Source organism: Stenotrophomonas sp. BIO128-Bstrain (assembly GCF_030128875.1).
In the GTDB taxonomy this organism is placed as follows: Bacteria; Pseudomonadota; Gammaproteobacteria; order Xanthomonadales; family Xanthomonadaceae; genus Stenotrophomonas; species Stenotrophomonas bentonitica_A.
Genome location: NZ_CP124620.1, coordinates 1,038,089 through 1,094,093, shown reverse-complemented (window position 1 = coordinate 1,094,093; position 56,005 = coordinate 1,038,089). Strand labels below are relative to the sequence as shown.

Below are 56,005 nucleotides of genomic sequence, written 5' to 3'. Positions count from 1 at the left end.
ATGACCAGCCCGAGCAGCATGGTCACGAACATCATGCCGCGGATACGCGGTGTTTCCGAATCGAACCAGTTGGTCACCCAGCAGGCGTACTGCCACCCCAGCCAGACCGCGAACCACAGGATAAGCGTCTCGAGCACGCCGACGCCGGTGAGGTTATGCAGCAGTTCGTGGCTGAGCTGGGTCACCGCAAAGACGTAGACCAGACCAAAGAACAGCTCTTCGTAGGTCACCCGCGCGTGGTGGCCGTCGCGATGGCGGAGTAACGGATGCTCCGAACCGGGCCTGCTGGACATGGCTGTCATACTGTTCTTCACGAATGCGAAAGGCGCCAGACGATGAGGCCGGCAACAACCGCGGGGACCGCGAAGACCAGCAGCAGGATCGGAAGCTCATCGCGCACGCTGTAACCGGCATGCGCCACGCCCACCCACATATTGACACCGGCCACGACCAGCCAGGCCGGCACGAAGACCTTGGCCGCCAGCACCATGCCTGCCGCGTTCGCGACCCAGAGCCAGCCGAACAGGACGAATACGCCCAGCAGGAGCAGTCCTGCGGCCATCACCATCAGTACGTGCATGTCCCCTCTCCTCTGTTTCCTGTTGACCGCGCAACCCACCAAAGAAGACCGACGGCGCCGCCCATGCCGGTGCCCGCCATGCCCAAAGACCCTACTCGTCCAGCGCATCGAGCACCAGCTCGGCGGTGAGCCCACTGCTGTACTGCTGCTGCCCGGTGATCAAGCGCCCATCGCGGATCGCAAACGGTTCGTTCGCGCCCCGGCAGCGGTAGGTGGTGCCCTGGATCCGGGCGGCTTCGCCCTGGATGGTGTAGTCGTTCAGGGTCATGCCAAAGGCCTTGTTGACCTCGTCCTCCTCCTCGTCGCTGAAGCCGGTCCAGGTCTTGCCTTCGGCCAGCAACCTGCCATCGGACAGCCGCGTCCAGAGCAGGAGGCAAGCGCCGTGGCAGATCAAGGCGACGACCTTCCCCTTCTCGTAGAAGTCGGCGATCAGCGCGTGCAACGCCGGGGCGTCCTTGAAGGTGAGCAGCGGCCCGCCCCCGCCGGCAACCCACACCGCGTCGTAGTCGTCCACGTTCACCGCACTGATCGGCAGCGTCTGCCTGAGCAACTGGCCAAACCCGGCGTGATGGAGGAAGCCCAGGGTGACCAGGTCGTCGGCGTAGGGGCCGCCGGGCGTGCGCGGGTCGCTGTGCGTGTCGATCATGACCTCGCCGCCTTCCGGAGACGCCAGGTCCACCCGATGCCCGGCTTCTGTGAACATCAGGAAGGCGCGGGTCATCTCTTCGCCAAAGAAGCCCACCGCAAAGCCCTTCAGCTCGGCGGTATTGGAGACGATCGACAGGATACGGCGCGGCTTGCGCTTCACGCCGATGCGGGTTTCAACTTTCAGGTCAGACGCTGGCATGGCTGTGCCCTCCAAAGTTCAACTATCGCCCGGGCCCAGGCCCCGGCGGCGGGCATGGATGCCTACTTGGTGGTGTATCCACCATTGATGAGGATGGTCTGCCCGGTGATCCACCAGCCGTCGCTCACCAGGTGGCGGATGAAGGGCACGACATCCTCGATGTCGGTCAGGCCGGTCTTGCTGAAGGGCGAAAGCGCCGCGGCCGTCTTGTGGTAGGCCACCGCATCGGCGCCCTCGGCCGGATAGAAGAAGGGCGTGTCCATCGGGCCCGGGCCGATGGCCGTGACCGAGATGCCGCGTGCACCGAACTCCTTGGAGGCCGCGCGGGTGAAATGCTCCACCGGCGCCTTGGTGCCTGCGTAGGCGGCATAGAACGGGGTGAAGGCGCCCAGCAGCGAGGTCACGATCGTACAGATCTTGCCGTTGTCATTGAGATTCCTGCCGGCTTCCTTGAGGAAGAAAAAGGCGGTCTTGGAATTGACGGCCGTCATCTGGTCATACTCGGCCTCGCTGATCTCGGCCATGGGCTTCTTGAGCACCTTGCCGACGGTATTGATGGCGATGTCGGGCTTGCCGACCGCCGCGACTGCATCGGCGAACAGCTTTTCGACGGCACCGGCCGTGCTCAGGTCGCCCTGCAGCGCCACGGCCTGCGCACCGCTGGCCTGCACCGCGGCGACGGTGGCGTCGGCAGCGGCTTTGGAGGCGGCGCTGTTGTAGTGGATCACCACGGCCTTGGCGCCCTGCGCGGCCAGGTCGCGGGCGATCAGGCCGCCGAGGTTCTTGGCGCCGCCGGCGATGAGGACAACCTTGCCCCGGATGGAATGGTCTGCCATGGAAAAACTCCTTCACGAATCACGGAGAGTTGAGCTTAGGCGGCTCCTGCCAAGCGATAATCCGCGTCTGACTGGATAGATAATCCAGAAAAACAGCCCAATGAAGGAGAGCTCGGTTTCGGCTCTCACAATTCGCACCGGAAAACGAGGGCTCGCGCCATGAGCTTTCTCATGAAGATCGCCCCATTTGTTGCGCCTGCCGGGTTAGATGCCTGCGCCGCACGCCGGCACGAACCGTTGCCAGCAGAATGATCAGGTCACAAGTCTTTCAGCCTGAAATGCCGGACGCTGCATCTGCCAGAGCATCCAGACGATCCCAAGGCCCACGGCGATCGTACCGACCCAGGCCGTGCTGGTCAGCCCCATCGCCTCCAGGCTGGCACCGCCCAGCAGCGAACCCAGCGCGATACCGCCATTGAAGCCGGCGATGTTCAGCCCAGCCGCCACTGCCGGTGCCTGCGGCGCGTGGATGTGCGACAACCCGATCACCCGCGCCTGCAAGGGCGGCACCGCCGCATAGGTCAGCGCACCCAGCAGGCCGGTCAGCAACACCATCAATGGCAGCGACGGTGCCGATGCCCAGATCGCCAACAGAACGACGGCAAGGCCGACCAGTACGGTCATCACCGCAAAGTCGGCCCCCTTGCGGTCGGCCAGCCGCCCGCCCCACACATTGCCGATGGCGGCCATCACGCCGTAGCCCAGCATCAAAAGGCTCGCCGTGCTTTCACTGACGTTCGTCACTTGCAGCAGGATCGGCATAATGTAGGTGTAGAGCGCGAAGGACCCCGCATACGCCAACACGGTGATGCCGGCTCCGGCCAGCAGACGCGGATTGAACATGGCTTTCAGGCCATCCATCGCATTGGCCTGCGCCGAGGCACCGTTGCTATCTGTCGGCATCAGGGCCAGCAGGCCGACGAACCCAATGGCACCACTTGCGGCCACTGCCATGAAGATGACCTGCCAGCTCAACACGCTGCCCAGGTAGGTGCCGAGCGGAACGCCCAGCGCCAGGGCCAGAGTCAAGCCGCCAAATACCACGGCCACCGCCGCACCGGCCCGATGCCGGCCCGCCAGTTGGGTTGCCACGCTGGATGCTACGGCGAGAAATACCCCATGTCCCAGGCCGGAGGCGAAGCGGGCCACCAGCATGGGCGTCAGTGCATCGGACAGACTGACTACAGCGTTGCCCAGCGTGAACAAGCCCATCGCTACCAGCAGCAGCCGCTTACGCGGCCAGCGGGTCGCCAGCGCGGTCAGGCCCGGCGCACCAATCACCGCGCCGAGCGCATAAGCCGTGACCGCCGTGCCGACCTGGGCGACGCTGGCATGCAGGTGGGCGGAGATGGTGGACACCAGTCCGATGGTCACGAACTCGGTGAAACCCAAGGCGAACGCGCAAAGCGCGAAGACGTAGATGACGAAAGGTATGCGCTCGTTCATGGCTTAGGCCTGATCCACGGACGCCGCTACCAGCAGCGGCAGCATCGCCTCGGCCACACCCTTGGCCGAAGCGGGGTTCTGGCCCGTCACCAGCCGCCCGCTCACGACCACCTGCACCTGAAAGTTCGACGCGGGCACATGCCGGGCACCGCGTTCCTGCAAAGCATCGGCCAGCAGGAACGGCACGGCGTCGTACAGGCCGACCGCGCGTTCCTCGTCGTTGGTGAAGGCCGACACGTCCTTGCCCGCGACAAGACAACGACCATCGGACAGCTTGACGTTCACCAGCCCGGCCGGGCCGTGGCACACCGCCGCGACCACGCCGCCACGCTCGTAGATGCGCGCCGCAATGGCCGCCAGTTCGGCGTTGTCCGGGAAGTCCCACATCGTCGCGTGGCCACCGGCGTAGAAGATGGCGGCGTAGGCATCGGGATCGACCTGCGGCGGCGCCAATGTGGTTTCGGTGGCGCATCGTAGCGCCGCATCGTTCCAGAACGCGGCATTGATCGGATCGTCCAGGTCAAGTCCATCGACGTGCGTCTTGCCCCCCTGGGGACTGACGAAATCGACCGCATGGCCGGCGTCGGCCAGTACCCGATGCGGATGCGTGACCTCGGACAGATAGAAACCGCTGGGCGCGGCTTCGGTGGCGCCGGCCGGCCCCTTGCGGTCGTGGCTGGTCAAGACGAAAAGGATGCGTTGGGTCATCGAAAGGCTCCTGCATGGGGATCGAGCACCCCGCCGGGCACCTCCAGCGGGAGCGTGCGCGTTGCGGTATGCGAAGTAAGGAGCCTAATTCTGGTGAATCCGGTATATCCTTTAAATGACCACAATAGACAAACACTTTCTCCAGAATTGTCCAAATGGCTCTGCGCAATCTCGATGATCTGACGGTGTTCGTGCATGTGGTGGACAGGCGCAGCTTCTCCGCCACAGCACGCGACTTGCACCTCGCACCCAAGACTGTCAGCAAGCAAATCGCCCGGCTGGAACAGGCGCTCGGCACCACCCTGTTCGAGCGCAACACCCGCAATCTGCGCATCACCGGCGAAGGCCGCGCCATCGCAGAGCGCGCGCGGGTGGCCCTGGCGGTGCTGGAAGAAGTTCAGGAACTGGCGACCGGCGGCAGCCAAGAGCTGAGGGGCACCATCCGTCTTACCGCGCCCACGCCGTTCGGGCGCAAGTTCGTGGCCCCAGCTATCCATGATTTCTGCCGTCTGCATCCCAAGGTCGGTGTCGACCTGCGCCTGTCCGATCAGGTGCAGGACCTGTTCAGCGGCGACCTCGACCTGGCGATCCGCATGGGCGAGTTGGCCGATTCGCGTTTGGTGGCGCGGCGCGTGGCCGACAACCGGCGCATCCTGGCGGCATCCCCCGCCTACCTGGAAGCGCAGGGCAATCCCGCGCAGCCGGAAGAACTGGAACGGCACAACTGCCTAGTGTTCGCCTACCCGGGCCTGCTGCAAAGCACCTGGCCGCTGCGCAAGGGCCGCCGGGAGAAGCCTGTCGCGGTCAGCGGTACGCTGTGCAGTGACAACGGCGATGTGCTGCATGCGTGGTGCGTGGCCGGGCTGGGCATCTCGCTGCGCGAGACCTGGGACATTTACGAGGAACTGCGCGACGGGCGGCTGGTGCGCGTGTTGCCGGACTGGGAAGCAACGCCCTCGACGATCAGCATCGTGCGGGCGCGGCGAGAGCCGGTGCCGCGCAGGCTGACGGCATTCAGCGACTTCCTATTGAGGCGCTGGCAAAACGCGCCGTGGGAGCGTTGACCTTGCCTGCTGGCGCTAGTGAAAGACCGTCATGGACATCCCCGTCGTTGCGTCAGTGGGACCAACTCAGGCGCAACGCAATGGCGAGCTCAGGGGCAATGCGGGCGACCAATGCCGCGCCGATGGCTCTTCACCGCTGGCTAGCAGCTTCTTCCGCCAGGCGTGCCCGGCCCTCCGCTACCTCCTTGTTTCCCGGACTGCGAAGGCAGCACGCGACGCTGAGTTGCCTTCATCTACCTAGCACAACGTAGTCCTTGCGCAGCAGCGCTGGGTTGGTCGAGCCGGCCGACCCTGCGAGCCCCGCTTTGCTGCACAGGCCTCGCTCCCGATGAGCTAAGCCGACACGCTGAACTGCTCACGGGATCACAACATGCACCGAATCCCCGTCAAGCTATACCGTTGGCCTTCTTCCATTTGCGCAGTCGCCCCCGCGCGTTAGCATAGGGCGATGATGTGTTCAACTGGATCATCCGACCCTGAGTATACTTTTCATACCAAAGCGTGCGGTACAGCGAGGCGTCGGTCCCCCGCTCCACCAAGGCCACGATTAGTCCATGCACATCCGCGAACTGCCGGAGCAAATCTGCGTACGCAATGCCGGCATGGTCGGCATAGAATTTATCTGCCAACCTACCCAACTCGTTCCACTTGTAGCCGGTTTCAGGGAAATCGACCGGCAATCCCTTGGCTTTGCCTTCGGACCATTTCAGCACCAAGAGATTCCAGCCAATCAAATAGGCCACCAGATCGGACACGCTTATCTGCGTCCCCTGCGCATGCCCCTCCAGTGTCATCTCGTGAGCACGCTCAGGTGGCACGCTTGCAAGGCCAGCAGCCAGCTTCAAATATGTCGTGCGAATTGCATCCAGCAACTCTTGCTTGTTCTGCGGCACCGCCACGTAAATTCTCCTGCTGTCATGGCGATAGTACCGCACTGCGCTGAATTCTCCCTCCGCGAGAACATAATGAAAAGCGTGCGTGGAAAAGAGAAGCCGTTAGGGATTCGTAGCAGGTTAACTACACAGTTGCCTGCTCGCTCCGTGACCGACACAGGAGACATGCCATGATGCGGAGGAAGCAGATAGAGACCTTGGAGACACACCGACCTGCGTCGCGCGTCCGGTCTATACCCGGGTGGACGGAGACGCCACCAAGGCGCGGATCTTGGAAGGGGCCGGTGACCTGTTCGCCCGGCAGGGGTTTGCCGAAACCACCGGCAAGGCAATTGCGGAGCAGGCCGGTGTGGACTTGGCGTCCATCAACTACCACTTCGGCAGCCGCAGCGGGCTGTACCAGGCCGTGCTGGCTGAAGCCCATCGCCGCGTGGTGAGCCTGGCCGACCTGTCACTGCTGGCAGAGCGCGATCTGGCGCCCAGTGACCGGTTGCTGGCCCTGCTGCAGGGCATCGTGGGTTCGGTGACCAGCGCGGAAGGCTGGCATGTGCGCGTACTGGCACGCGAGCTCGGCTCGCCGTCTTCGCATCTGCAGGCGCTGTTCACTGACGAGATCGCGCCGAAGCTTTCGCATGTGCTGGACATTATCAGTGCCATCACCGGGCTGCCCAAGGAAGACCCTGCGGTGCTGCGCTGCCTGCTCAGAGTAGGCGCGCCGTGCCTGATGCTGCTGATCGGCAGCAACCTCCCTGGCCCACTCCAGATCATCGCGGGAATGCCACAACACGCGTTGATCCGGCACCTGCACGCGTTTGCGATGGCTGGCCTTCTTGATGTCGCCAAGCAGCGTACGCTGCCGAACTAGCGGGAATACTTCCACTCAGGCAGCGGCGCCATCGGGCAGCCTTTGCCAGAGTGGTTGACCATTCCAATGCCGCATGTCGCCACACGCCGGGACGCTCAGGAGGCACCGAGTCAGTGCCTCCTGTGGGTGTCCGGCGGGAGCATTTGCACTTCGATTTTTGGGCTCGCCATTTCCGTAAACAATGGAACGGGCACCCGATGTCCGCTTTTCGGCCATAAGCGGGCTTGTCCCAGATTTGCTTAGATCGCCGAGCACGCCCGGGGCACTTAGTGGAATGTCACTCGACAGAAGGGATCCGCATCAGGGTGCTTTCACGCTTCCCAACAATCTCTACGACTTGGTTGACCTTCAACCATGCCAGAGCGGTCTCCAGCCGCGGGCCGCGCAGCCCGGCCAACCTGATCACGTCGGCGAGCAACGCGTGCCCCAGCGTCCCGCGCACCGTCGCGAAGCACTCCAAGACCCACCGGGCGTCCTGGATTGGGCGCGGCAATTTAGGGGGCTTGGGAATCTTAATGCGGGTGGGCCACGGCTTGCTGAAGGCACCTTCTTTCCGCGATGACGTGGACTCCCGCCGGGCCGCCTCGACGAAGATCATCTGGTGCTGGGTCAACGACCACTGCACGATCGCCCAGGCGCGCTGGACCAGCTCCAGGCTGATCTCCGTGCCCTCTCCGCATACGACCTGGAACACCGCCGCTATTCTCAGCGTGTTCTCCCACGCTCGATTAACGGCCGGCTCAATCTGCTCGTCGTAGCAGGTTTCACGCCATCCCTTGAGGCGAAACTTCAACTCGGCCATGAAGGCCCTTGCCTCATCTCCGAGGACAATCTTGTCCCTGATCAACTCGCCCGTCGCCTGCTTCTTGTCGGCCTCGTCCATCAGATCCTGCAAGCGGTGATGAAACTTATTCAGTCCGCCCCCCGGCCAGCTTGGCGGCATGTTGATATCGCAGGCTCCAAACCGCTTGGGGTCATGGCAAGCCACGATGGCACGCCCCCAAATCCCTTGATGAAAGCTCTTATTGTTTGTGCGTTTCATCTCCGGATAGAACACCTCACCCTGCAGGCGAACCCCGAGCGAACAACGGCCATCAATGGCTGCAAGATCCACGCCCTTAACGACGTGATCCAAGTCGAAACCGCTGTGGAGCTTAGTGAGGCTTCCGCCCATCCTGACAAACAGATCGCTCTCCAAGAAGCTTCCGCCATCCTCGTCGTTGACGCAGACTGAACGCGCCCGGCCATCCAGGCACTCCAGCAGTGCGCGGTAGCTAATCATTGTCAACATTCGACCGTCTGGTTCCTGGAATTCCGGGCCATCTACGAGCGAGCCCGCTTTCTCAACCGAACGCTTACTCGCGCGGATCTTCCGGGCAACCAACCCGGCCTGCCGATTGTGCTCGATCAAGGGTTTGAAGAACTCACGGTACGAGGTCCCCTTGCCGCGCCCACTGGGTGCGAGCGTCAGCATAAAGATTGTCGTCGGCATATGCCTATAGTCCAGGCCCACGACGTCATACAGGCGTTGCACGGGAACCACGCAAGCGGCGATGGCATCCATCAGGAGGCACTCGGCCGGGACGTCGTCCTCAAGGCGGCGGACTTCGCAGGCAGCACTGTAAAGCAGATCAGGAAGGGCATTGATCGGGCATACCCTGGACAAGTGAGGAAACGGGTCGAGCATGGAATACCTCTATTCATGGCAAGCAGGCGCAACGCGCATGCAGCGTGGCGGTTAGCGAGTAGCGTGAGCGGCTTACGGCGGCGCACTCCTCGGCGGCGCTCGGCCTTGGAACGAGGCGGCAAAGACGGTGTCCGGCGCCTTGGCCGCCTTCTCCAACTCATCCAGGATCGCTTGGACGTGGCGGGGCTCGACCGTCAGCCGCAGGACTTTCAGTCGCTGGTTCACAGACGCACATATCGCGTCCAAAGACACGTTGCGGGCCCTAACAGCCTCAAGGATGGCCGGCTTGGCCGCACGCAGGTACAGCACCTCGAGGCCGAGGCAATCAATGTCACTTACCAATTCGGCGAGCAACTCCGGATCTAGCGTATTGTTCGATGACATAAAGGCTTCGCATTGAAGAATGCGCGAATTCAACCCTTCTTCGAAACGACAAGCCAACATTCCGCGGAATGCTCCGAACATTCCGTTAGCTGCAGTGTGCGGGTCCCCTGACCATGCGGACGTCGGTGGGCATGTCGAGTTAACCCCGTAGGCTGCGCAACACCCATCGTCAGCTCATCGCGATGACGCAAAGTGGCGTCAACTATTGACCGGAAAGATGCGGGCCGAAATGCGCACCGGACTAAGCACCAGGAGCCTGGCGAGCCTTCCGTCCGGCAACCACATTGCCTGTCGTCGCCGCGGAAGGCCGCCAGTCCGTTCGCTGGAGCCCTCTGTAACCGCCATTTAAGTTGAAACCAGCCGTCACCCCTCTCGCGGCGCCGCGACTGGTCCGACGAGGCCCTGCTAGGTGCCCACGGTTGCACGGGGCGCGAAACGCCCAAGAGCCTTTCCGGAATGTTCGGAACATTCCGCGGAATCGTCGCCTACATTGAATCTTTCGTGTTCTATAGCGATTCTTCCCACGGAGCACGTAAAAGATGTCAAGCATTCCCGCCAACAACTGGGCGCTGCACAGCTACCCGACCGACGGTTCCCGCACCTACCCTCCCGACACCATGCTGCGCCTCAACCAGGTGTGCGAGATCACGGGGAAGAAGAAGAGCTCGCTCTACAAAGCCATCGCGGATGGCGAGTTTCCTGAGCCGAAGAAGATCGGCAAACGTGCCGTGGCTTGGAGCGCGAACGTAGTGTTCCAGTGGGTGGCTGAGCGTCCGTCTGCCCGCTAAGTCGACGCGCGTCCCGGTTGCACCGCTTGTGCCACTTTGACCGATTACGGGTCTCGCGACCCCATACATGCAGCGGTCTTCGTACTTCACGGAAACCCGGTATTTATTAGCTAATTGTTTCGCTCTTACCTACTCGTTTGCACGTGTTTCTCAACTGATAAACAAGCCACTTGCTACATCCCCCCTTCATTTAGCTCGGATGAATGAACAGGGGGCAATTTCCCCCATCAACCTTTGTTCCCCCTTGCAGGCAACGCCGTTCGGGCAACAGGAAGAACAGAACATGCATTCTCAAGTCCAACGCCCCAGCAATGCGGCGAATACTCCCACCATTCTTGAGCGCTCGATCGCTGACGTGATCGAGCGCGAAAGCCGCTATCAGGACATCCTTGATACGCATGTCAAATATCATCTTCCCGACCGAGACCAGTGGGTCGGCGGCTTGGACGACCACCGCTTCAAGACGCATTGCAAAAGCCTGCTGAAACTTCATGCCGCCCTTGCTGATGGCGATGGTGTTCCCTGCTTAGACATCCGAGCCCCGTTCCGCACGGGGGGCCCGTCGTTGCCCGCGGTCAAGCTCAAGTCCCTAGGCATGCGCATTCTTAAGTGCTGCCAGGTCCATGCCGACAATCCCCACTGGAACGCCGCTTGGGCGAACCATGTCTTCCATCCCGCTATCACGGTTTTGCTCCGTTCAATGAAGCGCTACGCCACGCGGACTGCCCTGTGCCATGTCAACGGCAGTGGCATCAGTCATGACCTTGAGCTCGGCACCTTGACGCGCCATCTGGCGCGCTTCGTGCGCCGCGTGAACCGATCTTGGAAGTACATCAATGCCGTGAAGGCCTACACGCGCAAGGAGGAGGACAACTTCAAGAGCGCGCGTCACTTCGTATATCACTTTGCCGGCAAGCACACCCGTCTCTGCTTCCTACGCATCGACCTTACTCTCCGTACCGCTTGGAAGGACTTCAGCCACTCCGAGGCCGCAGACAAGGCAGTAACAGGCTTCCTCCGCTCGTTGCGTAGCAGCGCCTGCCAGCGCAACCTGCTCCCCGGCTACTTGGGCTTCATCATCAAACGCGAGAACGGCATCTCCCGCGGTACGCATTTCCACCTTCTCGTGGTGTTGAACGGCGATCATCAGGGCCTTACCAGCCGCAGCGTCGACTACATCTCCGATGCCCTTTGCGAAATGTGGCTGCGGCGCATCGGCCATGATCGCGGCAGCGCCCACAACAGCTACAAGGACCGTCGCTCCTGGCCGTTCAATGGACTTGGGCTGCAAGACTTCCAGAGCATCGAAGCGCTTGTGGGCCTGCGCTACGCTCTTTGCTACCTAACGAAGCAAGACTGTGTTTTGAAGACCAGCAACGACACGATCAAGAACTTCTGGCGCACACCGACTCCGTGCGGTACTCGCAAAAAGCGTGGTCCCAAGCGCAAGCGCCAAGACTATCTGTCTCTGCTTCACCACTCGCTGGACGGACCCCGCAGCCCATATCCGCCAGGCTTCGACCCAACGCCATATGTGCTGGCACACAAGCGCAGGCAAGACGCAAAGAAGCCGCGGTACGGCGCCTGGGACAAGGCACCCATCACGGATGATCGCCTCTCGGAATAGCCACGCCCAGCTGCACCCACGAAACAGGCAAAGGAGCCTACTCCAGCTCCTTTATCCCAAATTTCTCACGTACAGCACGCAATTTCCCCCCACGTTTCCTTACGCTTTCCTCTAGCCCTGAAACGTCATCCTTGTCGAGGCGCTCCCCGTCAATCAGATACACCAAGTCACCGACTTCCATTCCACCGAAGCCGTGCGCCATGAGCTTCTCCGCTAAAACAACTCTCGATACGCTCAGTTCCCGATCTTTGAGTTCAAACCAAAAATCGGCAATCGCCAGGATCAGGGCAAGACCGTCGCTCGTGAAGTCGAACTTGTACCTTGAATATGCGCCACCGCCGTGCAGCTCGTCTATCTGTCCAATCTTGAATTCGCCACGCTTGCCACCACCCTGATCCCGGCCAACTGTCATCCACACGAACTTCTCTGCTGTTCGGTCGGCCCTGTACCTGAAGGCCTTGGCCGCATGTTGCTTCAGCCAGGGCCCAACCCCCGTATTACCACCAACGATCGCCTGTAGCCCGTTGAGCCTGTATGCCGCCTGGAACATCCAGTAGATGCCTGGAGCACGCTCTTGATGCTCAAACGGATAAGCCACGAGACCTAGCAGATCAATTTTCTCCTGCTTCAATTTCTCGATGTCTAACACATCCAGAAATAGTTCCGATACGCTAACAGTAACACTGGCACGGAATCTATGATCATCGGCACGTATACCAGGCTCGCCGCGACGATTAGCCTTTTCCCACTCCTCTTTGTCCACGATGGCCGCGCACTCAAGCTCAACCTTCACCAGGTCGCGGACGGCTTCTATTTTCTCCTCTTTCCTGACTGGTCGACCTCTGAGATCCTGCCCGGTCACGCGATACGTCCGCGCCGGAGCCAAACCCCAGCCCATAAAATTTGGCGACGTGCAAACTTCCGCATGCCCCAATTTTTCGATCGATGCCGTGTCCAATCGCAGAAAGGCGATGCCGTCCGTCAAGTTACTGGCTTGCAGTTGAATTGCGTCCAAGTCTTCGGACGACGCCGATTCCCATGAGATTTCCTCTAATAGCTTCTTCTGGCCCTCGTCCATTGGGGGGAATTCCACTTTGGAAGTCCGGTGCACCAAGTGACGCATCTGGTCCACCTCGAGATAGAGAGGGATGTCCTTTTTCAGCAAGTAGGAAATTGGATCCTCCCCGACTGGCAGAAGTGCCTGCCACTCATTCCGGACTTCGCCTCTAAATTGCCGCATGCGGCCTTCCCTGCTTGCTTTTTTCACCAAAGCACCTCATTGCAAGATCGATTGGATATCGCCCCCTATCCTCCCCGAATGACCGGCATTCCCGCAATGGCGCCGCGAGGCTGGAAACTTGTCCCGAAGAGAAAAAAGGATCCAGCCGCATGGGGAGGACGCCTAAGCGCCCTCCCCGATCTTCATGTTGACCAGTTCATTGCAGGCCACCGTCAGCGATCCGCCGCGTGTGTGATCGTGGCTCTTATCTACAAGTGGACGGCCCGCCTTTCCGATCCCGCTTGTCCGCGGATGCGCGCATCAGTCACTCCCATGAAAAAGGGCCGCACGAGGCGGCCCTGGCATCAGACGCCAGAACGGGTCAGGGCTGCGCTTGCACCTGCAGCCACTTATTCCCATGGAGGACATACACGACGTCGTCTTCTATTGATGGGCAGCACGCCGAATCGTCCGGACCCAACGAAAGCAGCTTGAGATGTGCCGTGCTGTCCTTCAGTGAGAGGCTCTGGGCGCTACCGGAAAGCGTGGCGGTATCAGCCAGCTTCAACTGCCCGCCCGTACGCACGAAGGCGGCCAGATAGCCTACCGAGTCATTACCACCGCCAGCGCCTTCCAACGAATACAGGACGGCCACATCCGCTGCACCATCGCCGTCTAGATCACCCTTAACCGATTTGCGCGCGTCGGCGTACTCGCTTCCCCCATCCTGCGCGGCTCGTGCAGAGATAGCAGTATTGATCACTTCGGCATCCGATGTTGCGGCCATCCGAGTAGCCGCATCAAATGCCAACGCGGAAGCACTGACCATCGCCGATTCAGACATAGGTTCCGACCTGACCAAATTCGCAAATGCTTCGGGAGAGTCAGTGACTTCCGGCGTTCCGCACTCTACCTTCTCGGCCTCCTCCTGCGTGATGCCTGCCGGCGCATGACACCCGGCAAGATTGATTTCCCCAGCCTGCGTCAGTGTCGGCTCTTGCTTGCAGCCTGCTAGGGCCAGACCAACCACCAGAAGCAACCCCGTGGCGTTCAACCTCTTCATGCGTTCTCCTTTTCAATGTCCCAATATGGCTGGGAGGAATTGGCTCCGCTACTGTTGTGGCTTGCCCGATCCGTCACACACAAAGCAATCCGGATCAAGGCCCCTGGCGATCTTGTCGGCACGCCTCTGGGCTTCCTCTGCCTGCCTTTTAGCCTCCCGCTGTGAAGGCGAAAGCAGGCGGACTGCGCCATAGCGTGCTTCAGCCGCAGCGAGCAGTGCGCCCTGCTCCGGCGTCAGCACGAAGTCATCGTTTGAGGCGATGGAACGGTGGAGGTCCCACATCTGCTGTTCACTCATGTACTTCTTGCCATCCGGTTCGTAGAAGGAGTGCGAAACAACCTTTCCACCTTCGTACGTGATGCGCTCGGAGAGCGTGCCGTCTTCCTTCCGACGGCCCTCCCAGACGCCGATCGGAATGCTGTTGGCGTACTGCCCCTTCGACCTGATCTGCCCGTTCAGATGGTAGCCAATTAGCTCGCCATTGAAGACGTTGTCCACGACATCCGCCTCGAGGGAAAGTTGCTCTGGGTTCTCCACGAAGTAGATCCTGACCCGACCACTCACCTTGCCCTTCGCCATCGGCAGGACAACCACCTTGGCACCAGCTGCATTGTGGAAAACAGTCTCCCCTTCCAGTCCCCCACCACTGAGCTGCCCCTCGTAGGCCACGGCCTGTGAATCGCGGTATCGGCACACGAAGTGGTCCGCGAGAAGCCCTTCCTTGACGTCGACGTCGCACAGATACTGCATACCACTCAATAGTGTCGATATGCTTGCCGGCTGAAAGGTATTGAGGTTGCCTAGCACTGTTGTGAGTGCCCCAAGTTGTTGCTCCAATTTGCCGTGGGGCACATTCGTCACCAAGCCATCGAACGGCTCGTTAGAGCCAGCTTCGTAGATCGTCCCGTTGCTCAGGTCGGCATTGCGCCAATCCAGAACTGGCTTGCTGCATGCAGATAGAAACAACGCCACCCCTAGGGCAGTCCATCGATTGATGCCTTTCATGAATCTCCTTTTTGTTCGCAGGTTTCGTTGATATCGATGCGCCGCCCAAGCGAGACATCGGCAGTTGATTTACGTACCCTCTATCTGGCAAATAGAGTCTGCCACACCAATAGAGGTTTCGTCATGATTCGGGCCACCCCCGCCTTTCGGTTGCCCTGTGCCCGATTCCTCGCCACGCGCCTTGTTCGCCGCCCGCCTGCTCCAGGCGCGGCAACTGCGTGGTCTGAGTCAGCGCGCGCTAGGGGATCGCATGGGCTTGGGTAAGGAAAAGGGCTCCTCGCGGATCAACCGCTACGAGCACCAAGTCACCGCGATCGGCTTCGACAACCTGGGCCTGCTGGCGCAGCTGTTGGACGTGCCCGCGGCCTACCTATTGGCCGACGATGCGGCGATGGCCGATGCGATCCTTGCTTTGGCCCACGCCGACGACACCCAGCGGGATGCCTTGGCCTCGCTGATCCCCGCACTGGTCGAGGACCCTGCCCTGCTTGCTAAGGTGGTGGAACTGCTGCAATTGGCGCAGGGGCGACAAGCCAAAGGACTAAGAGCGCAGACCGACAGAGACTGATCCGCACGTACGGTGCGATGCGTCCACGGCGATCTGCCCGGCCCGTGTGGGCCGGGCGCTATGCTCATCCATCGTTTCGACCAGTTAAACCCATCCACTATCCGCATCGATACCGATTCGGCGGCTGACCACGAAATGGTCGAACGACCGGATATCCATAAGAGTCAAAGCCGCCTTCAGTCGCACCGCGAGCGCACGGTCCGCTGCAGGGGATTCGGTGTTGCCACTGGGATGATGGTGGGCCAGCAAGACGGCCGAAGCGTTCAACGCTAGAGCCCGTCGAACCACGACGCATGGATGAACTTCCGCCCCATTCACCCTGCCGGAGAACAGTCGCTCCACTGCGATGAGCTGGTTCCGGGTGTTAAAGAAGGCGGATTCGAAATGCTCCCGCTCCTCGCTGCCTAACCGCAGTCGGAAGAACGCACCGCAAGTGGCCACCTCGCTCAGGAATGGTCCCGGTCCACGGACTCTCTGCTTGAGGATCCGTAGCGCCCGGCCGATGGTCCGGTCCTCACGTGCCCGGACAGCCCCAACGCAAGGTGCCGCCCGGGTACCAGTAGTTGCATGAGAGGGTGACCGGGCCTGCATCAGGCCACCAGCTTCATCACTTCGTCCCAAGCCCGCTGTTTGATCTGGGCCCCCGGTCCGAACCAAGCCGCTTCCCGACGATGGTCTTCCGTCCGCGCGCGGCGATGGTGGTCGATGAACTCGGTCACGCTGTTAAGCAGGCCCCAGGCCGTACCGCGGCTGGAGGCCATCAGAGCGCCACGACCGCCGCCCTCGTAAAGCGAGCGTACGCTGGCCATCGCCTGTTCGTTTACCACCGTAGCCTTTCCGTCCAGCCGACTGTAGGTCAGCACCCTACGCAGCAGCCCATCCGCCGAGTCCGGATCCACTGGACGTTCCACCAACGCCTTCACCCGGGCCACGAAACCGTCCCACGATGAAACGGTGACGCCCAGCTGACGCTTCACCGCATCCGGGTCGAAGTGGCTACGGTGTGGCACCTTGATGGCCCCGCTAGCATTGCCCAGCGCGATGGACAGGGTGTTGTTGCAGACCACCCGGACCGAGGTGAACTGCGCCGTGGTCGCCAGTGTGCCGTCACAGGCCGTGGCCAGCAGCAGGTAGCCATCCACCTTGTCGCGGCCCTTCAGCGTCGTGCTCTGGCCGGTGCGGGCCAGCGCCCAGAACTTGCGGCCCTCGCGCAGCACCCCGGCGCTCTCAAGCTCGAACCCGGCGTTGGCAGTCAGATCCCTGTAAAACTCCAGGATTTGGCCCGGCTGCACCACTTGGAAGCGCTTGGAGACCACCGACAGCGGCTTGCGGGTGTCGGAGCGGTACAGCACCTTCTGCTCAGGGTACGAATGGATAGCGCCAGTGGCATCGTTGCCAGCGACATAGCGCACTTCCGCCTCCTCGATCTTCCAGTCCATGCCGGCTTGGCACTTCCAGGTATCAATGGGCTGCTGCGGTGCCAGCCGGCTCCCCAAGCCATGCCACGGCCTCTCGCCGGCGTACGCCATCGTTTCAACCAAATGCATCTCGTGCTCCTCGTTCATTGGCGGCACAAACGCATAAGGCCCGAGCAATGCTCGGGCCTTATGGGAGGTACCAAGTTGATTGGAAATCAGTCGAACGGCTCGACCATGCAGGAACATCTGCTGCAAACCGCGCTAGCCGTGCTCTTAATGATCCCCGCCAGAACAGCGGTGGCCACCGCCATAATGCAGTGGACCAACTCTACCCTGCTCCTCATCCTTCTCCGCTCCTGAAAATAGGCTCCTGCGGCAGCGTCATGCCCGAAGCCAGTTCCTACCAGCTTCGAGGGGGTAGTATGTGTTTGAAATCTTGTTCAATCCTTGTGAAGCCGGCTCATTTCACTCCCCAGCTCGTTTGTAGCCGGCGCCGGGGCGAACGCCGAGGCTGGCCAGACTTGGCACCGTCAGCCAATTGGGCAGCGTGCTGAATGGAACATCTAGGTCCCTCATAGCGTCAGGGCTGTTGGACTCTGCCACCGTGCCCGTCAGCCTCGAAGGACCGCAGGCGGCTGGCTGTGGCTCTGCGAAGGACAAGTAGTCCTCTCTAAGCAACATGCGTTCGGCAACGACACCTGCCGAAGAGCGATCGACCAAGGATGGCGCCTGGCCCCTTGGAATCACGCCAACCACCTCTACCGGTTCGGCGGGTCTAGCAACCACCAGACTCTAGCCCCTTGTCATCGCCTCGATCTTCGACATCTGCATCCTTGGTAGCCCACCGAGCTGTAGAGAGTACCGCCGGCACTCTACAGGGATGGAAAGCGACCCGATAAGGGAAACCCAGCAGTCGACACAAACTCAAAGAGGTCCGGGTCACCGCAGACAAGCGGCCATGCTCCAGCACACCCAAATTAGGAGGGCTGCCCAAGTGTCGGCACAGGACCTTCCTTACTCAGACTAGATATCCGTGGCCGTCCTTTAGCATCCAAAGCAAGCCAGCCTGCCGTGGCATACCAGATGGCACACCAGCGAGGCCAGAAATGAAAAAAGCCCCTAAAAAACAGGAGCTTAGTTCATACGTCTGGCGGAGAGAGTGGGATTCGAACCCACGGAAGGAATGACCCTTCGCCGGTTTTCAAGACCGGTGCCTTAAACCGCTCGGCCATCTCTCCGTATCGGCAGCGCTTCCGCGCCCCGCGTGCCCAGGTCATTGCAACCCAAGCAACCGGCCAGGGCAGCGCCCCGTCCGGCATGGCTCCCCGGCATGGGCCGGGGGTCGCATTCTCGCATTTCAGGTGGGATTTGCCCACCCGCCGGCTGTCGGGCTCAGCCCGCATCCACCGCCAGGGCACCCAGCGCACTCGCCTTGATCTTCTCCTTGGCCCGCTCGCACGCGCCACCGCAATCCAGGCGCGAAGCCTCCAGCTGCGGCGGCAGGTGCTCGGCCAGGAAGTCGATGAACACGCGCACCGCCGGCAGCAGGCCGCGGCGGGAGGCGAAGACGGCATGGCAGATACCCTGCGGCAGCGACCAGTCCGGCAGCACCACTTCCAGTTCGCCGTTGCGCACGGCGTCGGCGCAGACGGTTTCCGGCAGCATGGTGATGCCAAAACCGTCCTTGACCATGCTCTGCAGCAGCGGGAAATCGAAACCAGCCACGCGCGGCTGCAGGTCCACGCGGCGGACCGCGCCTTCCGGGCCGTGCAGTTCCCAGCGTTGGCGGGCTTCGTCTTCGCTGATGCTCAGGGTGACGTGGTTGGTCAGCTCGTCCGGGTCTTTCGGGCGGCCGGCGCGATCCAGGTACTTGGGGCTGGCGACCAGCAGTTCCTGGACCTGGCCGAAGCTGCGCATCACCAGGCTGCCATCGTCATCCAGGCGCGAGCGCACGCGCAGGGCGACGTCGTAGCCTTCGTTGATGATGTCCACGCGGCGGTTGCTGATGTTCAGCTGCAGCCGCACTTTGGGGTACTGCGCCAGGAAGATCGGCAGCAGCTTGGGCAGCTGCATCTGCGCGAGCGAGACCGGCACGCTGGCGCGCACCAGGCCGCGCGGCTCGGCGCTGAGGCGGTCCACCACCTCTCGCGCAGCCTGGGCCTCGGCGAGCATGGTCTGCGCGTGGCGATGCACGCTGGTGCCGACGTCGGTCACCGCGAAGCGGCGCGTGGAGCGCTGCAGCAGGCGGACGCCCAGATCAGTTTCCAGCTGGCTGATACGGCGACTCAGGCGGGATTTGGGGATGCCGAGCGCGCGTTCTGCTGCGGCGAAGCCACCATGATCCACCACCATGGCGAAGTAGTAGAGGTCGTTGAGGTCTTGCATACCGAAGTTCCAGATATAGAACAATACGTGGTATTCAACCACCTTTATTCCAAACAGGCAACAACCTAACCTGATCTCCGTCGGCGGCGCCTTGCCCCGCCCCTCCCCAGATAACAGGTGATTGCCATGAAGCTTCTTCACATCGACGCCAGCGTACTTGGCGACAACTCGGTTTCCCGCCAGCTCTCCGCCGCCGTGGTCCAGCAGTGGCGCGACCAGGTGCCGGGTCTGGACGTGAGCTACCGCGACCTCGATGCTCAGCCGGTCCCGCACCTGCGCAGCTCGTCCCTGGCCCAGTCCGATCCGGCCGAAGTGGCTGACGCCGAGCAGGTGCTGGCGCAGTTCCTGGCCGCCGACGTGGTGGTCATCGGCTCCCCAATGTACAACTTCAGCGTCGCCTCCACCCTCAAGGCGTGGATCGACCGCCTGGCCGTGGCTGGGCGCACCTTCAAGTACACCGAGAATGGCCCGGTGGGCCTGGCCGGCGGCAAGCGCGTGATCGTGGCCAGCAGCCGCGGCGGCCTGCACACCGGTGCCCCGACCGACTTCCAGGACCCCTACCTGCGCCAGGTCTTCGCCTTCTTCGGCATCGACAACGTTGAGTTCGTGCGGGCCGAGGGCATCGCCTACTCGCCGCAGCACCGCACCGATGCGATTGCCCAGGCCCTGGCCGCGCTGCCGCAGCCGGAAGAACTCGCCGCAGCCTGAGCCGCGCAGGACCCACGCCGTTCCCTCCCCCTCGTCGTGACGGTGTGGGTGTGGCAGAGATGGCCCCTCCCGGGGCCATCTTTTTTGGACGCGGCTCGGCCTTACTGCAGTTCGCAGTCGCGCGTCATCGGTGATCCCAGGATCATGCCGTTGCCCGTGCAGGCCGCGAGCACAGTGTCGCCTTTGCCGAGCGCGCCGGCCTCTTCCCTGGAGAGACCGGAGATCATCACCTGGTCGACGCTTCCGGCCTTCAGCTGCACCTGCGGCTTATCCATCAGATCCGTCTGGATGCTGGCAACTTCGCCGGTGATCAGCAGCCGCTTGCCTTTGTAGAGGACGTCGGCGGCGACCTCATTGGCCTCGTAGTCCCGATGGAGCTGGCGTGCCGTGATTTCGACAGGCGCGACAGGCGCGATGGTGATGTCCTGCTGGCGGCCCTTGCCCGCGTTGGCCTGGGCATCGAGGGCCGGCTGACCGATCGCGCTGACGGTGCCGGCGAACACCACGACGCCCACGAGGTAGACCAGCGGGGAGGCGACGAGGGACAGCAGGAGCTGGGCGATGCCTTTGCCGGCGCCGCCCTTGGCCACCGCCACGACGGCCAGGATGAAGGCGACCATATTGAGCGGCCAGCCGAGGAACATCCCGAGACCCGGGAACGGGATCAGGAAGCACAGCCAGGCAATGCCCAGCATCAGCCATGCAGCGATGCCGGCGGGATTGGAGGATGGGAGGGGTGCGGCCGCTGTGTTCACGGGGCGTCCTGTGGAAGTAGATGTCGGTGCCCAGCCTGTTCGCTGTGTGCCGGAGAAAATGGGCATCGATCACACCACCACGTGCGGGCCGTATGGGTCGCCTACCGGATGCTCATCCGCGAAGCCCCGTGCCTGCCGTCTCTGCGGCCCTCCACGCCGAGTGCCACCCACTCGGCTACCAACCTCCCCTACATTTCATCGCGGCGTTTTCTGACCTGCTTCTCTTCCTCACTTGAAGCCGCATTGCTGACGCAATCAACGCTGCAGCGTCGCGGCAATGGCCGCTAAGCTGGGGGCTCTTTACACATGGCTGATTCCGCATGGATTACCGCGTCATCCAGACCCACCGCAGCGAGTTCCCCCACCCGATCACCCTGCAGCCCGGCGATCCGCTGCAGGTCGGTGAGCGCTACCAGGGGCCCGAAGGCTGGGACAACTGGTATCTGTGCCAGACGCCGGGACAGGCCGCCGGCTGGGTACCGGCGCAGGTGATCGGCCGCAACGCGCAGGGCGATGCGGTGGCGGCCGAGGCTTACTGCGCGCGCGAACTGGACGTGGATGTGGGTCAACACGTGCGCGGTGAGCGCGAGCTCAACAGCTGGGTGTGGTGCGAGCTGGTTGGCGGCACCACGTCCGGCTGGGTGCCGTTGGGCGTGCTGGCGCCGATGACGGACGGGTAGAGCCACCCCATGGGTGGCTGCAGGTGATGCATGACCAGTACGGAAGCCACCCATGGGGTGGCTCTACCGAAGCACCAACAAAAAACCCGCCTTGCGGCGGGTTTTTTCCATGCGTCACGGCGCTGGATCAGCCGATGACATCCAGCCCGCCCATGTAGGGCTTGAGCACGTCCGGCACGGTGATGCTGCCGTCGGCGTTCTGGTAGTTCTCCATCACCGCGATCATCGCGCGGCCGACCGCCACGCCCGAACCGTTGAGCGTGTGCAGCAGTTCGGGCTTGCTGGTTTCCGGGTTGCGCCAGCGGGCCTGCATGCGTCGCGCCTGGAAATCACCACAGTTGGAGCACGAAGAGATTTCGCGGTAGGTGTCCTGCGAGGGCAGCCACACTTCCAGGTCGTAGGTCTTGATGGCGGCAAAGCCCATGTCGCCGGTGCACAGCAGCACCTTGCGGTAAGGCAGGCCCAGCTTTTCCAGCACGACTTCGGCACAGCGGGTCATGCGCTGGTGCTCTTCATCGCTCTGCGCCGGGGTACAGGCGGCGACCAGTTCCACCTTCTCGAACTGGTGCTGGCGGATCATGCCGCGCACGTCGCGGCCGCCGCTGCCGGCTTCGGCGCGGAAGCACAGCGAATGGGCGGTCATGCGCAGCGGCAGCTGCTCGGCGTCGATGATTTCATCGCGCACGATGTTGGTCAGCGGCACTTCCGAGGTCGGGATCAGGTAGCGGGTGGACTCGCCTACGGCAGTCTTGAACAGGTCGTCCTCGAACTTCGGCAGCTGGCTGGTCCCACGCAGCGACTCGGCGTTGACCAGGGTCGGGACGTTGGTCTCTTCATAGCCGTGCTCACCGGTATGCAGGTCGAGCATGAACTGCGCCAGGGCGCGGTGCAGGCGCGCGATCGGGCCACGCAGCACGGTGAAGCGCGAGCCGGACAATTTGGCCGCGGTCTCGCCATCCAGCCTGCGGTTGCGGGCGCCCAGCTCGACATGATCAAGCACCGGGAAATCGAACGCGCGCGGAGTACCCCAGCGCTTCTGCTCGACATTCTCCGATTCATCCTTGCCCGCCGGCACATCCTCGGCCGGCAGGTTCGGGATGCCCAGCGCGATGGCTTCGATCTTCTCGCGCAGCACATCCAGGGCCAGTTCCGAGGCTTTCAGTTCATCGGCGAACGCGGCCACCTCGGCCATGATCGCCGAGACGTCTTCGCCCTTGGCCTTGGCCTGGCCGATGGCCTTGGAACGGCTGTTGCGCAGGCTCTGCAGCTCCTGGGTACGCACCTGGATCCGCTTGCGATCGGCTTCCAGCGACTCCAGCCCGGAGACATCCAGCTCGAAACCGCGCGAGGAGCGCAGGCGTTCGGCAAGGTCGGCGGGCTGTTGGCGGAGCAGGGCTGGATCGAGCATGGCGGCAGAGGGGTCTACGGATTCGGAGGGGGATTATCGCCTGTTATGCGTTTTTCTGCCGCCGGTTCATCCCGGGCGTGGCAGAATCGCGGTGATCCATACGGTATGCCCCATGTCTGCTTCCCGCTCGACTTCTGGCAAGAACATCACTTTCCAGCTGCCCCGCCGCAGCCTCAAGATCGCCGCGATCGCCTTCGGTGCGGGCGTGCTGCTGTTCCTGGTGGTGTGGCTGAGCAGCCGCAAGGACGGCTTCTACAAGGCCGACCCCGCCGCGCAGACCCCTGCCCAGGTGGCCGAGGTCGAGCCCCTGCCCGAGCCACTGGCCGCTGCGGCCGGCTCCAGCGACATGCCCGACGCCAAGGCGCCGCCGGCCAATGAAGAAAAGCCGCAGCTGGTGGAGACCGCCCCGCCGCCGCCGCCGGCTGCGCCCGCCGCACCTGCCGCGCCCGCTGCGCCTGTGGCGATGGCACCGAGCGACCGCCCGCAGCCGATTGCCGACCAGTCGCCGCCGCCCAGCTACCCGCCAGCCGCACTGCGCCGGGGTGACCGCGGCACGGTTGTGGTCCGTGTGGATGTGGATGCCACCGGCTATCCCTCGGCCGTGACCTTGATCCAGCGCAGCGGTTCACGCGACCTTGATCGCGCCGCCTCCGATGCAGTGCGCCGCTGGCGCTTCCAGCCGGCGCAGAGCAATGGTGTGCCGGTGCCTGGAAGCCTGGAAGTACCGTTCGACTTCACTCCGCAGTGATTCATCACCGCATCACGCGGTGATTTTGCAACGGCTCAGCAAACTGAACCTTGATGGCAATGCAGTCGCGGCGTTGACGGTGCGCTGACACATCCGCAACCGGGTACGCGCAAGACTGCGGGTGTCACATCGACACCAGGAGTCAGCCATGAGTGTTACCCATGCCCCGGACATGCCCCGCTCGCCGCAGCATCAGCGCGACGTGATCGATGAGCCCCACAATCGCCGTACGTCACCCTGGTTGTGGGTGGCGTTGATCGTGGCGATGTTCGCCGCTGCGCTGGTGTGGCTGCGATATGCCACCCCGGGCGATACCAACGACGCGCCGGTCGGCCAGCGCATGCTGCCCGCCACCGAGACCGCACCGGTAGCGACGACGCCGGCCCCGGCGGCGCGCCAAGCGGCTCCGGCTACCGAGCAGCGCAAGGTGACCCCGGCCGTGCGCAATCGTGAGGCCCGCCCGCTGGCGAGCAATGCCAAGCCGGCCTATCCGCGTACGGCGCTGCGCAGCGGCGTGCAGGGGAGTGTTGTGGCCAGCCTCAACGTGGATACCCGCGGCCAGGTGACCGACGCCAACATCGTGCAGCGCAGTGGTACGCGTGATCGCGATCTGGACCGTGCGGTGCTGACCACCGTGCGCGACTGGAAGTTCGAGCCGGCCATGCATAACGGCCGCGCCGTCGCCAGCGTGGTGCGCGTTCCGGTGGATTTCCGCACCGAGCGCTAACCTGATGCACTGAGGCGGAAACGAAAAGGGAGGCCAATGGCCTCCCTTTTTTTGTTCCGTGAAGTACCGCGACGATGCCAGGTCAAGGTAGTGCCGGGTGCTGCCCGGCAACCACGCATACCCGACGTCTGGACGCAGCAGCGGCAGAACCCGGCATTATCTCAGCCGGCGCGAAGCCCGAAACCTGCGCCGGTCGCCAGACCATCGAAATCCGGGAACGAGGTCGCTACGTTGGCGATGTCATTGACCCGCACCTCGCCCGTGCTGAGCTGGCCGGCAATGGCGAAGGCCATCGCGATGCGGTGATCGCCATGGCTTTCGATGGTGCCGCTGCCCAGCGCCGCGCCGCCATGGATCGTCGCGCCGTCCTCAGTCTCGTCCACCTGCACGCCCAGCGTGCGCAGGCCGGTCGCCATCGCGGCCAGGCGGTCCGATTCCTTGACCCGCAGCTCGGCCGCGCCACGCACCACGGTGTTGCCCTGCGCGGCGGCCGCGGCGACGAACAACGCCGGGAACTCATCGATCATGTCCGGCACCAGCGCTTCGGGAATCTCGGCGCCGTGCAGGGGCGCGTAACGCACCACCAGATCGGCCACCGCTTCCCCACCCTGCTCGGCGTGGTTCTCTTCGGTGATGTCCGCGCCCATCAGGCGCAGCGCGGCCAGCAGACCGGTGCGGCGCGGGTTGAGGCCGACCGCGCGCAGGCGCAGTTCGGAGCCCGGGATGACGCTGGCGGCCACGAGGAAGAACGCCGCCGAGGAGAAATCGGCCGGCACCACGATATCGGTCGGGCGCAGGCGCTGGCCACCGCGCAGGCGGGCCTTGCCCGGCGAGAACTCGATATCCACGCCGAACGCGCGCAGCATGCGTTCGCTGTAGTCGCGGGTCGGGTGCGGCTCGATGACCGAGGTTTCGCCCTCGGCATACAGCCCGGCCAGCAGCACGGCGGATTTGACCTGCGCACTGGCGACCGGCGAGGCGAACGCGATACCGCGCAGCGTCTGCCCGCCCTGCACGCGCAGTGGCGGCGTGCCATTGGCCTCGGTCTCGATCTTCGCGCCCATCTCGCCCAGCGGGCCGGTCACGCGGCGCATCGGGCGGCGCGACAGCGATTCATCGCCGACCATCACCGAATCGAACGGCTGCGCGGCCAGCAGCCCGGCCAGCAGACGCATGCCGGTGCCGGCGTTGCCGCAATCCAGCGGGGCGCTCGGCGCCTGCAGGCCATCCACCCCCACGCCATGCACGATGCGCTGCGACGGCGACGGGGTGTCGATGCGCACGCCCATCTGCGAAAAGATCGCGGCCGTGGCGCGGGTGTCTTCGCCTTCCAGGAAGCCATCGATGCGCGACACGCCATCGGCCAGCGCGGCGAACATCACCGAACGGTGCGAGACGGACTTGTCGCCGGGAATGGTCAGGCTGCCCTGCAGGGGCTGGCCCTTGTGGGCGATCCAGTACGGAGATGCGGTCATCGGAAATCCTATGGGGCGGGGCCGCCGCAGCGGCGATGCAACGGTGTGCGGAAGGGCCGCAGTGCCCATGCGGGCGCCGGGCCGGGCGTAGCGCGCAGCGCGGCTACGCCGTTCGGATCAGGGCACGGCAACCGGATAGGAGCCGAGGATCTTGATCTGCGCCGAGTGGGCTTTCAGTTCGGCCAGGGCCGCCTGCATCGCCTCGTCGTCAACGTGGCCAGCCAGGTCGATGAAGAAGCCGTACTCCCACTTGGCGTTGTGCGAGGGACGCGACTCGATCCGGTTCATGCTGATGCCATGCCGCGCGAACGGGCTGAGCACATCGAACAGCGCGCCGGGCTTGTCGTGGATGAACACCAGCACCGAGGTGCGGTCGTGGCCGGAGGTCGGGAAGATGTTGCGGCCGATCACCAGGAAGCGCGTGGTGTTGTCCGCATCGTTCTGGATCGGCTTGGTCACCACCTTCTTCAGGCCGTACACATGCCCGGCACTCTCGCCGCCGATCGCCGCGGCGTCATCGGCATTGCGGGCGCGGCGCGCACCTTCGGCATTGCTGGATACCGGGATCTTCTCGGCCTTGGGCAGGTTGGCGCGCAGCCACGAGGAGGTCTGCATGAACGACTGCGGGTGGCCGTAGACGCGCTCGACATCTTCCAGCCGGCCGCTGCGCGACATCAGGTACTGCTGCACGCGCAGTTCCACTTCGCCACAGATCTTCAGGTTGGAGGTCAGGAACATGTCCAGCGTGATCTGGATCGTGCCCTGCCCGGAGTTTTCCACCGGCACCACGCCGAAATCGGCATTGCCCGCTTCCACTTCCTGGAAGACTTCCTCGATGCTGGCCAGCGGCAGGCCCAGCGCCGAGCGGCCGAAATGCTTGAGCACCGCCTGCTGGCTGAAGGTGCCTTCCGGACCGAGGTAGCCGATCTTCAGCGGCTCCTGCTGGGCCAGGCAGGCCGACATGATTTCGCGGTAAACATGCACCAGCACTTCATCGCTGAGCGGGCCCTCGTTGCGGTCCACCACCATGCGCAGTACCTGGGCTTCGCGCTCGGGGCGGTAGTAATCCACGGCGGCGGCGAGCTTGCCCTTGGCCTTGCCGACCTGGTGGGCGAAGTTGGCGCGCTCGGCGATCAGTGCCTGGATGCTGCGGTCGATATGGTCGATCTTGGCGCGCACGTCCGACAGCACGGGCGCGGCAACGGCCGGCGCGGTATCACGCTTGGCGGCCTTGGCCTTCTTCGCGGGGGCAGCAGCCTTGGGCGTGGTCGGCGCCGGCTTGGCGGCCTTGGGCTTGGCGGGTTTGGTGGCCATCTGGGTTCCAATTGCGGTGGGGCGGCAGGCGCCCCGGGAAAAACGAATGCGTCAGCCGTTGCGCTGCTGGAAATCGCGCATGAAGGCGGCCAGCGCCTGCGCGCCCTCCACCGGCATGGCGTTGTACAGCGAGGCACGGATGCCGCCGACCGCCTTGTGCCCCTTCAGCGCCAGCAGGCCGGCGGCTTTGGATTCACTGACGAAACGGGCATTGAGCGTGTCGTCGGGCAGGAAAAACGGGATGTTCATGCGCGAGCGCGCGGCCGGCACCACGTTGTTGCGGTAGAAGCCGCCGGACTGGTCGATCGCCTCGTACACCAGGCCCGACTTGACCGCGTTGCGACGCGCGAATTCTTCCACGCCACCTTCGGCCAGCATCCACTGGAACACCAGGCCGGCCAGGTACCAGTTCCAGGTCGGCGGGGTGTTGAGCATGGAATCGCGGGCGACATGCGAGCGGTAATCGAAAATGTCCGCGCGCGGCTGGCCGCTGCGCTCGAGCAGGTCGCGGCGCACGATCACGACCGATACGCCGACCGGGCCGAGATTCTTCTGCGCCCCGGCGTAGATCAGGCCGTACCGGCTGACATCCAGCGGTTCGCTGGCGATCGACGAGCTGAAATCGGCGAACAGCGGCACCGTGCCCACGTCGGGGGTGTCACGGAACTCGACGCCGTGGATGGTTTCGTTGGCGGTGATGTGCACGTACGCGGCATCGTCGGAGAGCTGCCAGCTGGCGCGTGCCGGGATGTCGTGGAAGCCGTTGGCCTCGCTGCTGGCAGCCACGTTGACCGAAACATACGGGCTGACCTGCTTGATCGCGGTCTTGCCCCAGTGCCCGGTGAGCACGTAATCCACGGTCTGGCCGGGCTGGGCGAAGTTGAGCGCGAGCAGGGCCTGCTGGGTGGTCGCGCCGCCGGCCAGGAACATCACCGCGTAGTCGTCCGGAATGCCGATCAGGCGGCGCAGATCGGCCTCGGCCTGGGCGGCGACGGCCATGAACTCCGGGCCGCGGTGACTCATTTCGACAATGGAGGCGCCCGCGCCGTTCCACTCCAACATCTCTTCCTGCGCCTGGCGCAGGACCGATTCCGGCAGGGTTGCAGGGCCGGCACTGAAATTGAACGCGCGCGTCATGTCACACCTATGGGGCAAGACCCCTAGTATGCCGCAGTGCACCAGCCTTTAGGCCTTGCAGGACAAGGCGAATTTGGTTGCAAACGAATCTAATGGCCCACGCCAGGTGTGCCTGGTTGCCGGCCAGCGGCCGGCACTACCTCGCCCCGAACCAGAGCAGGCCGCTGATCGCTGCCGCGAGCAGCAGCGCACTGACCAGCAGCCACGGCCAGCGGCTCACCCGCTTGGGCACGGCCACCGGTTCCGGGCGCTGGCGCGCTTCGAAGCCGTCGTCTTCTTCCTCGACCACGATGCGCTTGCGGCCGTCATGCGGCACCTCGAGCACGAAGCGGTGCTGGGCATCGAAGACCAGCTGGTCACCGGGCTGCAGCCAGCAGTGGCGAACGGTGACGCCATTGACCCGGGTCGACTCACCGGCGCCCAGGTCGCGCAGCAACAGGCGCTCGCCGTGCTGCTCAAGGCGGGCGTGCTGCTCGGCGAAGGCGGGGTCGTCGATGACGATGTCCGCCTCCGGCCCGCGCCCGATCACGCGCGGGCGATCCAGGGTGAAGCTGCGCCCGTGGTGCTGGCCGCCGACGCCACGCAACAGACGCTGGTCATCGCCACCGTCATCGCTGCGCGGCGGTGCGTGCGCAACGGCCTCGCAGTCGCCCTGCACCACCATCTCTACCCCATCGGCGTAAACGGCGTCGCCCGCGCGCAGCAGCGCCATCCGCCGCACCGGGCGGCCGTTGACGTGGATGCCGCGGATGCCGCTGGCGACCTGCAGCCACAAGCCGCGGTCGTCCAGGCAGAACTGGGCCAGCAACAAGGTGCCGGGAGTGTCATCGCCAAGCCGGACAGTGCCCGAAGCATGACGCACGATGCGCTGCACCCCGGGCCGCAGCGGCTGGTCGGGGTGTTGGCGTTGAGTAAAGTGGACTAGCAGGTTCTGCACGCGGCGCAGCCTAGCAGGTTGAATGTCAGGGAAGAAGAAGTGTGACGCAGACCTTGGAGTTGTGCCTGAGGATGCGCACAATGCACGCCCGAATCCGCGCCGTTGTCCGCCAGGAGACTGTATGTCCACCATCGATATCCGTCACGCCCACTCCCTGCCCGCCGAAAACGCGCGCAAGGCCATCGAAGAAGTCGCCGCCAAACTGTCCGAGCGTTTCGGCCTGCAGTCCAGCTGGGTGGGCGACGTGCTGAACTTCAGCGGCTCCGGCGTGGATGGCGCGATCGCGCTGCAGCCCGGCCAGGTGCAGGTCACCGCCAAGCTCGGCTTCCTGCTCTCGGCCATGAAAAGCATGGTGGAAAGCGAGATCCAGCGCGTGCTGCAGGAAAAGCTCGGCTGAACCGACACCCGGCCCGGCGCTGCACAGGCGCCGGCCATCACATCGCTTGAAGCCGGCGATGCATACGATCCAAGGGTGTCCACCCACAGGGATCGCCCCATGAATTCACCCAACGACTTCGACGATCGCATCCCCGGCGAGAAGCCCTCGCTGCAGGATCAGGCCGAGCGCTTCTCGCGCAAGCTGACCGATTCGGCCCAGCAGATCTGGCTGGCGGGGCTTGGCGCCTTCGGGCGCGCACAGGCCGAAGGCAGCCGGGTCTTCGACAACCTGGTCAAGGAAGGCGAGAACATCGAGGCCCGCAACCGTGAGCAGGCCGGCGATACGCCGCGCTGGCGCGACAATGTCGAGGAACACCTCGGCGAGGCCCGTGAAAAGGCCAGCGGCACCTGGGACAAGGTCGAGAAGGCCTTCGATGACCGGGTCCAGGGCGTGCTCAAGCGCCTGCACATCCCGACCGCCGAGGACGTGGCCGCGCTCAATGCCCGGATCGATGCGCTCAACACCCGGGTCAACCGCGCCGAGGCCCGCAATGCCTCCCCGTCGGCCGATCCGTCGCCGGGGACGCACCAGTCGCCGACCTCCGACGCCTGACTGAACTGATCCGACCTCGTTTGTTGCAAAGCAGCACGACTTTGTTGACAATCGAAATCGACCCGCCAATCGCTTCCACCGCCGTTTGTTCCCTCCCCTCACGGCTTTGGATTGGCGGGTTTTTTGTGGGCGCTCGATCGCCACACCGCCACAAAGTGAGACGGCCGTCACCGACGTGATCGCCCGATGCCCATGCGTGCGGCAACGACGCGCCGCTGACGTGCAAAGGCGCATATAAACTGTCTATCGCACTTCCCTGTTCATATCCCCCTGCATGCTCTCCTGGATTCTGGCCCTGCTGTTGGCCCTCATCGCCTGGTTTCTGGCCACGGCCTACTTCTGGCTGATCAAACGGAAGCGCAAGGAGACCCAGCTTGGCCTGAATGCCCTGGCCGGCATGCACTGGCGGGAATTTTCCCTGATCGTCCGGCGTGCGATGCACGAGCAGCGTGGCCTGCAGGACGTGCCCGATGAGGCCGTGGACAGCCGCCAACCCCGCAGCGATTTCCTCATGCACGACGGCCCGCAGCGCTGGCTGCTCTCCTGCAAGCACGGGCGCGCTTACCGGATCGGCACGGCGGCGGTGAATGAGCTGGGCGCCGCCGCGCGCCTGGCCGGTGCCCGCGGCGGGATCCTGATCACCGAAGGCAAGGTCGAGCGCGATGGCCGCATCGCCGCTGAAAAGCAGAATGTCGAGGTTCTGGACGGCCCGCTGCTGTGGCCGCTGCTGCAGCCGTATCTGCCCGGCGACATGGAGTCCCGCGTACAGGCCGGTGCGCGTCGCGAGGCGATTCGCCGGATTTCGATCGCGGCGCTGGGCGCGGCGACTCTGGGCTTGATGGTCGGGCTGGGCTCGCTGACCGCGGGACTGGAAAGGCAATGGGCCGACGACGAGTCCGCCACGACCGAACCTGCCGCCACGACGCCCGCCACAGCGGCCCCGGTGCCGGCCGACACCGCCCCCACCGCCGCACCGGCACCATCCGCGGCAGCGCGCGAGGGCCCTCCAGCCCCGGCGACTGACGCGGCCCCCGCTGCGATGGAGGCCAACCCCGACAACGCCACGCTGGACCGCTATCAGCACGAACTGTCACGCAACGTGGCCACCCGCCCCGGCGTGGCCAGCGGCATCTGGCTGACGCGGCAGACGCTGGCGATCAACCGCACCGGCGAGATCGATGCCATCTGGCCGCTGATCTGCGAGGAAGTGACCCGCTACCCGGCGCTGCGCACCGTGCGCATCCAGCTCAACCCGCGCCCCGGCGTGGATGAGCCGGTCCGCTGGCGGCAATGCACCACGCTGTAACAGTCAGCGCGCGCCCGGCGAGAACCGGGCGACGAGGTCGTAGGCATCGCCCAGGAACATCTGCCGCACGCAGGTGATCGGCTGCTCGCCGCGCCAGGTGAGGCGGTCGATGACCAGGCATGCCGTGCCGGGTTTGACCTGCAACAGCGTAGCGGCCGCGTCATCGGCGCCCCACGCGCTGATCCGGTGCTGGGCGCGCGTCCACGACACGTTCTGCAGCAGCCAGCTGCCGGGCGCCGTCGTCTCGAAATCCACCTCCAGCACCTCCGGCACGCCGACCGGACTGATCAGGCGATGCTCCAGTGCCAGCGGCCGGCCATCGGCCAGGTGCAGGCAGCGGATCGCCAGCAGTTTTTCGCCGCCGGCCAGGGCGGTTTCCTCCGCGACCTGCTCGCGTGGGCGACGGTAGGCGCGCTCCAGCAGCTGGTAGCCATACACATGCCCGCGCGCTTCCACCGCCATCGCGATATCGGGGATCTCCAGCGCCACCTGTTCCAGGTGCGGCGGCTGCCGGGCGACGAACGAGCCCGCACGGCGGCGGCGCTCGATCATGCCGCTCTCGGCCAGCGCGGTCAGCACCTTGTTCACGGTCATCCGCGAGCAGCCGTACTGCTCCATCAGCTCGTGTTCGTAAGGGATGCGGAAGCCAGGCTCCCACTGTCCACTGAGGATGCGGCTTTCCAGATCGGCGCGGATGCGCTGATTGAGGGTTGCTGCTTTCTTGCCCGTCACTCTGGATTCCTGCATGGGAGGGTCGGATCAGACCCTCAACAACGGTCGAAGTGCCGCGGCGAACCGTGCGGCCACCGCCTCGCGTTGCGGGTGGCGACCGTCACGGACCAACTGGCGCCCCTGGCGCCATACCGATCGCACGGCGCCATTACGTGCGGCGAACACCCAGCTGTCAAGCAAGGCATCGCCGTCGCGGGCGATCAGCGCCGGGTGATCGGGATCGAGCTCGACCAGGTCGGCAGGTGCGCCGACCTGCAGCCCGCTGGTCACGCCCAGCGCCTGCGCAGCACCGTTCAACGACTGTTCGTACAGCCAGCGGCCGGTGGACTGACCATCGCCCGGGGCCAGCACGTTGCGCCCACGCAGGTGCAGGCGCTGGCCGTACTCGAGCAGGCGCAGTTCTTCGGCGGCGTCGATCAGGACGTTGGAGTCGGAACCGACACCGAACCGACCACCGGCGCGCGCGAACGCCTGCATCGGGAACAGGCCGTCGCCCAGGTTCGCCTCGGTGATCGGGCACAGCCCGGCCACCGCGTGGCTGGCCACGATCTGCTGCAGCTCCGCCCCGGTGATGTGGGTGGCGTGCACCAGGCACCAGCGTGCGTCCACCGGCGCGTGTTCGTACAGCCATTGCACGGGGCGCATCCCGCTCCAGGCCACGCAGGCATCGACCTCGCGGGTCTGTTCGGCGATGTGGATGTGGACCGGGCCGGTGTTGAGTGGCAGCAGCGCCGACAGTTCCTCGCCGGTCACCGCGCGCAGGCTGTGCGGGGCGAAACCGAGCACCGCATCGTCCTGGCCTTGCAGCGCGCGCGTGCAGCCCTGCAGCAGCTCGGCAAAACCATCCACATCGTGGATCAGCCGGCGCTGGGCCGGGTTCGGCGCGGCGCCACCGAAATCGGCATGTGCGTAGAACACCGGCAGCAGGGTCAGGCCGATCCCGCTGGACCGGGCGGCAGCGGCGATGCGCTCGGCCATTTCGGCACGGTTGGCGTAAGGCGCACCGTCCGGCCCGTGATGCAGATAGTGGAACTCGCCAACCCGGGTGAACCCGGATTCCAGCATCTCCACATAGGCCTGCTCGGCGATCGCCTGCATGGCCTCGGGCTGCAGATGCGCCAGGAAGCGGTACATCAGCTCGCGCCAGCTCCAGAAGCTGTCGCCGCTGTTGCCGCCGATCTCGGTCAGCCCGGCCATGCCGCGCTGGAAGGCGTGGCTGTGCAGGTTGCCCAGGCCCGGCAGCACGATAGCCAACGCGGCATCGCCCGGCTCGGCCGGCACCCCCGGGGTCACCTCGACCAGCATGCCGCCCTGGCTGGCGATGCGCACATCGCGCGCCCAGCCCTGCGGCAGCAGCGCGTGGGCGGCGTGGAAACGAAGGATCGGTGCGGGGTTGGCTGGCATCACTGGACATCCCGGAAGAGGCGCCTATATTGTATAGACATATACACCGATGTGGTTGCTGCCATGCACTGTGACACCCTCTGGTACCACGCCAACCTGATCACCGTCGATGGCCCGGGGCTGGGCGTGATCGAGGATGGCGTCATCGCCGCGACCGATGGGCGCATCGTGCATGTCGGCGCGGCCGGCTCGGCCGATCATCTGCAGCCGGCCCAGCGCATCGACGGTGACGGGCGCTGGATCAGCCCCGGCCTGATCGACTGCCACACCCACCTGGTCTATGCCGGCAACCGCGCCGGTGAGTTCGAGCAGCGCCTGCAGGGCGTGAGCTATGCCGACATCGCCCGCGCCGGCGGCGGCATCGTCTCCACCGTGCGCGCCACCCGCGCCGCCAGCGAAGCCGACCTGCTCGCCGCCAGCCTGCCCCGCCTGGACGCCATGCTGGCCGAAGGCATCACCACGCTGGAGATCAAATCCGGGTACGGGCTGACCCTGGCCGACGAGACCAAGCAGCTGCAGGTCGCGCGCGAGCTGGGCCGCCAGCGCGCGGTCGAGATCGTGCTGACCTTCCTCGGCGCGCATGCGATCCCGCCGGGCCGCGAGGCGCAGGAGTACATCGACGAGGTCTGCAACGTCATGATTCCGGCCGTTGCCGCCGCCGGGCTGGCCGAAGCGGTGGACGTGTTCTGCGAGAACATCGCCTTCAGTGCTGCGCAGGCCGAGCAGGTGTTCGTCGCCGCGCAGCAGCACGGCCTGGCGATCAAGATCCACGCCGAGCAGCTGAGCAACCAGCACGGTGCGGCCCTGGCGGCGCGTCACGGTGCGCTGTCGGCCGACCATATCGAACACCTCGACGGCGACGGCATCGCCGCGATGCGCCGCGCCGGCACCGTGGCGGTGCTGCTGCCGGGTGCGTTCTATTTCACCCGTGATACCACCCTGCCTCCGATCGCCGAACTGCGCGCGGCGGGTGTGCCACTGGCGCTGGCCACCGATTCCAACCCCGGCACCTCGCCCCTGACCAGCCCGCTGCTGGCGATGAACATGGCCGCCACCCTGTTCCGCATGACCGTGGAGGAATGCATCGCCGGCTTCACCCGTGAAGCCGCACGCGCACTCGGTCGCCAGGATCGGATCGGCCGGCTCGCCGTCGGCCTGGACTGCAATCTGGCCGTGTGGGACATCGAGGCGCCTGCCGACCTCGTCTACCGCATGGGCTTCAACCCCCTGCACACCCGCGTGATGCGCGGTCGACCCGTCTGAACCTAGTGATGTCTGGAGATTTCATGAGCACTACCCTGACCCTGCACCCCGGCGCCGTCACGCTGGCGCAATGGCGCGCGATCCATGAGGGCGCGCGGGTGCGGCTGGACCCGGCTTCGGCCGCCGCCGTGCTGCGCAGTGCGCAGACCGTGGCCGACATCGTCGCCAAGGGCGCACCGGTGTATGGCATCAACACCGGCTTTGGCAAGCTGGCCAGCGTGCGCATCGAGCGCGAGGATCTGGAAACCCTGCAGCGCAATATCGTGCTCTCGCACGCGGCCGGCGTGGGTGAGCCGATGCCGGCGCCGGTCGTGCGGCTGATGATGGCGCTGAAGCTGGCCAGCCTCGCCCAGGGCGCCTCGGGCATCCGCCCGCAGACGCTGGCCCTGCTGGAAGCGTTCCTGCAGCACGATTTCATTCCGGTGATTCCGTGCCAGGGCTCGGTTGGCGCCTCGGGCGACCTGGCCCCGCTTTCGCACCTGGCCAGCGTGATGATCGGTGTCGGCGAGGCCTTCGTCGATGGTCAACGCCTGCCCGCTGCCGAGGCACTGGCCAAAGTCGGCCTGTCCCCGCTGGTGCTGGGTGCGAAGGAAGGCCTGGCCCTGCTCAACGGCACTCAGTACTCCACCGCCTACGCACTGGCCGGCCTGTTCGCGATCGATACCGTGTTCCGTGCGGCGCTGGTCACTGGCGCGCTGTCGGTGGAAGCGGCCAAGGGATCGGACACCCCGTTCGACCCGCGCATCCACAGCATCCGCGGCCAGCGCGGGCAGATCGCCACCGCCGCCGCGCTGCGCACCCTGATGCAGGGCTCGGCGATCCGCGAATCGCACCGCGACAACGACGTGCGCGTGCAGGACCCCTACTGCCTGCGCTGCCAGCCGCAGGTGATGGGCGCCGCGTTCGACGTGATGCGCCAAGCCGCGACCACGCTGGCGATCGAAGCCAACGGCGTGTCCGACAATCCGCTGGTGTTCACCGATACCAACGAGGCGCTGAGCGGCGGCAACTTCCATGCCGAGCCGGTGGCCTTCGCGGCCGACATGCTGGCCATGGCGGTGTGCGAGATCGGCTCGATCAGCGAGCGCCGCACCGCGATGCTGGTCGACCCTGCGCTCTCCGGCCTGCCGGCCTTCCTCACCCCGAAGCCCGGCCTCAACTCCGGCTTCATGATTCCGCAGGTCACCGCCGCTGCGCTGGTTTCGGAAAACAAGCAGCGCGCCTATCCGGCCAGCGTCGACTCGATCCCGACCTCGGCCAACCAGGAAGACCACGTCTCGATGGCCGCCCACGGTGCGCGCCGCCTGATGGCGATGGCCGAGAACGCGGCCAACGTGATCGGCATCGAGCTGCTCGCCGCCGCGCAGGGCTGCGATTTCCACGCCCCGCTGCGCTCCAGTGATGCGCTGGAAGCCGTGCGCCAGCGCCTGCGCGCACAGGTGCCCACGCTGGAAGACGACCGCTATTTCCATCCGGACATGGTGGCCGCGACCGATCTGGTCCGCAGCGGCGTGCTGGCCGACGGCCTGGGCGACATCCTCCCGCCGCTGGAGCCGCTGTCATGACCGCGCACCCGGACTGGCTGCAGATCCACCGCGGCGATGCACCGTTGATCGTCAGCTTCCCGCATACCGGCACCGAGCTGCCCGATGCACTGGCCGCGCAGTTCATCTCGCCGTGGCTGGCCCGCCGCGATGCCGACTGGTGGGTGCACGATCTGTATGCCTTCGCGCAGCAGATGGGCGCCACCACGATCCGCTCGGCGGTGTCGCGCTCGGTCATCGATCTCAATCGCGACCCCAGCGGCACCTCGCTGTACCCGGGCCAGAACACCACCGGCCTGTGCCCGCTGACCACCTTCGACAACCAGCCGCTGTACCGCGATGGCGACGGCCCGGACGAGGCCGAGATCGCACGGCGCCGCGCTACCTGGTTCATGCCCTACCACGACGCCCTCGCCGCGGAGATCGCGCGCCTGCGTGCACGGCACGGCACCGTGGTGGTGTACGACGCGCACTCGATCCGCTCGCACATCCCGCACCTGTTCGATGGGCAGCTGCCGCAGTTCAACCTGGGCACCAATGGCGACACCACCTGCGATAACGCGCTGACCGATGTGGTCGACAACCTGTGCGCGATGAGCGGCATGAGCCATGTCCGCAACGGCCGTTTCAAGGGCGGCTACATCACCCGCCATTACAGCGACATCCCTGGCGGCGTGCACACGCTGCAGATGGAGCTGGCCTGCCGCGGCTACATGCACGAGCCCGAGGCCGTGGATGAGCACAGCTGGCCCACGCCGCTGGATCCCGATCACGCCGCCCCGCTGCGCGCCACGCTGCAGCAGGTCCTCGATGCCTGTCTCGACTTCGCTACGTCCCGGAGTGCTGCATGACCCGTCTCGATTCCACCCGCACCATCCTCGCCCCGACCGGCACCACGCTCACCTGCAAGAGCTGGCTGACCGAAGCCCCGCTGCGCATGCTGATGAACAACCTGCACCCCGACGTGGCCGAGCGCCCGCAGGAGCTGGTGGTCTATGGTGGCATCGGCCGCGCCGCGCGCGACTGGGAAAGCTACGACAAGATCGTCGAGACGCTGCAGCGGCTGGAGGATGACCAGACCCTGCTGGTGCAGTCCGGCAAGCCAGTCGGTGTGTTCCGTACCCACGTGGACGCCCCGCGGGTGCTGATCGCCAACTCCAACCTGGTGCCGCGCTGGGCCAATTGGGACCACTTCAACGAGCTCGATAAGAAGGGCCTGGCCATGTACGGCCAGATGACCGCCGGCAGCTGGATCTACATCGGCGCGCAGGGCATCGTGCAGGGTACCTACGAGACCTTCGTCGAGATGGGTCGCCAGCACTACAACGGCAACCTGGTCGGCAAGTGGCTGTTCACCGGTGGACTGGGCGGCATGGGCGGCGCGCAGCCACTGGCCGCGGTCATGGCCGGCGCCTCGTGCCTGGCGGTGGAATGCCGCAGGAGCAGCATCGAAATGCGCCTGCGTACCGGGTATCTGGACACCTGGACCGACGACCTCGACGAAGCGCTGCGCCTGATCGAAGAATCCTGCACCGCGAAGAAGCCGCTCTCGGTGGGCCTGCTCGGCAACGTCGCCGACGTGCTGGACGAGCTGCTGGTGCGCGGCGTCAAGCCGGACCTGCTGACCGACCAGACCTCCGCGCACGACCCGGTCAACGGCTACCTGCCGCAGGACTGGACCGTGGAAGAGTGGGATGAAAAACGCGTCTCCGCGCCGAAGGACGTCGAAGCCGCCGCGCGCGCCTCCATGGCCAACCACATCCGCGCCATGCTCGCCTTCCACGCACTCGGCGTGCCGACCGTGGATTACGGCAACAACCTGCGCCAGATGGCACTGGAAGAAGGCGTCGAGGATGCGTTCGACTTCCCCGGCTTCGTGCCCGCCTACATCCGCCCGCTGTTCTGCCGCGGCATCGGCCCGTTCCGCTGGGCGGCGCTGAGCGGCGATCCGGAGGACATCGCCAAGACCGACGCGAAGGTCAAGGAACTGATCCCGGACAACCCGCACCTGCACCGCTGGCTGGACATGGCCGCCGAGAAGATCAAATTCCAGGGCCTGCCCGCGCGCATCTGCTGGGTCGGCCTGGGCGATCGTGACCGACTCGGTCTGGCCTTCAACGAGATGGTCGCCAATGGCGAGCTGAAGGCACCGGTGGTGATCGGCCGCGATCACCTGGATTCGGGCAGCGTCGCCTCGCCGAACCGCGAAACCGAAGCAATGGCCGACGGCTCCGATGCCGTCTCCGACTGGCCGCTGCTCAACGCACTGCTCAACACCGCCAGTGGCGCCACCTGGGTCTCGCTGCACCATGGCGGCGGCGTCGGCATGGGCTTCTCGCAGCATTCGGGCATGGTCATCGTCTGCGATGGCACCGACGCGGCGGCCAAGCGCGTCGCGCGCGTGCTGTGGAACGACCCGGCGACGGGCGTGATGCGGCATGCCGACGCGGGGTATGAGATCGCGGTGGAGTGCGCGAAGGAGAAGGGGCTGGATCTGCCTGGGATTCTGGGCTGATGGGTGGGCCCCGGCCGACGGTCGGGGCCGCAGCTCAAGGTAGTGCCGGCCGCTGGCCGGCAACCCGATCAGGGCGCCATGCGGCGCGGTTGCATGGAGCCTGAAGAGCCGGCCAGCGGCCGGCACTACCGAGTCCGGTCGTCGGCAACACGTCCCCCATACGCCCCACAAGGGTGACGAACACCCCCACATCCTGTTAACTTGCGCGCCCCACATGAAGTTGACAGGGTGCCGCGATGTCGCGCGTCGTGTCAGCACTGATATCGCGCACGAATGACTGCCCTCACGAATCGCTCCACCGCCCCTGCCCTGTCGCTGCTCGCCGCCGCCCTGCTGGCCAGCCTTGCCACCACTGGCATCGCCCACGCCGCGCCTGCTGGCCAGGCCGTCACCCTCGACGCGGTGAACGTCACCGCCGCCGATGCCACCGAGGCTGTGCGCCGCGCGCTCGACCGGGTGCCCGGGGCAGGCAACGTCGTCGATATGACCCAGGTCGGTCAGGGCCGCGTCGCCGGCACCGCCGATGTGCTGGCCTACCAGCCCGGCATCAGCGCGCAGAGCGCTGGCAATGAAGGCGTCAAGGTCTCCATCCGCGGTTCGGGCCTCAACCGGGCGCCCGGTGCGCATGCCTCCGGCCTGTCGGTCTCGCTGGATGGCCTGCCGCTGACCGGCCCGGGCGGTACGCCCTACGAGCTGCTGGAGCCGCTGTGGCTGAGCCGCGTCGAGGTCCTGCGCGGCGCCAACGGGTTCGAGCGCGGCGCGCTGGCGCTGGGCGGTGCGGTCAACTACATCACCCGCAGCGGCCGCGACACGCCCGGGCTGGAGTTGCACTACGAAGCGGGCGCACGCGGTTACCAGAAGCGCGGGATCAGCCTGGGCGGAGTGCGGGACGCGGTTGATTACTTCCTGGCCTACACCGATACCGAGTACGACGGCTATCAGCAGCACGCCGCCGGCAAGGGCAAGGGCGCCGTGGCCAACATCGGCTGGCAGCTCACGCCGGATCTGGAGACGCGCTTCTTCCTGCGCTACCGCGAGACCGATCACGAAACCCCGGGGCGCCTGACCCGCGCACAGATCCGCAGCGACCCACGTGCCGCCAATCCGGCCAACCTGGCCATCGATGCGCGCCGCCCGCAGCCGGGCAGCACCTGGATCGGCAACACCACCACCTACACCATCGATGCAGATTCGTCGCTGCAGGCCGGCCTCGTGTACCACAAGTACCCGATGGACTTGAACGAAAGCCTGTTCCGCCAGCAGCTGGACTACGCCAACCTCAACGGCACGCTGGACTACCGCCGCCGGCACGCGCTGTTCGGGCATGACAGCGTGACCACGATCGGCCTGCGCGTGACCCATGATCTGGACGCGAACGTGCGCGAGACGCTGCGCTTTGCCAGCAACGGTTACGCCGCCGGCACGCACACCCGCGACTTCCAGCATTACGGAACCGACAGCGTGCTGCACCTCGGCAACGACCTGGCGCTGAGCGAGACGCTGCGCCTGCAGACCGGGCTGGCGTTGATCCACACCCGCCGCGATGTGCAGGTCACCTGGCCGGCCACGCCGGAACGGCTCTCCGAGCGGCAATGGGATTACGCGCCGCGGCTCGGCTTCACCTGGCAGCAGACGCCGCAGACACAGTGGTTCGGCAACCTGAGCCGTTCGGTGGAACCGGCGCATCCGTGGTCGATGATCTGGGGTTCGAACCAGTACTTCGCCGCCGGCAATGGCGCCTCCACCGGCCGCCAGCGTGCGCCGGTGAACCTGGACAACCAGACCGCGACCACGCTGGAACTCGGCGCGCGCGGAGACAGCGCACTCGGCCGCTGGGAGCTGACCGGCTACTACGCGCGCCTCAACCACGAACTGCTCACCGTGGAAGTGCAGCCGGTGCCGAACCTGTTCATCGCCGAATCCAACGCCAGCCCGACCGTGCACCGTGGCATCGAAGCCGGCCTGGACAGTGCGCTGTGGCAGGGCGTCGGCGGGCGGCTGTCATTGCGCCAGGCCTACACCTTCAGCGACTTCCGCTACCGCGATGATGCACGCTTCGGTAGCAACCGCCTGCCCGGCCTGCCGCGCCACTACTACCAGGCCGAACTGCGCTACGACCACCCGGCCGGCTTCTACGCCGGGCTGAACACCGAGTACGCGTCGAAAATGTTCGTCGACTATGCCAACAGCATGGCCGCCGACAGCCACGTGATCTTCGGCACCCGCATAGGCTACGACGCCCCCGGTGGGCGCTGGCAGGCCTGGGCGGAGCTGCGCAATCTGAGCGACCGCCACTATGCCGCCACGGTGACCCCGGGCTACGACGATGCGGGCAAGGATGTAGCGCGTTCCAGCCCGGGTGATGGGCGCGGTGTGTATGCCGGGGTGCGCTGGCGCTTTGACTGAGCGCCGCGGCCCGCTGCGGTATGCCGCGCTAGGCCGCCTGGTTGCGGACCTGCACGCCGGCTGCAGCGCTCCGCCGCATGGGGTCGGCGGCCGCCAATACCTGCAGGCGGTCGCGGCCGCGTACTTCGACATCGCGCCCCTCTACATTCACCAGCCCTTCCGCCTGGAAGCGGCGCAACAACCGGCTCAGGGTTTCCGGTGCGAGCCGCAGGTAGCTGGCGATATCCATCCGCGACATCGTGAGCTGCCACCGGTTCGCAGCATAGCCCCGCGCCGCCATGCGGTCGGCCATGTCGATCAGGAACGCGGCCAACCGCTCGTCGGCCATGCTGTTGCACGCCAACTGGGTGGCGCGGGCGATGTCGCGACTCATCAACCGGAACAACGTGGCCTGCAGCATCGGCATTCTCGTGGCCAGTTCCGCGATCTCGTGGAACGGCAGCCGGCACAGGCTCACGGTATCCAGCGCCACCGCATTGCAGGGGTAGCGCTCTTCATCGATGGCACTGAGGCCGAGGAAATCACCCGGCATGTGGAAGCCGAGGGTCTGCTCGCGGCCTTCGCGATCCACTGCATAGGTCTTGACCGTGCCCAAGCGGATCGCCGTGAGGTACTGGAACCGATCACCTTGCCGGAACAACAGATGGCCGGCATGCACGGGCATCGTGTGCTCGACCAGCCTCTCCAACTCCTGCAGATGGGCCGCATCGGCGGATCCCGGAAAGCACCCCGGACCCAGCGGGCAGGAACAGCATGCGCAGCGCAGCGCCGACGGCGTGCCAGAGAGGATGCGCATGATCGTGGGCCTCCTGCGATGCTGCGTCACCCGGTGCGCGGGCGCGTCTGGCAGGTACTGCACCTGCCGCCTTTCCCCCTGTGACTGACACACCCCATCCGCACTGATACTGCCGCCCTTGCCGGTGGCGGATTCATACTGTTTCGAGCCGCGGCGTTGTGCAATATCCGAACGATCAGTATTTCTACTGGTTTATGCCGTCGGGCCCTCTCAGGGCGCGCGGCAGGCTGAAGCGTTCAGTCCCGCCGTCGAGGAAATCCGGCGAAGCGCTGCGCGCTTGACCCACATCAAGCTGACCGTTCCCAGGCGGTCGTAGCGTGTCCCCTACCGGACGCAGCGGGGTACGGTCCGGACGTCCTGTCCTTTCCGGAGTCGATCCCATGAAGCCTCATTCCCTTCTCGCCCCCCTTGCTCTGGTCGGCGCCCTCGCCCTCGCCGGGCTCGCCCTGGCGCAGGCGCCCACCGTCAACATCGGCGAGCGCCATGGCAACCTCCGCACCGCACAGGAACACATCGTGCAGGCCTATCAACTGGTCGGTGTGGCACAGCAGGACAACAATTCGCGCCTCGGCGGCCATGCCGAGCGTGCACGCCAGCTGCTGATCCAGGCGGATCAGGAATTGCGGATGGCGGCGAATTCGGCCAACGACCACGGCCGCCCCTGATCATCGCTGCCGGGCCGCGTGCGCTCGAGGCGACGTCCCGCCCAGCCCGGCGACGATATCGCCTGCCACCGCGGCTTCGTCGGCGGTGCGCCCGAAATGGTCGACATAGCGGCCCTCGCGATCAAGCAGGAACACGAACGTCGAGTGATCCATCATGTACTGGCCCTGCTTGCCGTAGGGCACCTTCTGGTAATACACGTGATAGCGATCGGTGACCGCCGCGATCTGCGCGGGGGTACCGGTCAGCCCGATCACATCGGGACCGAACAGCGATACATACGCCTTCATTTTCGACGGTGTGTCGCGTGCCGGATCGACGCTGACGAAGATCGTTTTCAGCGCGGGCCCACCGAGCGCGCGCACCCGCCTGGCGATGCGTACCAGCCGTGCGAGGTCAGTCGGGCAGACATCCGGACAGGCCGTGAAGCCGAAGTACAGCAGCACCGGTCTGCCATGGAAACTGCGATCGGTGACTACCTTCCCGTGCTGGTCGACCAGCGTGAAACCACCGCCGATCGGGTTGTCTGGCGAGGCTGACCACGCCGGTAGCGCCAGAAGCGCGATCCCCACCCACGCCAGTGTCCACAGAGTGCGCCCCATCTCAGTGCGCTCCGTTGTAGGACAGCGCCATGCCGACCAGGTTGGCCTCCCGCCCACCCACTGCCTGGCTGCCGATGGAGAGCCCGATACTGAGTTGGCCAGTCACGCGATAGCCGCAGCTCACTTCATTGAGATAGTCATGCCGGCCCGCACCGGCCGCCCACGGGCGGCGCTTGTCGGTACGTGTCGCCCCGAAGACCCAGCGCCCGTAGTCGACGGTGACCGAGGTCGTCAGATAGCGCGTGTCATTGTCGGCGATCGCATTCTCATTCTGCACATCCGCGTACTCGACCAGCGGCACGATATCGAAATAGCGGAACCGCAGCGTCGTATCCAGGTCCGCGCTGGAATCGGGCGCCCAGATGTAGCGCGCGGACACAATGCGGATAACTTCGTCATCGGCCGGCCCACTGTTGGGCTGCGCGACGCCGGCGCGGTTGCGCATGTAGCCGGCCTGCATCTCCAGGAACGGCAGCGCCGGCATCGCATCCCAGTTCACGGTGACCGCATAGGAATCGAGCTTGCCGGTGTTGGCCGGCCCGCCGTCCGAGCGCTGCGCCCGCGCACCGCTGCGCAGGAAAGGCCGGCTGAGTTCGGTGGTGTCAGCGGTGTACAGGTTGAGCCCCCCTTCGATCATCCCGACTTTCTGGCCGAACCAGCGGTAGGCGTACGTGGCGCCCAGCATCCCGCCAAGGTCGTAGGCGGCGACGAAATCATTGGTATACAGGCCGGGCGCAGCGTCCATCGCACGCCCGAACGGCACCTGGAGTTTGCCGATCTGCAGCTGGGTGTGCTGGGTCAGCTTGTAGTAGTTGAGTTCGTTCACCACCAGCCCGAGATCGCCGAAAGTGCGCTTTTCACCGGCGGCTGGCGGATTGACCGGGTTGAACTCGGTGGACAGCCGCAGCTGGTCATTGGGGCTGAAGCGGATGTAGAAGCTGCTCTGGATGTCCGGATAGAAATCCGTGGTGTTGCGCGGGGAGGTCACGCCACTGCCTTCCGTGCGACTGACGTCGTACTGCATCACCGCGTTGTAATCCATGCCCAGATTCGGGTAATAGCCCTTGTCGGCATGCGCGCCCGGGCTGGCCAGCAGGCCCAGCCCGGCAACAAGCCCGGCACACAGAGGGGATCTGCACACGATGCGCATCACGGCACCTCCGCAGGCAGCTGCACGTTGGGCGGCAGCGCGAAGTCGCGCCCGGTGTTCCTGAGATAGCTGCAGGTCTGGTTGTCGCCGTAGATGCCACCCAGCGGCGCCAGCTTGACCGCCTGCGCGTAGTCCTCCGGGCGTACCACCTGGATCACCTGCATCATTCCGCCGTCCTCGTGCTCGAGGATGTGGCAGTGGTAGACGAACTTGCCCAGCATCACCGGATCACGGAACGGAATGCGCAACGTGATCGAACCGCGGGTCGGGATGAACACCGTATCGCGGTACCCACTGAACGGGACGGGCTTGTCGTTGATCGCCACCACCTGGAAATCGGTCTGGTGGATATGGAACTGATGCAGCTCCTGGGACGGGTTGTACAGGCGCCACTCCTCGACATCGCCGAGTTTGACGGTGGTGTTCACCCGGCGTGGATCGAAGCGCTCGCCATTGATCAGGAAGGCGTCGCCGTCAGTCGCCGAATCCTGGAAGGCGAACTGGCGGACATTGGCCACACGCACGTTGCTCAGATCTTCCAATACCGGATATGCGCTGGTGATCGCCCGGATGGCCACAGCTGCTCCGCCGGCACGCAGGGTCGCGATGCGCGCGCCCTTGTACTGGTCACCTGCCGCACCCGTATTGCCGGCGGCCAGCTCGACCGGGTAATCGCCCGCGGACGGGCCGACCACCAGAATGCTGAAACGCGCGGACGGCCCGATCAGCAGTTCATCGGTCATCACCCGCTTGTTCACCGTATTGCCGTCGCGCGACAGGATCTGCACGTTCTGCCCGTTGATGCGGATGCGGAAGTACTGGTTGGCGGAGATGTTGAGCAGGTGCCACAGCTGGGTTTCGCCGGGCTGGATGGCGATCACCGGATCGCCCTGCCCGTTGACTGTCCGGATCGATGGCGCGCTCGTCACGATCTCGCTGGCCAGCCTGCCGGTACGGGTCTTCTGGAAATTGCGCAGGACCAGAACGCGCTCCTGGATGCCCTTCAGTTCCGGGAACGGATCGAGGATGCCGTCGACCAGGATCGGCCCGGCGATGCCCGACTCCACCTGGCGCTGCGCGCCGCCGTGGAAATGGCTGTGGTACCAGTAGGCGCCCGGGCTGTGATCGGGGGGCAGCTTGAAACGGTACAGCCCTTTCTCGTGCGGGCCGACCTCGCGGAAGATGCTGTCACCCGAGTCCAGCGGCGTGACCGTCATCCCATGGAAGTGGAGATTGGTCTTCTCGTCCATCTGGTTGTCCAGCGTGATCGCCACCGTGCCACCGGGTCGCGTGCGGATCAGCGGGGCGTCGTAGTTGCCGTTGAAGACCAGCGCGCGATACGGCTGCCCACCCACGGATACCGCCGACATCGCCGCGCGCAGCGTGCCCGCACTGATGCCATCGGCGCCGTAGCGGATCTCAATGGGGGCCTGCAGCGCTGCGCCCGGGTCCACGCTGTTCGGCGGTGCCTGCGCCATCGTCGCGCCCACCCACAGCAGCACGCCGGTCAGGGCAACGAAACAGGCATCCAGCAGCCGGCGCCACTGCCGGCTGCACGGGGTAATCGCTGCGGTGCGGAACAGAGCCATGGCGATACCTGCTGGAGAGAAGAAGGGACCGGCGCGTCAGGTGCCGGCGATGGCCCAGGTGATGAAACCGGTGGCAATGGCGCTGACCACCAGGCCGACCAGGAACAGCCAGTCGGCCATCCCCTCCAGGAACTGGTTGCGCCTGCGTCGCCGCGTACGCAGCGCCCAATAGGCGCTCAGGCACGCGGCCAGGTAGATCAGCGAGTTGATGCTGAGCAGGTCATCGCCGAGGGTGTCGACCTGGCGCAATACGGTGACCACGTGCAGCACGCCGACCACGGTCATGCACACGCCCAGCATCGCGGCCGAGGTGGTGAAGATGTGGACGCAGATGTCCTCGTCCAGGGAGGCCGCATGTGTTGGCGGCTTGTCCGCTGCAGGTGGGGGAGAGGCTGGCTCGTGCATGGGTCTCGCTCGGAGCGTTCGGACCTGCGCCGGTCACAGGCCACCCCACGGTAGCGAGTGCTGCCGTCCCGACGCATGACCTAGATCAAGCCGGGACGCCTTGCCGTGCGCGACGGGCGCATTCAGCCCCTTGACCAGGATCAAGCCGCCTTCATCGCCGTGGTCGCATCGTAGGGCGCGGCTCCCCGCGTGTTGCGAGCACCCATGGCCATGTGGAACGACTTCAGCCATACCTTCCTGGTGATCTTCACCAGCCTGCTCCCGGTGATCAATCCGCCGGGCGCGGCGCTGATGGTGCTCGGCATCGTGCCTGAAGCCACCACTGCCCAGCGGAGCCGGGTGGCCCGCGCGGTGGCCTTCAACAGCCTGGTGATGCTTGCCGCCTCGATCGGCATCGGGGCCTATGTGCTGTCGTTCTTCGGCATCTCGATCCCCGTGCTGCGGCTGGCGGGCGGGCTGGTGATCGCGGTGACCGGGTGGCGCCTGCTGCAGGCACCCGCGCAGGGCGAGCATGGCTCGCTGGCCGGCGCCGCCCAGCAGGAGGCCCGCGACGATGCGGAGGCCTCGCTGGACTCATTGCTGTTCTATCCCTTCACCCTGCCCCTTACGGTGGGACCGGGATCCATCGCGGTGGCCATCGCGGTTGGCACGAGCTCACCGGCACAGGGACCGGAGGCCGTGCACATCGCAGCCGCCGCGTGCGCATTGCTTGCACTGTGCGCCTTGATCTACCTGTGCATGCGCTACGCCGGGCGGCTGCAGTCACTGCTGGGTCGCACCGGCACCCAGGTCGTGCTGCGGCTGCTGGCATTCGTGATTCTGTGCATCGGCGTGCAGATCGGGTGGCTCGGTCTGTCCGAGCTGCTAGCGCAGCAGGCGGCACAGTAAGCCGCGACCCGGGGATTGCTTCAGCGCCCCTGTGCCCGGGCAATCGCCGCTTCGGCCAACGGCACCATCTTCGCGTAACCGGCCGGCGTGGGATGCACGCCATCGGCAGCCAGTTCCGGGTCCAGGCCGCCATCCTTGTTTGTCATGGCCGTGTGGTAATCCAGATAGACCAGCCCCTGCTGCGCCGCATAGGCGCGCAATGCCCGGTTGAGCGCGGTGACCTTGCCGGCGGGCTGCACGCCGGGTTGCCACGGGTAGTCGCTGACCGGCAGTACCGAGGCCAGCACGACGCGGAGGTTGTGCGCCTGCGCCAGTTCCACCATCGCGTGCAGGTTGTCTTCGATCATCGCCTGCGTCGTCGGCCCGGTGTTGCCGGCGATATCGTTGGTGCCCGCCAGGATCACCACCGCGGCCGGCTTCAGCGCGATGACATCCTGCTGGAAGCGCACCAGCATCTGCGCGGTGGTCTGCCCGGAGATGCCGCGGTTGACGTACGGCTTGCCCGGGAAGAAACGCTCGCTACCGGTCGGTCCCCAACCTTCGGTGATCGAGTCACCGTAGAACACCACGCGCTTGGCACCCGGGGCGACCGGCGGCAACGCCGCGTTCTCGTCGCGATAGCGCTGCAGTTGCGGCCAATCCAGCAGGCGCTGCTGCATCTGCGTGACCTGCGCGGGTGTCGCCTGGTCTGCCGGCATGAGGTACAGGGGATTGATCGCCGGGCGATCCTGCGCCTGCGCCACCGGTTGCAGGGCACACAACGCGAGCGTCGCGACGAGGGTGGAACGGATCAAGGCTGGCACGGCGTGGCGCTCCGCTGAGGGCAAGCGGACAGTCTCAGCGATCGGCGACCAGGGATTCAAGCTGCGCTGCGACGCGATCGAAGGGTCCGATGTCACGCGTGGCCCGGCTCATCGCCACCGCGCCTTCAATGCTGGCGATGATCATGGTGGCAATGCCGTTGGCCTGCTCGGGCGAGCGGCCACCCCGACCCAACGCTTCGGTCAGACGGGCTTCCCAGCGCGCGAATACCTCGGCCGCGGCCCGCCGTGCATCGTCGGGTGCATCGTCGATCGGCTCTTCGACCGCCGCCGCAAGCACCGGGCAGCCGACATGGAACGCCGAGCGGATCAGGCGCTCGCGCCACGCCGCCAGGAACAAGGACAGCCCGTCGGGGGCCGCTCCCTGCAGGCAGGTATCGAGCAGCGCATCCACCTTGGTGCCCGCCAATGTCGTGGCTTCGGCCAGGACCTGCTGCTTGCCGCCGGGAAAGTGGTGGTAGGTGGAGCCGAACGGCGCCTGCGCGCGCTTGGCGACCTCACGGACGCTGGAGGCATTGAGTCCGTAGGTGGCCAGCATTTCCGCGGCCGCAGCCACGACGCGCTGCGGCGCATCGGAATGACGTGCACTCATGAGCCGGACTCCTTGCTAAGACGAGTGTCATAGATTAGCGTATTTCCATTATGACACCTGTTATAGATGAGCGCCCCTGCCCATGAATCTCTGGTTCCGCCTGCTGTTCCTGCTGCTGTCCTCGCCATTCCGCCCGAAGCTGAGCGCGCCGTTCGCGGTGTCGCGCTTGAACTTCCGGGTGCTGCCCAACGACATCGACAGCAACCTGCACATGACCAACGGCCGCTATTGGACGATCTTCGACCTGGGCCGGCTCGATCTCGTGTTCCGCATGGGCCTGGGCCGGGTGGCATGGCGCTCGAAGTGGGCCCCGATCGTCAGTGGCGGCAGCATCCAGTTCCGGCGCGAGCTCAAGCCTTTCCAGCGCTTCGTCTTGGAAACGCGGCTGGCCGGTTGGGTCGGCACGCGCATCATCATGGAGCAGCGGGTACTGATCGGCGACGAGGAAAAGGTCGCCACGCGTGCCCTGCTGATCACCGGCATCTACGACCGCCGGCACCGCCGGTTCGTCTCCACCGATCAGATGATGGAGGCCATCGGTGCGCCGGTGGTGCCCTCGCCCGAGCTGAGCAAGGCGGCGCAGGCGCTGCTTGCCGCGGAACTGGCGATGAAAGAGGACTGAGGCGGCGCACCCCGACCGGGCATCCCAGCGGTCAGGCTGCGCGCCACGGCAGGATGTCCGCCTTCGTCATCATCGCCTGCTCGATCACGCGCAGGCACGTTTCCCCGGGCTGACCAGATACCACTGCTCGCTGTTGCGCAGCAGCGGGAGGTCGGCGCGATGATCGGTATAGGCGATGCGCCACGGCGGCGGATAGCCACGTTCGGTCAGCATCGGAATCTTGTTCTCGCCAAGACAATGGTGCTCGCTGATCCACCCGCCCAGGAACGGCCGCAATGTCGAGGCGACCAGCGGCACGTCCTGCAGACCTTCGCGCTCAAGCAGCGCACGTGCGAGCGGCTCCCAGCAGCCGGTGGCGATGACGACCTCGTCGCCCTGCGCCAGATGCTGACGCAGTCGTTCCACGCCCTGCGCCAGGAACACCGGCTCCGGTCCTGCGAACACCTCGTCGGCATGCGCGACCGCCAGCGCCACCAGCGCCTCACGGCTGCGTCCGAAGGTGGCCATCCAGACCGCAAAGCGCACCGGCCGCCGGCGCGTGCGCGGCAGTGCCCAGAGCGGAACCAGCACCGGCAGTGCCAGCAGCACCCCGGCGATCCGCCATGGCTGGCGCCGCAGCAGCGTTTTGAAGAACCGGCTGGCGGTCTCCCAGCGGGTCAGCGTCAGATCGAAATCGAAGACCACTACGGTACGTTCGGACATCCGTGTCACTCCGTTCAGAAGACGCCCTGCACGCGCAGGTTGCCATCATCGGTGGGCGTCAGTACCAGCCCATAAGCCTCGTTTTTGCGGCTGAATCCTGCCGAGCAGATCGCGTCCCAGCCCTGCCCGCAATCCACCTCCGGATGCGCGGCGAAGCTGGGGTCGCCCTCGTTGTCGGGCGCTTCGGCGACCCACCCTGCCTCGAGCAACAGCGCTTTGGCCTGCGCGTATGGCATGCCGACGGTGACGCCGATCGCGGTCCACGATGGTGGCAATTCGGGCGTCTCCGCCGCGAGGACGTGGCCAGCAGACAACAGCAGCAACAACGCCAGGAACACGGATTTCATCGGCATTACATCGAAGGCGGGGCTGCACAGCATAGAACGCGCGAGCGCCCCCGTGCTGGCACCGGGATGGCCGGTCTCATAAGTCACGCCTCATCAGCCACCAGGAACAAAGCCCACCATCGCCACGACGAGGCAGACCAGGCCGCCTGCCAGCGGCAGATACGTTGCCCATACCGGCGCGCCCTGGCCGAGCGCGAACGCGACGAACGACTCCCGCACGCTTCGGCCGGTCAGAAACGGAATGATGACCAGCGCAGAGAGGGGCAACAACGAGGCGAGCCCGAACGCCAGGAATGCCGGGCGGTGATCGTTGCTGGTGAATCCACCCAGCGGGTACAAGGCCAGCCCCCCCAGCAGTCCCACGAAGAGCAGGATGTTGGCGGTCCAGATCGTGGTCCGGTGACGGCGCCGCAGGGCGGCCCGGGACCAGCCACGGTAGTGCGTCTGCAACCCCCTCGCCCAGTACGCCACCAGCCACGTTGCGATCAGGCCGCCAGCGACACCGCTGACCGTCGGTCCCCAAGCGTGGATGTCCATGCTCACGTCCTTGTGCGTTTTTCGGCAGTGTAAGGCTGCGGCCGGCCTTGTATGTAAAAACGGCCGCCCATCACGGGCGGCCGTTACTCTGATGCCAGGCGATGCCGAGGGCAGCCGACGTTACCGATGCCTCGGCTCAGCGTTTGGCCGGCGGCGCATTCTTCACATAGGTGTCGAACCAGCTCAGCATTTCCGACACTAGCTGCTCATTGGATTCCAGTGCGGTGTACCAATGCGGTTCGTGCGGCAGCATCACCAGGCGGGTGGTGCCGCCATTGCCGCGGATCGCCTGGAACAGCTTGCGCGACTGGAACGGCTCGGTGCCCGGGTTGGCATCATCCTCGCCGTGGACCAGCAGCAGCGGCAGCTTGATTTTGTCCGCGTAGAAGAACGGCGACGCCTTCAGGTACACGTCCTGCGCCTGCCACACCGAGCGACGCTCGTTCTGGAACCCGAACGGCGTAAACGTCTTGTTGTACGAGCCGCTGGTGGCGACGCCGGCCTTGAACAGGTCGGTATGCGCGATCAGGTTGGCGGTCATCAGGCCGCCATGGCTGTGGCCGGTGACGCCGATCCGGTTGCGGTCGACCACGCCCAGGTCCACCGCCTTGTCCACCGCGGCTTTGGCATCGGCCTCCAGCTGTTCCAGATACGTGTTGTAGGCGGTTTTGGGGTCGCCGACGATGGGGAACGAGGCGTTGTCGATGATCGCGTAGCCGGCCAGCAGCATCAGCCGGTACGGCGCCAGACGGGTGAAAGTCTGCTGCGAACCGGACACCTGCCCCGCCTGTGCCGCGTTGGCGAAATCGGCCGGGTAGGCATACAGGATCGCCGGCACGCGCTGGCCCTCCTTGTACCCCGGCGGGGTGTACAGGGTGAACGACAGATCCACGCCGTCGGCACGCTTGTAGGTGACCAGGCGCTTCTGGATCTGGCGCACTTCCGGCGTCGGATCCACCAGGTGGGTCAACGCGGCCGGCTTGGACACGACCTGCGCTTCGCCCGGCTTGGCGTCGGCGACGTCCTCGCCAAGCAGGCGCACGAACGCATTCGGCGCATCGGTCACCGACTGGTGCCACGTGAGCAGGTGGCCCGGGATGGCGCTGAAGCCGATGAACTGCTCGTAGGCATCGGCATCGCTGCGGAAAAGACGCTCCGTCTTCAGGCTGCGGAGGCTGAGCGCATCCAGGAAGGGCCGATCCCCCTGCGGCGAAGAGCCCTGCCCGCGCAGGAAGACCGTGTTGCCTTCCTGACGCACCACGTAGGCGCCGTTGGGCAGGCGCTGGTACACGAAACTGCCCGGGTCCTCGTACAGCTCATCACTGGAGAGATCCCACAGCAGCCGGCCCTCCTGCTTGGGGTTGTCGACGTTGACGATGCGGGTCTGGCGCCAGTGGCGGTTCTCGTCGTTCTCGTCGAGGAAGGCAACGTCCGGCTGCGCGGTCCAGGCCAGGCCTTCGAAACGCTGCGCGGTGCGGGCGATCTCGGTGGGCTTGGCGGTGAACGGGGCTTTGAGCATCAGCACGCGATCACGATGCGGAACCGTGACTTTCCAGTCGCCCTTGTCCAGGGCTTCGGCATAGACCAGCGTGGCCGGATCGGTGGCGCGCCAATCGAAATCGCGCGGGCCTTCCGGCACGCCGTGCACCGGCACGCGGTCGGCCAGCGGCAGGCTGGCGATCGGCGTGCTGCGGCCGCTGGCGATATCCAGCACGGCCACGTCATTGGCGAAACGCTGGTAGGTCACCGCATGCGAGAACGGCGCCTTGAGTGTTGTGGTCAGCACATGCACGCCATCCGGGGCGGCCCCGATGCTGTCCAGCAGCGCCGGGGCACCGACGGTGCGCACGGTGTTGGAGGCGGTATCCACCACCGCCAGCTGCGACTGGCCGTAATAGGCGAACAGCGCTTCATCGTAGGCACTGGTCAGCGTATCGCGGGCTTCGTAGGTGCTGCTCTCACCGGCTGTGCCCAGCGACTCCTGGATGTCCGGGCCGATCGCACCTTCGGCGCTCGGCGCCGGTCCCTGCTTGGCAGGCACCAGCTTGACCAACAGCTGCTGGCTGCCGCCGAGCCACTGCACGGTGCTGCCGAAGATCGGGTTCAGCGCGACGTTGGGCACCTGGCGGACCTGGCCAGTGACCGCATCACCGATCCACAGCTGCACGCTGTCATCGACCACGTTCTGGAACGCGAAGCGTTGGCCGTCGGCCGACCACTGCGCCATGCCGGCGCACCCGCCGGGCAAGGCGACCTTGGTGGAGCGGCCACTGGCGGTATCGACCACGGTGAAGTCGCCCACGCACGGTGGAATGCCATAACCACCCGGGGTGTCGTGGCGGCTGCGGTTCTTCGGCTCCAGACGCACGCCGGCCAGCTTCAGATACGGCTGGGCGACGCGGGTGATCGACGGATAGGTCTGCGTGGTGGTCAGCAGCAGGCGCTGGCCAGTCGGGTCGACGCTGGGCGTCGGCGGCGGCGGTGCCTTGAGCACCTTGAGCAGGCTCTCCGGCGGCGTGGCGTAACCGGCAAAGGCCGGTGCAGCGAGCAGCAGCCCGAAGGTGGCAACGGCAACGGCCGCAGCCAGCGAAGTACGACGGATCAGCATCCTTATCCCCTTGCAGTGTCAACGAATGCCCGCAACAGGGGCATGACCCGAATCTAGCACCGCCGGGACCGGTGTGAATGGGCCGGAAGGGCCAACCGCCCGACACTGCAAAGCGAGGCGCTCCACCGTGCCGGGTAGCGCCCCCTTACGCGTCACGCCCGGCCTTGGCCCGGCTAGAATGCCCCATGCGAACCGTGCACGCCCTCCGATATGTCACCCCGCTGCGCGAAGGCGGCTCCCTGCCCGCCGTAGTCGAGACCGACGACGACGGCATGGTGGTGCTCAAATTCCGTGGCGCTGGCCAAGGGCCGAAGGCCCTGATCGCCGAACTGATCGCCGGCGAGATCGCCCGCACGCTCGGCCTGCCGATCCCCGAGATCGTGTTCGTGGAGCTCGACCGCGAGTTCGCCCGGACCGAACCGGACCCGGAAATCCAGGATCTGATCCGTGCCAGCGAGGGCCTGAACCTCGGCAGTGATTACCTGCCCGGGGCGATCAACTACGACCCGGCGGCCATGCAGCCCGATGCCGAGCTGGCCTCGAAGATCGTGTGGTTCGATGCCTTCACCAGCAACGTGGACCGCACCGCGCGCAATCCCAACCTGATGGTCTGGCATCGCAGGCTGTACCTGATCGACCATGGCGCAGCGATGTATTTCCATCACGACTGGGCCAGCGCCGGGGAGGCCTGCAGTAAGCCGTTCGTGCTGATCCGCGATCATGTACTGCTGCCCTTCGCCACGCAGATTGCCGAAGTGGATTCTGCGCTCGCGGTGATGCTGCCGGATGCCGAAATCGAGCGGATCGTCGGCCTGGTGCCGGACAGCTGGCTGGTGGACGAACCCGCCTTCGACAGCCCGGCGGCTTACCGCCAGGCGTATATCGATTATCTGCAACACCGCCTTCGCGTACGCGCGGCTTTTGTACAGGAGGCCGTCCGTGCCCACACTGCACACCTATGACTATGCGGTGATCCGCGTAGTGCCCCGCGTGGAGCGCGAGGAATTCATCAACGTCGGGGTGATCGTGTCCTGCCCGGGCGCAAAGCACCTGGAAGCGGCGATCGAGCTGGATGTGGAGCGGCTGCGTGCCTTCGCGCCGACGCTGGATATCGAGGGCCTGCAGCCGTGGCTGGATGCGATCGTGGCGATCTGCCGCGGTGACGCGAACGCCGGGCCGATCGCGCAGCTGCCTGCGCGTGCACGTTTCCATTTCCTCACCGCCAAGCGCAGCTCGGTGGTGCAGATGTCGAGCACGCACGTGGGCCGTACCGCAGAGCCGACAGGCGTGGTCGAGCATCTGATGCGGAAGATGGTGCGGGTCCCGGCGTAGCACCGTCGGCGCGGCGGCCCCGTCACCATTCAGACCGGCCAGCGGCACCACGAAAACGGATAGCCATGCAGACCGCTGGCCAGCCCCGCCCGCATCGGGAGGGACAGCCAATGCACGCGGTCGGGCATGATGGCCCAGGCGAAAGATTCCGTGCGCCTTTCCGCATCGGAAGCACGCAGCCAGCGCGCGACATCCTGCGCATTACCGTGATGATGAAACAGCGGGAATTGATGGGTGGCGACAGCGGTGACGATGTAGCAGGCATTTAACAGCGGACATCGCCCATATCGAACAGAGGAACTCGGCATCCGGCCAGCATGGCAGTGCGTGCCGTCCAGGCTCACCGGGAGAGAACGCGGCCCGTTGTCAGATTTCTGCGGGAAGCGCTGTAGTCGCGCAACGAGCGGCCGGGCGCTGCCCGGCCTTGCGTCAATGGAACGCCGGCCACATCCGACGCGGCGTCCCTCACCCCTTCGGCAACGCGTAGGCGATCACGTAATCGCCGGCCGGGGTTTCCATGAAGTGATGACCACCGGCCATGATGACCACGTACTGGCGCCCACCGAACTCGTAGATCATCGGGTTGGCCTGGCCGCCGGCCGGCAGCTTGGCATGCCAGAGTTCCTTGCCGGTTTTCAGGTCGATCGCGCGCAGCAGATCATCGGTCGCCGCGGCGATGAAGATCAGGCCGCTGGCCGTGACCACCGAACCACCGTTGTTGGGCGTACCGATCTCGATCGGCAGGCCGGAGCGGATGCCGAACGGCCCATTGCCGCGGGCGCTGCCGAACGGGCGGTCCCACAGGGTCTTGCCGGTACGCAGGTCGACCGCGCGGATGCCACCGTAGGGCGGCTGCTTGCACAGCAGCTTGGTGAACGGCAGGCGCCAGCCGGCGTTGACGTCGATGGCGTACGGCGT

General features: G+C 65.4%; 57 protein-coding genes, 1 tRNA gene and 1 pseudogene (2 of these 59 cut by a window edge). 22 read left to right on the top strand and 37 right to left on the bottom strand.

Features of this window, described 5'->3' with window-relative positions; all coding sequences use genetic code 11:
- From POS15_RS04915 to POS15_RS04890, 6 genes and pseudogenes are all read right to left on the bottom strand, one after another.
- Positions 1-293: pseudogene (locus tag POS15_RS04915) on the bottom strand (low temperature requirement protein A) (it extends 894 nt beyond the left edge of the window).
- Positions 294-310: 17 nt separating this feature from the next.
- Entirely contained in the window at positions 311-580 is a 270-nt protein-coding gene (locus tag POS15_RS04910; RefSeq protein ID WP_284129105.1) for a hypothetical protein, read from the bottom strand.
- A 91-nt stretch (positions 581-671) separates the two neighbouring features.
- A complete protein-coding gene (locus tag POS15_RS04905; protein WP_284129104.1) occupies positions 672-1,427 on the bottom strand; it encodes a type 1 glutamine amidotransferase domain-containing protein in 756 nt (251 codons plus the stop codon).
- Between the two features lie 62 nt (positions 1,428-1,489).
- On the bottom strand, positions 1,490-2,263 hold the full coding sequence (locus POS15_RS04900) for an SDR family oxidoreductase (protein WP_284129103.1): 774 nt from the start codon (positions 2,261-2,263) through the stop codon (positions 1,490-1,492).
- 252 nt (positions 2,264-2,515) lie between these two features.
- Positions 2,516-3,709 carry an MFS transporter gene (locus POS15_RS04895; RefSeq protein ID WP_284129102.1) on the bottom strand — a complete coding sequence of 398 codons (1,194 nt, stop codon included), beginning with the start codon at positions 3,707-3,709 and terminating at the stop codon, positions 2,516-2,518.
- A gap of 3 nt (positions 3,710-3,712) precedes the next feature.
- A complete protein-coding gene (locus tag POS15_RS04890; RefSeq protein ID WP_284129101.1) occupies positions 3,713-4,417 on the bottom strand; it encodes a type 1 glutamine amidotransferase domain-containing protein in 705 nt (234 codons plus the stop codon).
- 155 nt (positions 4,418-4,572) lie between these two features.
- On the opposite strand from POS15_RS04890, the gene POS15_RS04885 reads away from it, so the two are divergent.
- A complete protein-coding gene (locus tag POS15_RS04885; RefSeq protein WP_180889541.1) occupies positions 4,573-5,481 on the top strand; it encodes a LysR family transcriptional regulator in 909 nt (302 codons plus the stop codon).
- Between the two features lie 386 nt (positions 5,482-5,867).
- Here the strand turns inward: POS15_RS04885 and POS15_RS04880 are convergent, their stop codons facing one another.
- Positions 5,868-6,380: a ClbS/DfsB family four-helix bundle protein gene (locus POS15_RS04880; protein ID WP_284129100.1), complete on the bottom strand. Its 513-nt coding sequence runs from the start codon at positions 6,378-6,380 to the stop codon at positions 5,868-5,870.
- A gap of 235 nt (positions 6,381-6,615) precedes the next feature.
- Here POS15_RS04880 and POS15_RS04875 point away from each other — a divergent pair, with 235 nt between their 5' ends.
- Complete coding sequence (locus POS15_RS04875) at positions 6,616-7,239, top strand: CerR family C-terminal domain-containing protein (protein ID WP_284129099.1); 624 nt, start codon at positions 6,616-6,618, stop codon at positions 7,237-7,239.
- A 277-nt stretch (positions 7,240-7,516) separates the two neighbouring features.
- Here POS15_RS04875 and POS15_RS04870 read toward each other — a convergent pair whose 3' ends face one another.
- Both POS15_RS04870 and POS15_RS04865 read right to left on the bottom strand, forming a co-directional pair.
- Positions 7,517-8,926, bottom strand: coding sequence for a DUF3987 domain-containing protein (locus POS15_RS04870; RefSeq protein ID WP_284129098.1), 1,410 nt, complete (start codon positions 8,924-8,926; stop codon positions 7,517-7,519).
- Between the two features lie 72 nt (positions 8,927-8,998).
- Positions 8,999-9,391, bottom strand: coding sequence for a hypothetical protein (locus POS15_RS04865; protein ID WP_284129097.1), 393 nt, complete (start codon positions 9,389-9,391; stop codon positions 8,999-9,001).
- Between the two features lie 458 nt (positions 9,392-9,849).
- On the opposite strand from POS15_RS04865, the gene POS15_RS04860 reads away from it, so the two are divergent.
- Positions 9,850-10,098: an AlpA family phage regulatory protein gene (locus POS15_RS04860; protein ID WP_284129096.1), complete on the top strand. Its 249-nt coding sequence runs from the start codon at positions 9,850-9,852 to the stop codon at positions 10,096-10,098.
- A 283-nt stretch (positions 10,099-10,381) separates the two neighbouring features.
- Positions 10,382-11,725: an inovirus-type Gp2 protein gene (locus tag POS15_RS04855; RefSeq protein ID WP_284129095.1), complete on the top strand. Its 1,344-nt coding sequence runs from the start codon at positions 10,382-10,384 to the stop codon at positions 11,723-11,725.
- A 37-nt stretch (positions 11,726-11,762) separates the two neighbouring features.
- Here POS15_RS04855 and POS15_RS04850 read toward each other — a convergent pair whose 3' ends face one another.
- The 3 genes from POS15_RS04850 to POS15_RS04840 form a co-directional block, all read right to left on the bottom strand.
- On the bottom strand, positions 11,763-12,992 hold the full coding sequence (locus tag POS15_RS04850; RefSeq protein WP_284129094.1) for a hypothetical protein: 1,230 nt from the start codon (positions 12,990-12,992) through the stop codon (positions 11,763-11,765).
- Between the two features lie 334 nt (positions 12,993-13,326).
- Positions 13,327-14,007: a hypothetical protein gene (locus tag POS15_RS04845; protein ID WP_284129093.1), complete on the bottom strand. Its 681-nt coding sequence runs from the start codon at positions 14,005-14,007 to the stop codon at positions 13,327-13,329.
- Between the two features lie 48 nt (positions 14,008-14,055).
- Positions 14,056-15,012, bottom strand: a complete 957-nt coding sequence (locus POS15_RS04840; protein ID WP_284129092.1) for a hypothetical protein — start codon at positions 15,010-15,012, stop codon at positions 14,056-14,058.
- Between the two features lie 181 nt (positions 15,013-15,193).
- Between POS15_RS04840 and POS15_RS04835 the strand changes: the two genes are divergently transcribed.
- Entirely contained in the window at positions 15,194-15,580 is a 387-nt protein-coding gene (locus tag POS15_RS04835; protein WP_284129621.1) for a helix-turn-helix transcriptional regulator, read from the top strand.
- Between the two features lie 84 nt (positions 15,581-15,664).
- On the opposite strand, the gene POS15_RS04830 is transcribed toward POS15_RS04835, so the two are convergent.
- From POS15_RS04830 to POS15_RS04815, 4 genes are all read right to left on the bottom strand, one after another.
- The gene (locus POS15_RS04830; RefSeq protein WP_284129620.1) at positions 15,665-16,171 is read right to left on the bottom strand and encodes a JAB domain-containing protein; all 507 of its coding nucleotides are present in this window, start codon (positions 16,169-16,171) and stop codon (positions 15,665-15,667) included.
- A complete protein-coding gene (locus POS15_RS04825) occupies positions 16,171-17,127 on the bottom strand; it encodes a DUF932 domain-containing protein (protein ID WP_284129091.1) in 957 nt (318 codons plus the stop codon). Before POS15_RS04825 ends, POS15_RS04830 begins: the two co-directional genes overlap by 1 nt.
- A gap of 1,019 nt (positions 17,128-18,146) precedes the next feature.
- Positions 18,147-18,236: transfer RNA gene (locus POS15_RS04820), tRNA-Ser, on the bottom strand.
- A gap of 154 nt (positions 18,237-18,390) precedes the next feature.
- A complete protein-coding gene (locus tag POS15_RS04815; RefSeq protein ID WP_019184298.1) occupies positions 18,391-19,383 on the bottom strand; it encodes a LysR substrate-binding domain-containing protein in 993 nt (330 codons plus the stop codon).
- Positions 19,384-19,509: 126 nt separating this feature from the next.
- On the opposite strand from POS15_RS04815, the gene POS15_RS04810 reads away from it, so the two are divergent.
- Entirely contained in the window at positions 19,510-20,091 is a 582-nt protein-coding gene (locus tag POS15_RS04810) for an NAD(P)H-dependent oxidoreductase (RefSeq protein ID WP_019184299.1), read from the top strand.
- A 101-nt stretch (positions 20,092-20,192) separates the two neighbouring features.
- Here the strand turns inward: POS15_RS04810 and POS15_RS04805 are convergent, their stop codons facing one another.
- Positions 20,193-20,846, bottom strand: coding sequence for a hypothetical protein (locus tag POS15_RS04805; protein WP_284129090.1), 654 nt, complete (start codon positions 20,844-20,846; stop codon positions 20,193-20,195).
- A 320-nt stretch (positions 20,847-21,166) separates the two neighbouring features.
- Here POS15_RS04805 and POS15_RS04800 point away from each other — a divergent pair, with 320 nt between their 5' ends.
- On the top strand, positions 21,167-21,526 hold the full coding sequence (locus POS15_RS04800) for an SH3 domain-containing protein (protein ID WP_046273367.1): 360 nt from the start codon (positions 21,167-21,169) through the stop codon (positions 21,524-21,526).
- Between the two features lie 127 nt (positions 21,527-21,653).
- Here POS15_RS04800 and serS read toward each other — a convergent pair whose 3' ends face one another.
- Positions 21,654-22,934, bottom strand: a complete 1,281-nt coding sequence (gene serS / locus POS15_RS04795; protein ID WP_284129089.1) for a serine--tRNA ligase — start codon at positions 22,932-22,934, stop codon at positions 21,654-21,656.
- 112 nt (positions 22,935-23,046) lie between these two features.
- On the opposite strand from serS, the gene POS15_RS04790 reads away from it, so the two are divergent.
- Together POS15_RS04790 and POS15_RS04785 are read left to right on the top strand one after the other, a co-directional pair.
- On the top strand, positions 23,047-23,682 hold the full coding sequence (locus POS15_RS04790; protein WP_019184303.1) for an energy transducer TonB: 636 nt from the start codon (positions 23,047-23,049) through the stop codon (positions 23,680-23,682).
- Between the two features lie 148 nt (positions 23,683-23,830).
- Positions 23,831-24,409: an energy transducer TonB gene (locus tag POS15_RS04785; RefSeq protein WP_046273363.1), complete on the top strand. Its 579-nt coding sequence runs from the start codon at positions 23,831-23,833 to the stop codon at positions 24,407-24,409.
- 161 nt (positions 24,410-24,570) lie between these two features.
- On the opposite strand, the gene aroA is transcribed toward POS15_RS04785, so the two are convergent.
- From aroA to POS15_RS04765, 4 genes are all read right to left on the bottom strand, one after another.
- A complete protein-coding gene (gene aroA / locus POS15_RS04780; protein WP_284129088.1) occupies positions 24,571-25,884 on the bottom strand; it encodes a 3-phosphoshikimate 1-carboxyvinyltransferase in 1,314 nt (437 codons plus the stop codon).
- Positions 25,885-26,001: 117 nt separating this feature from the next.
- The gene (gene pheA, locus POS15_RS04775) at positions 26,002-27,198 is read right to left on the bottom strand and encodes a prephenate dehydratase (protein WP_266085721.1); all 1,197 of its coding nucleotides are present in this window, start codon (positions 27,196-27,198) and stop codon (positions 26,002-26,004) included.
- 51 nt (positions 27,199-27,249) lie between these two features.
- Positions 27,250-28,335 carry a 3-phosphoserine/phosphohydroxythreonine transaminase gene (gene serC, locus POS15_RS04770; RefSeq protein ID WP_019184307.1) on the bottom strand — a complete coding sequence of 362 codons (1,086 nt, stop codon included), beginning with the start codon at positions 28,333-28,335 and terminating at the stop codon, positions 27,250-27,252.
- Positions 28,336-28,471: 136 nt separating this feature from the next.
- Positions 28,472-29,272, bottom strand: a complete 801-nt coding sequence (locus POS15_RS04765; protein WP_070425432.1) for an FHA domain-containing protein — start codon at positions 29,270-29,272, stop codon at positions 28,472-28,474.
- Positions 29,273-29,393: 121 nt separating this feature from the next.
- Between POS15_RS04765 and POS15_RS04760 the strand changes: the two genes are divergently transcribed.
- From POS15_RS04760 to POS15_RS04750, 3 genes are all read left to right on the top strand, one after another.
- Positions 29,394-29,669, top strand: a complete 276-nt coding sequence (locus tag POS15_RS04760) for a polyhydroxyalkanoic acid system family protein (protein WP_019184309.1) — start codon at positions 29,394-29,396, stop codon at positions 29,667-29,669.
- Between the two features lie 99 nt (positions 29,670-29,768).
- Positions 29,769-30,263: a phasin family protein gene (locus POS15_RS04755; RefSeq protein WP_266085716.1), complete on the top strand. Its 495-nt coding sequence runs from the start codon at positions 29,769-29,771 to the stop codon at positions 30,261-30,263.
- A 274-nt stretch (positions 30,264-30,537) separates the two neighbouring features.
- On the top strand, positions 30,538-31,569 hold the full coding sequence (locus tag POS15_RS04750; protein WP_046273355.1) for a restriction endonuclease: 1,032 nt from the start codon (positions 30,538-30,540) through the stop codon (positions 31,567-31,569).
- Positions 31,570-31,572: 3 nt separating this feature from the next.
- On the opposite strand, the gene hutC is transcribed toward POS15_RS04750, so the two are convergent.
- Both hutC and POS15_RS04740 read right to left on the bottom strand, forming a co-directional pair.
- Positions 31,573-32,301: a histidine utilization repressor gene (gene hutC, locus POS15_RS04745; RefSeq protein WP_019184312.1), complete on the bottom strand. Its 729-nt coding sequence runs from the start codon at positions 32,299-32,301 to the stop codon at positions 31,573-31,575.
- Between the two features lie 27 nt (positions 32,302-32,328).
- On the bottom strand, positions 32,329-33,705 hold the full coding sequence (locus tag POS15_RS04740; protein WP_046273354.1) for a formimidoylglutamate deiminase: 1,377 nt from the start codon (positions 33,703-33,705) through the stop codon (positions 32,329-32,331).
- 63 nt (positions 33,706-33,768) lie between these two features.
- On the opposite strand from POS15_RS04740, the gene hutI reads away from it, so the two are divergent.
- From hutI to POS15_RS04715, 5 genes are all read left to right on the top strand, one after another.
- A complete protein-coding gene (gene hutI, locus POS15_RS04735) occupies positions 33,769-34,968 on the top strand; it encodes an imidazolonepropionase (RefSeq protein WP_046273353.1) in 1,200 nt (399 codons plus the stop codon).
- A 23-nt stretch (positions 34,969-34,991) separates the two neighbouring features.
- A complete protein-coding gene (hutH, locus tag POS15_RS04730; RefSeq protein ID WP_046273352.1) occupies positions 34,992-36,533 on the top strand; it encodes a histidine ammonia-lyase in 1,542 nt (513 codons plus the stop codon).
- Positions 36,530-37,363 (top strand): N-formylglutamate deformylase, encoded by an 834-nt coding sequence (gene hutG, locus POS15_RS04725; RefSeq protein ID WP_284129087.1) that lies wholly within the window; start codon positions 36,530-36,532, stop codon positions 37,361-37,363. Before hutH ends, hutG begins: the two co-directional genes overlap by 4 nt.
- Positions 37,360-39,027 (top strand): urocanate hydratase, encoded by a 1,668-nt coding sequence (gene hutU / locus POS15_RS04720; protein ID WP_284129086.1) that lies wholly within the window; start codon positions 37,360-37,362, stop codon positions 39,025-39,027. The genes hutG and hutU overlap by 4 nt, the downstream gene beginning before the upstream one ends.
- 273 nt (positions 39,028-39,300) lie before the next feature.
- Positions 39,301-41,433 (top strand): TonB-dependent receptor, encoded by a 2,133-nt coding sequence (locus tag POS15_RS04715; RefSeq protein ID WP_284129085.1) that lies wholly within the window; start codon positions 39,301-39,303, stop codon positions 41,431-41,433.
- 28 nt (positions 41,434-41,461) lie between these two features.
- Here POS15_RS04715 and POS15_RS04710 read toward each other — a convergent pair whose 3' ends face one another.
- Positions 41,462-42,229, bottom strand: a complete 768-nt coding sequence (locus POS15_RS04710; RefSeq protein WP_284129084.1) for a cyclic nucleotide-binding domain-containing protein — start codon at positions 42,227-42,229, stop codon at positions 41,462-41,464.
- Between the two features lie 380 nt (positions 42,230-42,609).
- Here POS15_RS04710 and POS15_RS04705 point away from each other — a divergent pair, with 380 nt between their 5' ends.
- On the top strand, positions 42,610-42,894 hold the full coding sequence (locus POS15_RS04705; RefSeq protein WP_284129083.1) for a hypothetical protein: 285 nt from the start codon (positions 42,610-42,612) through the stop codon (positions 42,892-42,894).
- Here the strand turns inward: POS15_RS04705 and POS15_RS04700 are convergent, their stop codons facing one another.
- The 4 genes from POS15_RS04700 to POS15_RS04685 are packed head-to-tail and all read right to left on the bottom strand — an operon-like array spanning position 42,895 to position 46,638.
- On the bottom strand, positions 42,895-43,494 hold the full coding sequence (locus POS15_RS04700; RefSeq protein WP_284129082.1) for an SCO family protein: 600 nt from the start codon (positions 43,492-43,494) through the stop codon (positions 42,895-42,897).
- Position 43,495: 1 nt separating this feature from the next.
- On the bottom strand, positions 43,496-44,635 hold the full coding sequence (locus tag POS15_RS04695) for a hypothetical protein (protein ID WP_202803175.1): 1,140 nt from the start codon (positions 44,633-44,635) through the stop codon (positions 43,496-43,498).
- Positions 44,636-44,643: 8 nt separating this feature from the next.
- Positions 44,644-46,233: a multicopper oxidase domain-containing protein gene (locus POS15_RS04690; protein ID WP_284129081.1), complete on the bottom strand. Its 1,590-nt coding sequence runs from the start codon at positions 46,231-46,233 to the stop codon at positions 44,644-44,646.
- Positions 46,234-46,269: 36 nt separating this feature from the next.
- Positions 46,270-46,638 (bottom strand): hypothetical protein, encoded by a 369-nt coding sequence (locus POS15_RS04685; protein ID WP_284129080.1) that lies wholly within the window; start codon positions 46,636-46,638, stop codon positions 46,270-46,272.
- A gap of 204 nt (positions 46,639-46,842) precedes the next feature.
- On the opposite strand from POS15_RS04685, the gene POS15_RS04680 reads away from it, so the two are divergent.
- A complete protein-coding gene (locus POS15_RS04680; protein WP_284129079.1) occupies positions 46,843-47,526 on the top strand; it encodes a MarC family protein in 684 nt (227 codons plus the stop codon).
- Between the two features lie 20 nt (positions 47,527-47,546).
- Here POS15_RS04680 and POS15_RS04675 read toward each other — a convergent pair whose 3' ends face one another.
- Both POS15_RS04675 and POS15_RS04670 read right to left on the bottom strand, forming a co-directional pair.
- Positions 47,547-48,287, bottom strand: coding sequence for an SGNH/GDSL hydrolase family protein (locus tag POS15_RS04675; protein WP_284129619.1), 741 nt, complete (start codon positions 48,285-48,287; stop codon positions 47,547-47,549).
- Between the two features lie 76 nt (positions 48,288-48,363).
- On the bottom strand, positions 48,364-48,939 hold the full coding sequence (locus POS15_RS04670) for a TetR/AcrR family transcriptional regulator (protein WP_284129078.1): 576 nt from the start codon (positions 48,937-48,939) through the stop codon (positions 48,364-48,366).
- Between the two features lie 82 nt (positions 48,940-49,021).
- On the opposite strand from POS15_RS04670, the gene POS15_RS04665 reads away from it, so the two are divergent.
- Positions 49,022-49,561 (top strand): thioesterase family protein, encoded by a 540-nt coding sequence (locus POS15_RS04665; protein ID WP_046273341.1) that lies wholly within the window; start codon positions 49,022-49,024, stop codon positions 49,559-49,561.
- An 84-nt stretch (positions 49,562-49,645) separates the two neighbouring features.
- On the opposite strand, the gene POS15_RS04660 is transcribed toward POS15_RS04665, so the two are convergent.
- The 4 genes from POS15_RS04660 to POS15_RS04645 all read right to left on the bottom strand — a co-directional run bounded on the left by POS15_RS04660 (position 49,646) and on the right by POS15_RS04645 (position 53,755).
- Positions 49,646-50,263, bottom strand: a complete 618-nt coding sequence (locus POS15_RS04660) for an HAD family hydrolase (protein ID WP_284129077.1) — start codon at positions 50,261-50,263, stop codon at positions 49,646-49,648.
- Between the two features lie 14 nt (positions 50,264-50,277).
- Positions 50,278-50,697 (bottom strand): hypothetical protein, encoded by a 420-nt coding sequence (locus tag POS15_RS04655; RefSeq protein WP_284129076.1) that lies wholly within the window; start codon positions 50,695-50,697, stop codon positions 50,278-50,280.
- A 6-nt stretch (positions 50,698-50,703) separates the two neighbouring features.
- Positions 50,704-51,147 carry a hypothetical protein gene (locus POS15_RS04650; RefSeq protein WP_284129075.1) on the bottom strand — a complete coding sequence of 148 codons (444 nt, stop codon included), beginning with the start codon at positions 51,145-51,147 and terminating at the stop codon, positions 50,704-50,706.
- A 136-nt stretch (positions 51,148-51,283) separates the two neighbouring features.
- Positions 51,284-53,755: a prolyl oligopeptidase family serine peptidase gene (locus POS15_RS04645; RefSeq protein WP_284129074.1), complete on the bottom strand. Its 2,472-nt coding sequence runs from the start codon at positions 53,753-53,755 to the stop codon at positions 51,284-51,286.
- 185 nt (positions 53,756-53,940) lie between these two features.
- Between POS15_RS04645 and POS15_RS04640 the strand changes: the two genes are divergently transcribed.
- Positions 53,941-54,717 (top strand): HipA family kinase, encoded by a 777-nt coding sequence (locus POS15_RS04640; protein ID WP_019184333.1) that lies wholly within the window; start codon positions 53,941-53,943, stop codon positions 54,715-54,717.
- Positions 54,695-55,087, top strand: coding sequence for a DUF3037 domain-containing protein (locus POS15_RS04635; protein WP_019184334.1), 393 nt, complete (start codon positions 54,695-54,697; stop codon positions 55,085-55,087). Before POS15_RS04640 ends, POS15_RS04635 begins: the two co-directional genes overlap by 23 nt.
- A gap of 29 nt (positions 55,088-55,116) precedes the next feature.
- Here POS15_RS04635 and POS15_RS04630 read toward each other — a convergent pair whose 3' ends face one another.
- Both POS15_RS04630 and POS15_RS04625 read right to left on the bottom strand, forming a co-directional pair.
- Positions 55,117-55,431: a hypothetical protein gene (locus tag POS15_RS04630; RefSeq protein WP_284129073.1), complete on the bottom strand. Its 315-nt coding sequence runs from the start codon at positions 55,429-55,431 to the stop codon at positions 55,117-55,119.
- Between the two features lie 121 nt (positions 55,432-55,552).
- Positions 55,553-56,005 carry the 3' portion of a membrane-bound PQQ-dependent dehydrogenase, glucose/quinate/shikimate family gene (locus POS15_RS04625; RefSeq protein ID WP_284129072.1) on the bottom strand. 2,040 nt of this gene lie beyond the right edge of the window, so 453 of the gene's 2,493 nt are visible here — the last part of the coding sequence; the start codon falls outside the window, past its right edge — the gene reads right to left on this strand; it ends in the stop codon at positions 55,553-55,555.

Bases quoted from the DNA above. Each gene is read 5' to 3' on its own strand.
- POS15_RS04830 (WP_284129620.1), bottom strand. From the start codon at position 16,171: ATGCAGGCCCGGTCACCCTCTCATGCAACTACTGGTACCCGGGCGGCA.
- POS15_RS04760 (WP_019184309.1), top strand. From the start codon at position 29,394: ATGTCCACCATCGATATCCGTCACGCCCACTCCCTGCCCGCCGAAAAC.
- POS15_RS04815 (WP_019184298.1), bottom strand. From the start codon at position 19,383: ATGCAAGACCTCAACGACCTCTACTACTTCGCCATGGTGGTGGATCAT.
- POS15_RS04865 (WP_284129097.1), bottom strand. From the start codon at position 9,391: ATGTTCGGAGCATTCCGCGGAATGTTGGCTTGTCGTTTCGAAGAAGGG.
- POS15_RS04755 (WP_266085716.1), top strand. From the start codon at position 29,769: ATGAATTCACCCAACGACTTCGACGATCGCATCCCCGGCGAGAAGCCC.
- POS15_RS04870 (WP_284129098.1), bottom strand. From the start codon at position 8,926: ATGCTCGACCCGTTTCCTCACTTGTCCAGGGTATGCCCGATCAATGCC.
- POS15_RS04840 (WP_284129092.1), bottom strand. From the start codon at position 15,012: ATGAAAGGCATCAATCGATGGACTGCCCTAGGGGTGGCGTTGTTTCTA.
- POS15_RS04905 (WP_284129104.1), bottom strand. From the start codon at position 1,427: ATGCCAGCGTCTGACCTGAAAGTTGAAACCCGCATCGGCGTGAAGCGC.
- POS15_RS04740 (WP_046273354.1), bottom strand. From the start codon at position 33,705: ATGCCAGCCAACCCCGCACCGATCCTTCGTTTCCACGCCGCCCACGCG.
- POS15_RS04890 (WP_284129101.1), bottom strand. From the start codon at position 4,417: ATGACCCAACGCATCCTTTTCGTCTTGACCAGCCACGACCGCAAGGGG.
- POS15_RS04910 (WP_284129105.1), bottom strand. From the start codon at position 580: ATGCACGTACTGATGGTGATGGCCGCAGGACTGCTCCTGCTGGGCGTA.
- serS (WP_284129089.1), bottom strand. From the start codon at position 22,934: ATGCTCGATCCAGCCCTGCTCCGCCAACAGCCCGCCGACCTTGCCGAA.
- POS15_RS04895 (WP_284129102.1), bottom strand. From the start codon at position 3,709: ATGAACGAGCGCATACCTTTCGTCATCTACGTCTTCGCGCTTTGCGCG.
- POS15_RS04650 (WP_284129075.1), bottom strand. From the start codon at position 51,147: ATGGACATCCACGCTTGGGGACCGACGGTCAGCGGTGTCGCTGGCGGC.
- hutU (WP_284129086.1), top strand. From the start codon at position 37,360: ATGACCCGTCTCGATTCCACCCGCACCATCCTCGCCCCGACCGGCACC.
- POS15_RS04750 (WP_046273355.1), top strand. From the start codon at position 30,538: ATGCTCTCCTGGATTCTGGCCCTGCTGTTGGCCCTCATCGCCTGGTTT.
- POS15_RS04700 (WP_284129082.1), bottom strand. From the start codon at position 43,494: ATGGGGCGCACTCTGTGGACACTGGCGTGGGTGGGGATCGCGCTTCTG.
- POS15_RS04885 (WP_180889541.1), top strand. From the start codon at position 4,573: ATGGCTCTGCGCAATCTCGATGATCTGACGGTGTTCGTGCATGTGGTG.
- POS15_RS04855 (WP_284129095.1), top strand. From the start codon at position 10,382: ATGCATTCTCAAGTCCAACGCCCCAGCAATGCGGCGAATACTCCCACC.
- POS15_RS04860 (WP_284129096.1), top strand. From the start codon at position 9,850: ATGTCAAGCATTCCCGCCAACAACTGGGCGCTGCACAGCTACCCGACC.
- POS15_RS04785 (WP_046273363.1), top strand. From the start codon at position 23,831: ATGAGTGTTACCCATGCCCCGGACATGCCCCGCTCGCCGCAGCATCAG.
- hutG (WP_284129087.1), top strand. From the start codon at position 36,530: ATGACCGCGCACCCGGACTGGCTGCAGATCCACCGCGGCGATGCACCG.
- POS15_RS04680 (WP_284129079.1), top strand. From the start codon at position 46,843: ATGGCCATGTGGAACGACTTCAGCCATACCTTCCTGGTGATCTTCACC.
- pheA (WP_266085721.1), bottom strand. From the start codon at position 27,198: ATGGCCACCAAACCCGCCAAGCCCAAGGCCGCCAAGCCGGCGCCGACC.
- POS15_RS04825 (WP_284129091.1), bottom strand. From the start codon at position 17,127: ATGCATTTGGTTGAAACGATGGCGTACGCCGGCGAGAGGCCGTGGCAT.
- POS15_RS04690 (WP_284129081.1), bottom strand. From the start codon at position 46,233: ATGGCTCTGTTCCGCACCGCAGCGATTACCCCGTGCAGCCGGCAGTGG.
- POS15_RS04790 (WP_019184303.1), top strand. From the start codon at position 23,047: ATGTCTGCTTCCCGCTCGACTTCTGGCAAGAACATCACTTTCCAGCTG.
- POS15_RS04845 (WP_284129093.1), bottom strand. From the start codon at position 14,007: ATGAAGAGGTTGAACGCCACGGGGTTGCTTCTGGTGGTTGGTCTGGCC.
- serC (WP_019184307.1), bottom strand. From the start codon at position 28,335: ATGACGCGCGCGTTCAATTTCAGTGCCGGCCCTGCAACCCTGCCGGAA.
- POS15_RS04665 (WP_046273341.1), top strand. From the start codon at position 49,022: ATGAATCTCTGGTTCCGCCTGCTGTTCCTGCTGCTGTCCTCGCCATTC.
- POS15_RS04800 (WP_046273367.1), top strand. From the start codon at position 21,167: ATGGATTACCGCGTCATCCAGACCCACCGCAGCGAGTTCCCCCACCCG.
- POS15_RS04660 (WP_284129077.1), bottom strand. From the start codon at position 50,263: ATGTCCGAACGTACCGTAGTGGTCTTCGATTTCGATCTGACGCTGACC.
- hutI (WP_046273353.1), top strand. From the start codon at position 33,769: ATGCACTGTGACACCCTCTGGTACCACGCCAACCTGATCACCGTCGAT.
- POS15_RS04710 (WP_284129084.1), bottom strand. From the start codon at position 42,229: ATGCGCATCCTCTCTGGCACGCCGTCGGCGCTGCGCTGCGCATGCTGT.
- POS15_RS04645 (WP_284129074.1), bottom strand. From the start codon at position 53,755: ATGCTGATCCGTCGTACTTCGCTGGCTGCGGCCGTTGCCGTTGCCACC.
- POS15_RS04715 (WP_284129085.1), top strand. From the start codon at position 39,301: ATGACTGCCCTCACGAATCGCTCCACCGCCCCTGCCCTGTCGCTGCTC.
- POS15_RS04900 (WP_284129103.1), bottom strand. From the start codon at position 2,263: ATGGCAGACCATTCCATCCGGGGCAAGGTTGTCCTCATCGCCGGCGGC.
- POS15_RS04705 (WP_284129083.1), top strand. From the start codon at position 42,610: ATGAAGCCTCATTCCCTTCTCGCCCCCCTTGCTCTGGTCGGCGCCCTC.
- POS15_RS04670 (WP_284129078.1), bottom strand. From the start codon at position 48,939: ATGAGTGCACGTCATTCCGATGCGCCGCAGCGCGTCGTGGCTGCGGCC.
- hutH (WP_046273352.1), top strand. From the start codon at position 34,992: ATGAGCACTACCCTGACCCTGCACCCCGGCGCCGTCACGCTGGCGCAA.
- POS15_RS04640 (WP_019184333.1), top strand. From the start codon at position 53,941: ATGCGAACCGTGCACGCCCTCCGATATGTCACCCCGCTGCGCGAAGGC.
- aroA (WP_284129088.1), bottom strand. From the start codon at position 25,884: ATGACCGCATCTCCGTACTGGATCGCCCACAAGGGCCAGCCCCTGCAG.
- POS15_RS04810 (WP_019184299.1), top strand. From the start codon at position 19,510: ATGAAGCTTCTTCACATCGACGCCAGCGTACTTGGCGACAACTCGGTT.
- POS15_RS04685 (WP_284129080.1), bottom strand. From the start codon at position 46,638: ATGCACGAGCCAGCCTCTCCCCCACCTGCAGCGGACAAGCCGCCAACA.